We start from the raw sequence: 57,279 nt of genomic DNA on the forward strand, positions 1-57,279 counted from the left end.
CGACCGCTTCGACCTGCTCGTCGGTGACCGTGCGCGGAGCACCGGGCCGCGGCTCGTCGGACAGGCCGTCCAGGCGCGCCTCCACGAAGCGGCGCCGCCACTTGCCCACCGTCTGCGGCCACACCCCGAGATCGGCGGCCACGTCCTGATTGGACCCACCGTCCGCGCAGGCCAACACGATGCGCGATCGCAGCGCCAGCGCCTGCGACGACTTCGCCCGCCGCGACCAGCGCACCAGAGTCGCCCGTTCGTCGTCGGTCAAGGTCACCGCGGCCACCGGCCGTCCCGTGCGTGCCACGACGCCCATACTAGACATCATCAACGAATTTCAGGCGCAAGACACTAGGGGTCCCGGAGTCCCGAACCCGGGGGAATTCCGGATGACACCCGCGCCTTGTAGCAGACAAGGTGGTTCCGGGCCGGGCTCGGAACGCCGACCCAGATCGTGGCCCGTCCGCCGATCCCGGGGAGATCGAAGTGATCGTGATCGCGCTGGCCCTGGCGTCGGCGGCGCTGGCCGCACTCAGCGCCGCCGGTGAGCAGCGCGCCGCGTCGCGGCTGGCCGGCGAGGTGCGGCGGCGCGTGCCACGTCCGGCACCGGGTGCCGCGGAGGACCCGCGTCAGCGCTCGGTGCGACGCCGGGTGCGCTACGCCACCGGCTTCGCGTTCGCCCTGCTCACCACCCCGCTGTGGCTGGGCAGCTGGATCGTCGACGGCGGCAGCTTCTTTCTGCAGGCGGCAGCGCTGCACCTGGGGTCGCTCTCGGTGGTGCAGCCGCTGATGGTGACGACGCTGCTGTTCAGCATTCCGCTGGCCGCCCTGGGTACCGGCCGACGGCCGAGCCTGCGGGACTGGACGGGTGCTGTCGGGGTGTGCGCCGGGCTGGTCCTGGTGCTGTCCACCCGCGGCTCGTCGACCACCGATACCGCGAACTACCCGACGCTGATCCCGGCGATGGCGGCCGTGCTCCTGCTCGCGGTGATGCTGGTGGTTCTGGCTCGGGGCCGCTCGGCACCGGTCCGCGCGGCGATGCTCTCGGTCGGCGCCGGCGTCCTGTTCAGCGTGGGCGCCGCCATGACCAAGCTCACCGCGGGGACCGCAGTCACCGACGGCCTGGTCGGGCTGCTGACCAGCTGGCCCGGTTACACGCTGGCCGCCGTCTCGCTGGCCTCGTTCAGCCTGCAGCAGGCCGCATACGCCAGCGGTCCCCTGGCCCCGGCAATGACCGCGGTCGTCATCGCCGATCCGCTGGCCAGCTACCTGCTCGGCGTCGTCGGCTTCGGTGAGCCGCTGCCGGAGCTGGGTGCTCCGCTGGTCCTGGCGGCGCTGGGGATGGGGATCCTCATCGCCGGGGTCGCGATGCTGGCCCAGTCCCCGCTGCTGCACCCGCCCCGGGTCTCCGGCCAGGTCCCGGCGTCCGCGCCGGCGGACACGGCGACCGTCGACCCCCCGGAGTCCGACCGGGTCGTTCTCCCGGCCGCCGTCGCGGGACGGCCCTGCGCCGCCACGGGATGCACCAAGGGAACCTGAGCCACCCTCACGCGCTCGTGCGCGGCTCGTGCTCCGGACAGTCCACCCGCAGGTCGGCCGGAGCCAGCGCCGTCTCCAGCAGGGCACACCAGGCCTCGGGGTCGGCGCGGAAGAAGCGGCAGGTCAGACACGTCCGTGCGGTGCTGATGTGCCCGCCGACGTTGAGCTCGGCGATCGTGTGCAGCAGCGTTTCCAGCGCCGTGGCCTTCGCCGCGTCCGGCTGCCCGCCCAGCGCGGCGCGCAGCGGATCCTGCCAACGACGCAGCCGCCGCGCCACGGCCCGTCCGATGGCGGTCGCGGTCCAGGCCCGACCGGACCGCAACCCGCGCTCAACCATCCCCTTGCGGACAAGGGTCTGGATCGCGTCGCTGACCGTCGGCGCCGAGACCTCCAGCCAGCCCGCCAGGGAACCGGTTCCCTGCGGCGGGGCGGTGTCGGCGGTGATCCGCAGCAGCAGCTGGGCCTGGGTCAACGACAGTCCCTCGGCGAGGGCGCTGCGGCGCAGCATGGCACGTGCCGCGGCGCCCAGCCGTTCGACGGCGTCCATCAACCGCTGGTCGAGGTCCGCCGGCTCATGGGCCATGTGACCTCCCTGTCTGTTATCGGTCCGGGGCCAGCCTACGGCCACGGCGGCGCATCCCCGCGGCGGTTCGGCCGGAAGAGGTTCCCACGCGCGGCAACCTGAACGGGTCATCTGCCCGACACGCCGCCGACCTCACCCGATTCCGGAACCCGCCCCCCTAGCGTCGGGCGGAGTTGACGTTGCCTGCGTCGAGGGGGACTCCGGTCATACAGGGACGAGAACGAGCTTTCCGGCCGGGCCTCCCGCTCGTCGTCGCCGTGCTGCTCGCGCTGGCGATGCTCATCGGGCAGTGGTGGCCGAGCGAGCCCGACGCCGGGCCGGACGCCCGCCCGCCCGAGCGCGTCGAGACACCAGCGGAGCCCGCGCAGGACCGCGTCGCGAACTGGATGCGGCCGCTGGCCCCCGGGGAGCGTCCACCGCAGTTCGTGCTGTTCTCCTTCGACGGCGTCGGTTCGCACCAGCACTGGCAGCAGGTTCTCGATGTGGCCGCCCGGTCTGGCGCCCATATCACCGGCTTCCTGTCCGGCACCTACCTGCTCGAGAACGACCAGCGCAACCGGTACCGCGGCCCGGGCCACGCGGCGGGGAAATCGTCGATCGGGTTCGGCGGATCGGCGGCCGAAGTGGCCACGCTGATCGACGACGTGAACACCGCGCTCGCCCGCGGCCACGAGATCGGCACCCACTACAACGGCCACTTCTGCCGCGGAGCCGAACCGAGCGCCGACCGGTGGTCGACCGCGATGTGGAACGACGAGCTGGACCAGTTCTTCGAGTTCATCGACTCCGCCCGGAACCAGGGCCTCACGCTCGATCCGGCGACCGTGCGAGGCGGGCGGACACCGTGCCTGGAGGGGAACTGGGACGAGGCGTTCCCGGCGATGACCGCGCACGGGCTCACCTACGACTCCAGCCGGACGTCGAACGGCATCGCATGGCCGACCGACCATGGCGGGATCCGGGAGTTCTGGATGCCGCTCGTCCGGGTTCCCGCGCTGGGCAAGAAAGTGATCCTGATGGACTACAACCTGTGGTTCGCCCTCAACGGGGCCCGCAACGAGCCGACGCGGGCCGCCGAGTTCACCGCGGCGGTGCTCGATGCCTACCGGGCGGCCCATGCCGCCGCGTACAACCAGAACCGGGCCCCGCTGGTAATCGGCAACCATTTCAACGACTGGTCGGGCGGGGCGTTCACCCCCGCGGTCATGCAGTTCATGGGTGAGGTCTGCACGCGGCCCGAGACCGTTTGCGCCACCTACTCGGAGGTGAGCGCGTGGATGGACCTGCAGGACCCGGCCGTGCTCGCCGAGCTGCGCAGGCGACCGAACGCGCAGGTCGGCGCCGACGCGTGAGCCGCGCGGTGCTCGACGAGGTCGTGGCCGCCGCCGCGGTGAGCGGTTCCGCCGCCGTCGGCCAGCGGGGTGAACCGGCGCCGGTAGAGTGCATCTGCGATGACCGACAGTGATGATGATCAAGTGGGTTGTCTACCGCTCACGGGCGAACGAACGGTTCCCGGTATCGCGCAGGAGAATTACTGGTACCGCCGCCACGAAGCCGTCTACTGCGCGCTGGCGGCCCGGTGCGCCGGGGCGGTGGTGCTGGAGGCGGGCTGCGGTGAGGGCTACGGCGCCGACCTGCTGGCCGCCGGTGCGCGCCGGGTCCTCGCGCTCGACTGCGACCCGCTGGTCACGGCGCACGTGGCCCGCCGCTACCCGCGGGTGGCGGTGGCGCGGGCCAACCTGGTCGCGCTGCCCGCCGCCACCGGCGCCGTCGACGTCGTGGTGTCACTGCAGGTCATCGAGCATCTCTGGGAACAGAAGCGATTCCTGGCCGAATGCGCGCGGGTGCTGCGGCCCGGTGGCGCGCTGCTGCTGTCCACCCCCAACCGGATCACCTTCTCCCCCGGCCGCGACACCCCGCTCAACCCGTTCCACGTCCGCGAGCTCGACCCCAGGGAGCTCGCCGCGCTCGTCGCCGCGGCCGGGTTCCTCGACGTCGAGCTGCGCGGGCTGCATCATGGGTCGCGGCTGCGCGAGCTCGACGCCCGCCACGGCGGGTGCCTCGTCGATGCCCAGGTGGCGGTCGCCGTCAGCGGGCGGGAGTGGCCCACGGCGCTGCGCGACGACGTCGCGGCGGTGCGCGTCGAGGACTTCGAGCTGCGCCCCGACCGGTTGGAAGCCAGCCTGGACCTCGTGGCCACCGCGGTTCGCCGATGATCGGGACATTCTGCCTGGTGCTGCACAGTCACCTGCCCTGGCTGGCCCATCACGGACGGTGGCCGGTCGGCGAGGAATGGCTCTACCAGTCCTGGGCGCACTCCTACCTCCCGGTGATCGACGTGGTGCGCAGGCTCGCCGACGAGGGCCGGCGTGATCTGCTGACCCTGGGCGTCACCCCGGTGCTGGCCGCCCAGCTCGACGACCCGTACTGCCTGCGCGGGATGCACGACTGGCTCGGCGGCTGGCTGCTGCGCGCCCACGGTGCCGCGCCGCGACTGCCCGAGCTCGCGGCGCGCGAGCACGGGTTGGCGAGCGCGGCGCTCGGGCAGTTCGAGACACGCTGGAGGCACGGCGCCTCGCCGATCTTCCGCGAGCTGGCCGATGCCGGCGCCTGCGAGCTGCTCGGCGGCCCGGCCACGCATCCGTTCCTCCCGCTGCTCGACCCGCGGGTGCGCACGTTCGCGCTGGAGACCGGGCTGACCGACGCGGGCCGGCGGATCGGCGGCCGGCCCGCCGGGATCTGGGCCCCGGAATGCGGCTACGCCCCGGGAATGGAATACGGCTATGCCGACGCGGGGGTGCGCCGGTTCCTCGTCGACGGCCCCGCGCTGCGCGGCGACACCGCGCTGGGGCGCACCGTCGGCGACTCCGACGTCGTGTGCTTCGGCCGCGACCTCGACGTCACCTATCGGGTGTGGTCACCGCGCAAGGGCTATCCCGGCGGGCGGGACTACCGCGACTTCCACACCTTCGACCACCCGTCGGGTCTCAAACCGGCCAGGGTCACCGGCCACACGGTGCCGCCCGAGCACAAGGGCCCCTACGACCCCGAGCGGGCCGCCGTCGCGGTGGCGCGCGACGCCGCGGACTTCGTGCGGGTGGTGCGCGAGCGGCTGGCGGCGATCCGCGAGCAACTGGGGCAGCCGGGGCTGACCGTGGCCGCGTTCGACACCGAGCTGTTCGGGCATTGGTGGCACGAGGGCCCGGCCTGGCTGGAGGCGGTGCTGCGGGCGCTGCCGGACGCCGGGGTGCGGGTCTCCACGTTGCGCGGCGCGGTCGACGCGGGCCTGGTCGGCGAACCGGTGCGGCTTCCGGCGGCGTCGTGGGGGTCGGGCAAGGACTGGCGGGTGTGGGCGGGCGAGCAGGTCGCCGACCTGGCGGCGCAGGGGGCCGGCGTACAGCGCGATCTGCTCGCCGTCGTCGATTCCCCCGGTTGCCGGTCGCTGCCCCGCGACCCGCTGCGTGATGCCCTGGCCGGGCAGGCGATGTTGGCCCTGTCCAGCGACTGGGCGTTCATGGTCAGCAAGGACTCCGCCGCCGGCTACGCCCGCTCCCGGGCGGAGCTGCACGCGGCGCGGGTCAGCGAGCTGTCCCGGCTGCTGCTCGACGGCGGGCGGGCGGCCGCAGCCCGGCTCGTCGCCGGCTGGGGCGAGGACATCGTGTTCGGCCACCTCGATGCCCGCGGGCTGCGCACCGACGCCTTCCACCCATGAGTAACCGATCGGGCGAGTTTGCCAGGATGCACCGGATGCGGGTACTGATGCTGTCCTGGGAGTACCCCCCGGTCCTCGTCGGGGGTCTCGGCAGGCACGTGCACGCGCTGGCCGGCGAGCTCGCCGCCGCCGGACACGAGGTCGTCGTGCTCTCCCGGCAGGCCACCGGAACCGATGCGAATACCCACCCGACCTGCGACGAACGCGATCCCGACGCCCCCGGGGTCCGGGTACTGCGGGCGGCCGAGGATCCGCTCCATCTCGAGTTCGAGTGCGACCTGATCGCCTGGACGCTCGCGATGGGCCACGGCATGCTCCGCGCCGCGCTGCTCCACCTCGGGGGCTGGCGTCCCGACGTGATCCACGCCCACGACTGGCTCGTCGCCCATCCCGCGATCACCCTCGCCGACATGCTGGACGTCCCGTTGGTCGCGACCCTGCACGCCACCGAGGCCGGGCGGCATGCGGGCTGGTTGTCCGCGCCCCTCAACCGGCAGGTGCATTCCGTGGAGTGGTGGCTCGCCCAGCGGGCCGATTCGGTGATCACCTGCTCGCGCTCGATGCGCGACGAGGTGGCCTGCCTGTTCGAGCTCGACGCAGACTCGGTCGCCGTGGTGCACAACGGAATCACCGCCCGCGGCTGGCGGGTCCGCAGGGCCGGGGTGACCGCTGCGCGCGACCGCTACGCCCCCGGAGGCGCCCCGCTGCTGCTCTATGCCGGACGCCTGGAGTACGAGAAGGGCATCCAGGATCTGCTGGCGGCCCTGCCCCGGATCCGCCGCCGCCATCCCGGCACCCGGCTCGTCGTCGCCGGTCAGGGCACGCAACGGGAGTTCCTCCTCGACGAGGCACGCCGGCACCGCGTGCGCCGCGCCGCGACGTTCGCGGGGCACCTTCCCGATGCCGAGCTGGCCGCATTGCTCGCCGCAACCGACGCGGTCGTCCTGCCCAGCCGCTACGAGCCGTTCGGGATCGTCGCGCTCGAGGCGGCGGCAGCAGGGGCACCGCTGATCGCATCGACCGCGGGCGGCCTGGGCGAGGTGGTGCTCGACGGGATCACCGGGGTGTCGTTCACCCCGGGGGATGTAGCCGGGCTGGCCGCCGCGGTCGGGACCGTCCTCGACGACCCGGCCGCCGCGGCGCGGCGCGCCCGTGCGGCGCGCGTCCGGCTCGGTTCGGAGTTCGATTGGGCCGCTGTGGCGGCCCGCACGGCCGCGATCTATGCCCGCGCTCCGGCGGGCGGCCCCGTCGAGCTCGGCCGACCCAAGATCCCCACTGGCAAAACCCTGTGAGTGCGCAACAGTATTAGAACACTGTTTCACACTCACAGGCGGGCTTGACCTGCGGAACACCGTCAGTCCCGGCTGAGCCGCTCCCGCACCGCGACCTCGGCCTTGCGCGCGATATCGGCCAGCGCCGCCCGCCGCTCGGCCCCGGCCTCGTAGTCGGCGAGCCGGTCGCGCACCACCCGGGCCGGGGCGCCGACCGCGATCGAGTACTCCGGGATGTCTCCGCGGGCGACCGCATGCGCGCCCAGCACACTCCCCCGTCCGATCCGGGTGCCACGCAGCACCGACGCCTTGACGCCGAGCCAGCAGCCCGGCCCGATCCGCACCGGCATCTTCACGATTCCCTGGTCCTTGATCGGCAGCTGTACGTCGGCGGTGACATGGTCGAAGTCGGTGACATACACCCAGTCCGCGACGATCGTCGCGGCCCCGATCTCGACGTCGAGATAGCAGTTGACCGTGTTGCTGCGGCCGAAGACGGCCTTGTCACCGATCCGCAGCGAGCCCTCGTGACAGCGAATCGAGGTCCCGTCGCCGATATGGACCCACCGGCCGATCTCCAGTCGTCCGTAACCGGGCCTCGCGTACAGCTCCACGTTCTTGCCCAGAAAGACCAGGCCCCGCAGGATCACGTGCGGATTGGCCAGCCGGAACCGCAACAGCCGCAGGTAGCGGACGAGGTACCAGGGCGTGATCGCGCGGTGGCGGATCGCCCAGCGCAGCGACGCGAGGGTGAGGAAACACGCCTGCTGCGGATCGCGACGGATGCGCCGCGTCCGGCGACGCACGGCCCGAGGCCTCGGCATGCCGGTCACACGGAAGACCCTATGCCGCGTACCCGGTGGAGGAGTCGTCGTCCACGGCTGTGTCACGCTGGAGGCGTGCCGATCCCGCTGATCATCGACACCGACCCCGGCGTGGACGACGCCGTCGCGCTGCTGCTCGCGCTGGCCAGCCCGGAGGTCGAGGTGCGTGCGGTCACCACCGTCTTCGGCAACGTCCCGTTGCCCATGACGACCGCGAACGCGGCGCGGGTCCTCGCGCTGGCCGGCCGCGGCGACGTCCCGCTGGCCGCAGGGGCCGACCGGCCGCTGGTGCACCCCCAACCCGAACGTGCCGAGGGCTGGCACGGTGCCGACGGCCTTGGCGGGCTAGCGGCCGGCCTGCCCGAGCCCACCGCGGACCCCGACCCGCGGGGCGCCGTCGGGCTGATGGCCGACGTGCTGAGGGCCGCGCCGGAGCCCGTGACCATCGTCCCGATCGGTCCGCTGACCAATATCGCCCTGCTGCTGGCCCTGCACCCCGGGCTGACCGGCCGGATAGACCGCATCGTGGCGATGGGCGGTTCGCTGGGCGCGGGCAATACGACCGGCGCCGCGGAGTTCAACGTGTTCTCCGATCCCGAGGCGGCGCACCGGGTGTTCACCCAGGCCGAGGTCCCGGTGACGCTGGTGCCGCTCGACCTCACGATGCGCTGTCTCACCGACAGCCGCTGGCTCGCCGAACTGGCCGCGGGCGGCCCGCGCTGCGCACAGCTCGCCGCGGTGATCGGCCACTACCACAACGCGTTCCGGACCCGGTACGGCCTCGACGCGGTGGCGCTGCACGACGCGCTGGCGGTGCTGGAGGCGGTCGTGCCCGGCACCCTGCGCACCACGGGGTTTCCGCTCCGCGTGGCCTGTGATCTCGGCCCGGCGCGCGGGGTCACCGTCGCCGACCGGCGCCGGGCGGCCCCGGGCCCACAGGTGAACGTCGCGCTGGATGCCGATATCCCGGCCGTGCTCGGCGAGGTGCTGAAACGCCTGGTCACACCCCCCTGTGAGTGCGTAACAGTGTTCTAACACTGTTACGCACTCACAGGGGGATCAGGCGAGGCCGTTCTCGATCGCGTACCGCACGAGTGCGGCGCGTCCGGAAAGCCCGAGCTTCCGCAGCATGCGCTGGACGTGGTTCTCGACCGTGCGCGGCGACAGGACCAGCCGGCCCGCGATCTGCCGCGCCGTGAGTCCCTCGACGACCAGGCGCAGCACCTGCGACTCCCGCTCGGTCAGCCGCGGCGCCCCGGCCTGCACGCCGCCGCTGTAGGCCTCGAGCACCCCCGCGGCCAGCCCCGGACTGAACACCGTCTCCCCCGCCGCGACGCGCCGCACGGCATCGGGGACTGCGATCCAATCGGCGGTGCGCACGACGAACCCGGCCGCGCCCGCGCGGACCGCGTCGAGCACCAGATCGTGGTCCGTCTTCGCCGCGACGGCGAGCACCGGCACCGCGGGCAGCGCCACCACCAGCGACGCGACGTGGTCGACGCCCCCGCCGACATCGACGACGACGACCGTGCCGGGCCCGGTCAGCGGCGGGACCGCCGCCGCGGCGGCAACAGCGCCCGACACCGCGAGCCCGGCCGCACGCAGGTCGGCGGCCAGCCCGTCCGCCGCCGCCCCCTCCGCCAGCACGACCACATCGGGCGACGCAGCGCCCATCCACTCGCGGCGTCCGGTCGGGGCCTTCGGCGAGCACCGGATCGAGGACTCGCTCGCAACCTCGCTCATCGCGCACCTCCGCACCGGATGCTGCCATCGCCGGCGGTGCGGTCCGTCCCGCATCGAACGGTGCCACCCGGACGATCGAGGATGATCACTCATGGCGCGCCGGCTGCCGTGACGCAGCGTCAGCCCACGCCGGCAGCGCTACGCCGTCCCGGTGATCAGCGCGTTGTAGAACCACCCGCGCGGCACCACGCGGGACAGCACATGTCGATCCAACCAGGACAGTCGCTGCCAGCCGTGGTAGGCGAACATCGCCCAGCGCGCGCCGAGCCGTCCCGTCGGCACCGCGGCCTCGAACGTGCGGACCGGCCAGCCGAGCATCGCGGCGGTGAACTCCTCGGTCGCCACCCGCACGTCGGCCGCCCCCGCGCGACGGGCGATGGCCGCCAGGTCGTCGGGATCGAACACATGCTGGTCGACGACGGCCTCCAGCGCGGCCGCCCGCGACGACTCGTCGAGCTCGACCTGCGGGCGCCGCCAGCTCCGCAATCCCGGCAGCCGGGTGACGGTCGTGACGGCCTTCCAGGTCAGCGACCCGAGCCTGCGGGCATAGCGGTCGCCGATCCGGGTCGGCTCACCGGCGAAGACGAACCGGCCGCCGGGACGCAGCACGCGCAGCACCTCGCGCAACGCCGCCTCCACGTCGGGGATGTGGTGCAGGACCGCATGCCCGACGACGACGTCGAACGAGTCGTCGTCGTACGGGATCCGCTCGGCGTCGGCGACCCGGCCGTCGACCCTGCCGTCGCCGAGGTCGAGGCGCTCGGCGTTGCGCAGCGCGGCCTGCACCATTCCGGGCGAGAGATCGGTCACCGAGCCCCACGCCGCAAGACCGGCCTGCATGAGGTTGAGCAGGAAGAACCCGGTGCCACAGCCCAGCTCCAGCGCCCGGCCGTAGGGCCAGTCGGCGTCCCCGGCGATGGCGCGGAACCGGTCGGCGGCGTAGGTGATACAGCGCTCGTCGTAGGAGATCGACCACTTGTCGTCGTACGAGCCGGCCTCCCAGTCGTGGTACAGCACGTTGGCCAGCTTCGGATCGTGCCGCGCCGCCGCCACCTGCTCGGCGGTCGCGTGCGGGTTCGGCACCGGCACCGGGGTCCGCCCCTCGGAGATCGTCGGATGTGGGACACCGGCGTCACCGGTGACGCCGCCGACCCACATCCGACGATCATGCACGGTCACGGCCTTCGGGAAAGGGTTCGGAACGAGCCCGGGTGTCACTCATCGGTCACCAGCGTAGCCAGGGATCGGCAGCCGACCGGGGCTCAGCGTCCGGTGAAGCTCGCCTTCCCCGGACCGTTCTCGATGAACGACTGCATACCGATGGTCCGGTCCTCGGTGGCGAACAACCCGGCGAACACGTCGGACTCGATGTCCAGGCCGGTGCGCAGGTCGGTGTCGAGGCCCCCGTCGATCGCCTTCTTCGCCGCGGCGTAGGCCAGCGCCGGACCGTTGGCGAACTGCCCGGCGTACTCGAGCGCGCGGCTGTAGACCTGATCGGCCGGCACGACCTCGTCGACCAGCCCGATGGCCAGCGCCTCCTGCGCGTCCACGAACCGCCCGGTGTAGACCATGTCCTTCGCCCGCGCCGGACCGATCAGCCGGGCGAGCCGCTGGGTGCCGCCGCCGCCGGGGATGATGCCGAGCAGGATCTCCGGGACGCCGAACTTGGCGTTGTCGCCCACGATCCGCCGATCGGTACTCAGCGCGACCTCGAGACCGCCGCCCAGTGCGTAACCGGTGACCGCGGCGATCGTCGGCTTCGGAATCGTCGAGATCGCACCGAGCCCGGCGGACAGCCGCCGCGCGACCGGGGCCATGTCCACATAGGACATGGTGGACATCTCCTTGACGTCCGCGCCGGCCGCGAAGACCTTCTCCCCGCCGTAGACGACGACCGCGCGGATGTCGTCGCGCCGCGTCGCCTCGGCGGCGAGCTCGAGCAACTCCTCCTGCATCTGGCGGTTCAGCGCGTTCATCGGCGGCCGGTCGAGACGGATGGTGCCCACGCCGTTGTCGACCTCGAGGCTCACGAACTCAGTCACGCCGCGCACCCTAACCCGCCCCGACCGGCCGGCCGAGCACAGGACGTGAATCTCACCTCAGCGCAGCCACGCCGAATACCGGCCGCGGCGACGCTGCACCGCCAGTGGCAGGTCGAACGTCACCGACAGGTTCTCGTCGGTGAGCACGTCGTCGAGCAGCCCGGCGGCCACGACCCGGCCCGCGCGCACCAGCAGGCCGTGGGTGTAGCCGGGCGGGATCTCCTCGACGTGGTGGGTGACCAGCACCGACGCCGGCGCGTCCGGATCGGCGGCCAGCGCCGCGAGCCGGCCGACCAGATCCTCGCGCCCGCCGAGGTCGAGACCGGCCGCGGGCTCGTCGAGCAGCAGCAGCTCGGGATCGGTCATCAGGGCGCGGGCGATCAGCGTCCGCTTGCGTTCGCCCTCCGACAACGTTCCGAACGCCCGGCCGGCCAGCCGCTCGACCCCCAACGCGGCCAGCAGGTGCCGGGCCCGGTCGGTGTCGGTCGAGTCGTAACGCTCCCGCCAGCGGCCGAGCACGCCGTACCCGGCACTCACCACGACGTCGCTGACGATCTCGTCGCCGGGGACCCGCGACCCGAGGTTCGCGGTGGCGAACCCGATGCGCGGGCGCAGCTCGAACACGTTCACCCGGCCCAGCCGCTCGCCGAGCACATGCACCGTGCCCACCGTCGGATGCAGCTCCGCGGCGGCCAGCCGCAGCAGCGTCGTCTTGCCCGCACCGTTGGGACCGAGCACGACCCAACGCTCGTCGAGCTCGACCGACCAGGCGACGCCGGCGATCAACGTCGTGACGCCGCGGCGCACGTCCACCCCGTCCATATGGATGACGAGATCGGCGAGATCGCGGTCGGTGACGATCGGCTCAGGCAGGGATCCGGGCGAGGCCACGCGCTCTATCCTCGCCGATCGTGCCGGTCTTCCCACTGGGTGCCCATGTCGACGACGGCGGGGCGCGCTTTGCGGTCGCCTCGACCAGCGCGGACGCCGTCGAGGTATGCCTTGTGGACGACGTGGACGAAGGCCCGAACGGCCCGCTGACCGAGCGACGCATCGAGCTCACCGAACAGACCTTCGGGGTCTGGCACGGGCATGTCCCCGGTGTGCGCCCCGGGCAGCGCTACGGCTACCGGGTACACGGTCCCTATCACCCGTGGGACGGCGTGCGCGCCAACCCCGCCAAGATCCTCGTCGACCCCTACGCGAAGCAGATCACCGGTCGCGTCACCGATCTCGGCGCCGCCCGCGGCTGGTGCGACGACCCGATGACCGGCCCGCCGAGCCCGGTCGACTCGCTCGGGCACGTCCCGCTCTCGGTGGTGACCGCGCCGCGCACCGGGCCGCCGGGGCCGCGTCCGGGTGTCCCGTGGTCGGAGACCGTCATCGCCGAGGTGCACGTTCGCGGCTACACGATGCGCCACCCCGACGTCCCGCCCCAGCAGCGGGGCAGCTACCTCGGCCTCGCGCACCCCGCCGTGATCGCGCACCTGCAACGGATCGGCGTCACGTCGGTCGAACTGCTGCCGGTCGCCGCGATCGTCGACGAACCGCCGCTGCTCGACCGCGGCGCACCGAACTACTGGGGCTATTCGACACTGGGCTTCATGGCCCCGCACGCCGGGTACGCGAGCGTTCCCGGCGCCGAGCTCACCGAGTTCGCGGCGATGGTCGAAGCGCTGCACGCGGCCGGGATCGAGGTCATCCTCGACATGGTCCCCAACCACACGTGCGAGGGTGGCGTGGCGGGAACGACGCTGTGCTACCGCGGGCTCGACGCGCGGGCGTACTACTCACTGACCCCGGACGGTCACGACGCCGACATCACCGGCTGCGGCAACACCCTGGACTCCGGCTCGCCCACGGTGATCCGCCTGGTCTGCGACGCGCTGCGGTACTGGGTGACGGCGTTCGGCGTCGACGGCTTCCGCATCGACCTCGCGAGCGTGCTCGGCCGCCCCCGCTCCGGCCCGTTCGACCCGCACGCCCCGTTGCTCACCGCGATCACCGTCGACCCGGTCCTCTCGACGACGAAGCTGATCGCCGAGCCCTGGGACGCCACCGCGGAGGGCTACCGGGTCGGAGGCTTCGGCGTCGCCTGGTCGGAGTGGAACGGGCGCTACCGCGACGCCGTGCGCGACTTCTGGCGCGGACACGGCCGGATCGGCGAGCTGGCCTCGCGGATCACCGGCAGCTCGGACATCTACGCGCTGTCCCGGCGGCGGCCCTGGGCGTCGATCAACTTCGTCACCGCGCACGACGGCTTCACGCTGCGCGACCTCGTTTCCTACGAGCGCAAGCACAACGAGGCCAACGGCGAGGAGAGCCGGGACGGCTCCGAGGACAACCGCTCGCAGAACTTCGGCGTCGAGGGCGAGAGCGCCTCGCCGGTGATCCGGGCGCGGCGGCTGGCCACCGCGCGGGCGATGCTCGCGACGCTGCTGCTGTCCACCGGCACCCCGATGCTGCTGGGGGGCGACGAGCGCTGGCGCACCCAGGGCGGCAACAACAACGCCTACTGCCTCGACGACGAGACGACGTGGATCGACTGGTCGGCCTGTGCGGGAACGCCCGAGCAGCTGACGGATTTCATCGCGCGCGTCGCCGCGCTGCGCCGCTCGCATCCGGGCCTGCGCCGCGACCGCTTCTTCACCGACACCGATGCGACGTGGTGGCATCCGTCGGGACGGCGGATGACCGACCAGGACTGGCACGAACCCCATGCGCACACCGTCGGGCTGCTCACCCGTGACCGGCTCCTGCTGATGCACGGCGCCGCCGCGGCGGTGGCCTGCACGCTGCCGACGGAGGGCGCGTTCCGTCCGGTGCTGGACACCAGCACGGATGATGGCCGACCGGTCTCGACCCGGCCGTTTCCCGGCGGCGCGACGATCACGCTGCCCCCGCACTCCCTGGTGCTCCTCCGCCGTCCGGTGAGTGCGTAACAGTGTTGGAACACTGTTACGCACTCACCGGACGGTTAGGCCAAGGCGACCTTGCCCAGCTCCGCCGGTGCGGCCAGTAGCGGATGCGCGGGCAGCACCCGGACCGTGTAGCCGGTGAGCCCGGCGTGCGGCAGCGGAACCACGGCCTCGAACCGCGCCATCCCGTCGGTCCGGCCGATGTGCTTCATCGCCACGCTCACCGGGGCGTCGAGCTCGTCGGACTCGTCAACCCGCCCGACGACGGCCTCCACCGACACGTCGGCCGGGTCCAGCCCGGCCAGATCGACCGCGGCCCGCACGGTCATCGGAGCCCCGACGACCGGTGTGTCCGGCAGCCCGGACGCGTCGACCCCGGCCACCGACACCCGCGACCACGCCGCGTTCAGCCGGGCCCGGTAGGCGGCCAGCTCCCTGGCCCCGGCGTAGTCGTCGGCGGCGATCGCCGCGGCCGCGCGCGCGGCGGGTGCGTACCAGCCCTGGACGTACTCGCGCACCATCCGGGTCGCCTGTACCTGCGGGCGCAGCGTGGCGAGCGTGTGCCGGACCAGCTCCACCCAGCGGCTCGGCACCCCGTCGGTCCGCTCGTAGAACGCGGGCGCCACCTGGGTGGCCAGCAGCTCGTAGAGCGCGTTGGCCTCCAGGTCGTCGCGCCGGACGGGATCGGCGATCCCGTCGGCGGTCGGGATCGCCCAGCCGTTGGCGCCGTCGTAGAGCTCGTCCCACCACCCGTCGCGGATCGACAGGTTCAGCCCGCCGTTGAGGGCGGACTTCATCCCGGACGTCCCGCATGCCTCCAGCGGGCGCAGCGGGTTGTTCAGCCAGACGTCGCAGCCCCAGTACAGGACCCGGGCCATCGACATGTCGTAGTCGGGCAGGAAGACGATGCGGTGCCGGACGGCCGAGTCGTCGGCGAACCGGACGATCTGCTGAATCAGTGCCTTGCCGCCGTCATCGGCCGGATGGGACTTGCCGGCGACGATCAGCTGGACCGGCCGGTGCGGGTCGAGCAGCAGGTCGCGCAGCCGGTCGGGGTTGCGCAGCATCAGAGTGAGCCGCTTGTAGGTGGGCACCCGGCGGGCGAACCCGACGGTGAGCACGTCGGGGTCGAAGACGTGGTCGGTCCAGCCCAGCTCGGGGGCCGAGGCCCCGCGCTCCAGCCACGCGGCCCGCACCCGGCGGCGCACCTCGTCCACCAGCCGCGACCGCAGCGTCGCGCGCAGCGCCCACAGCGTCGCATCGGAGACGACGTCCTCCGCGAGGGCCGCCGCGCCGCCGTCGCCGAGCAGCTCGGTGATCTCGCGGGCCTCCCAGGTCGGCCCATGCACCCCGTTGGTGACCGAGCCGATCGGCACCTCGTCGGTATCGAAGCCCTCCCACAGCCCGCCGAACATCTCCCGGGAGACACAGCCGTGCAGCTTGGACACCCCGTTGGCGCGCTGGGCGAGGCGAAGCCCCATATGCGCCATGTTGAACATGCTCGGGTTCTCCTCGGCGCCCAGCGCGATGACCCGGTCCGTGGGCACCCCGGGCAGCAGCCGGGAGCCGGTCTGCGCGCCGTCGTCCGGACTCGCGAAGTAGTGCTGGACGAGTTCGACGGGGAACCGGTCGATCCCGGCCGGAACGGGGGTGTGGGTGGTGAACACCGTCCCGGCCCGGACGGCGGAGACGGCCTCGTCGAAGCTCAGCGCTCCACCCGCGGAGCCCGCCGAGCGGTCCTGCAGCTCCCGGACCCGTTCGAGGCCGAGATGACCCGCATGACCCTCGTTGGTGTGGAAGACATCGGGTTCGGGATGTCCGGTGGCCGCGCAGAATGCGCGGACCGCGCGCACCCCGCCGATCCCGATGAGCAGTTCCTGCTTGATCCGGTGGTCCTGGTCGCCGCCGTAGAGCCGGTCGGTGACCCCGCGCAGGTCGGGGTCGTTGTCCTCGATGTCGGTGTCGAGCAGCAGCAGCGGGACGCGCCCGACCGCGGCCTGCCAGATCCGGGCCTTGAGCGAGCGGCCCGCGGGCATGCTCACCTCGACGAGCACCGGCGCGCCCGACCGGTCGGCCAGCAGCTGCAGCGGCAGCCCCTGCGGATCGAGAACCGGGTAGTGCTCGAGCTGCCAGCCGTCCAGCGACAGCGACTGCCGGAAGTACCCCGACCGGTAGAGCAGCCCGACGCCGATCACCGGGACACCGAGGTCGGACGCCGCCTTGAGATGGTCACCGGCGAGCACCCCCAGCCCACCCGAATAGTTGGGCAGCACCTCGCTGACGCCGAACTCCATGGAGAAGTAGCCGATCGCCGCGGGCAGCGAGGGGTCGTCCTCGCGCTCGTTCTGGTACCAGCGCGGGTCGCGGAGATAGGCCTCGAGGTCGTCGGCGAGCTCACGGACCGTGACGACGGTCTCGGCGTCCGCGGCCAGCTCGGCCAGCCGCGCGCTGCGGATCTCCCCGAGCAGCCGGACCGGATCGTGCCCCACCCGCTCCCATGCCTCCGGGTCGAGCTGCGCGAACAGGTCCTGCGTCGGCGGGTGCCAGCTCCACCGGAGGTTGGTGGCCAATGTCTGCAGCGACGCGAGCTGCCGGGGTAGCTGGGCACGGACGGTGAAGCGACGCAAGGCTCTCACGCGGAACCAGCGTACGGGCCCCGCGCCGCGGCGCCGCACGCCACCGGGGCCCGGTGAACCGTCGGTGACATCCTCGGGTCCGCTCGCCACCCGTTACCGGCCGACCGGGCGGGGTAGGTAGCGTTTGTCGTGGACACGACGGGTAGGGAGCGTGGCAGAGCGAGGGCCCGATCTGGGGGTGGCGCCGATGACCGGTCGGCTCGGGATCGATGACGTGACTCCTGCTGTCGGCGCTGCGGACGGCGGACGCCGGCCGAGCAAGGCCGTCGTCGGCGAGGTGCTGCCCGTGCGCGCCACCGTATGGCGCGAGGGTCACGACGCGGTCGGGGCGAACGTGGTGTGGAAGCGGCTGGACGGCACGGCGGCCGCGCAGCATGTCCGGATGGTGCCCGAGGGCGTCGGCACCGACCGGTTCGTCGCCACCGTCGTCCCCGACGAACCGGGCCTGTGGACCTTCCGGGTCGACGCCTGGTCCGATCCCTGGGCCACCTGGCGGCACACGGTGGAGGCCAAGCTCGCGGCGAACCAGACCGCCGAGGAGCTCGCCAACGACCTGGAGACGGGTGCCCGGCTGCTGCAGCGGGTCGGCCGCCGCCCGGCCGAGCGCGGACACCGCGATCTGCTCTTCGGCGCCGCCAACGCGCTGCGCGATCCCGCCATGCCCCTGCACGCCCGGGTCGCTCCGGCTCTGTTCCCCGCCGTCGACGCGATCATGGCCGAGCGACCGGTCCGTGAGCTGATCACCCGTGGCCGCGCCCACCAGGTCCATGTCGACCGCCGGCGCGCCCTCTACGGCTCGTGGTACGAGATCTTCCCGCGCTCCACCGGCGGGCGCGACGAGACCGGCCGCGCGGTGCACGGGTCGTTCGTGACCGCCGCCAAGGAGCTCGACCGGATCGCCGCGATGGGCTTCGATGTCGTCTACCTGCCGCCGATCCACCCCATTGGCACCGTTCACCGCAAGGGCCGCAACAACTCGGTACATGCCGAGCCGGGCGACGTCGGATCGCCGTGGGCGATCGGCTCGGCCGAGGGCGGGCACGATGCGGTCGACCCGGAGCTGGGCACGATCGAGGACTTCGACGCATTCGTCGCGCGCGCCCAGGACCTGGGCATGGAGGTCGCGCTCGACTTCGCCCTGCAGTGCGCGCCGGATCACCCGTGGGTCTCCGAGCACCCGGAGTGGTTCACCCGGCGACCGGACGGGACGATCGCCTACGCGGAGAACCCCCCGAAGCGTTATCAGGACATCTACCCGCTCAACTTCGACAACGACCCGGACGGCATCTACGCCGAGTGCCTGCGGATCGTGTTGCACTGGGTGCAGCACGGGGTCCGGATCTTCCGGGTGGACAACCCGCACACCAAGCCGCCGAACTTCTGGCACTGGCTGATCTGGCAGGTCAAGGCCCGCCATCCCGATGTGCTGTTCCTGTCCGAGGCGTTCACCCGCCCGGCGCGGTTGTTCGGGCTCGCCCGGCTGGGTTTCACCCAGTCCTATACGTATTTCACCTGGCGGACGAGCAAGGCGGAGCTCACCGAGTTCGCGCTCATGCACGCCGCGGCCGCCGACGAATGCCGGCCGAACCTCTTCGTCAACACCCCGGACATCCTGCACGAGTCGCTGCAGACCGGCGGGCCCGCGATGTTCGCGATCCGCGCGGCGCTCGCGGCCACGATGTCGCCGAGCTGGGGGGTCTATTCCGGTTTCGAGCTGTTCGAATCCGTGCCGGTCCGCCCCGGCAGCGAGGAATACCGGGACTCCGAGAAATACGAGCTGCGCCCGCGCGACTTCCACGCCGCCGCGGCCCGGGGCGACTCGCTGGAGCCCTGGATCACCCGGCTCAACGAGATCCGCAGGGCGCATCCGGCGTTGCAGCAGCTGCGCGAGATCCACTTCCACCACGTGGACCACGACGAGCTGATGGCCTACTCGCGCACCGATCCGGCCACCGGCGACACGGTGCTGGTGGTGATCACGCTCAACTCCCACGCCGCGCGGGAGGGCACCGTCCATCTGGACATGCCGGCGCTCGGCCTCGGCTGGGGTGACCGGATGGCCGTGTACGACGAGGTCAGCGGTGCGACGTTCCACTGGGGCGAGCGCAACTACGTCCGTCTTGAGCCGTGGAGCGCGGTCGCCCACATCCTGCGCGTGGAACGCCCCGCGGTCGCGGCGCGCGGCTGAACCCGGGTTCGGCCGCGCCGGCGTCGGGGTTACCCTGGGGACCGCCGCAGCGCACCACATCGTGCATCCCCGCCACCAAACCGGTATGACTGATCCGGTGGCTTCCGCATGCCCATCCTCTTTCGCCAGGAACGCGATCGCCTCATGCCGACCAGTACCAAGACCACGCACAGCGCCGACGCCCAGCTGGCCGTTCACACCGCCGACGAGTACGCGCACGCTCGAACGCTGAAGGTCGACCATGAGTGGTTCAAACGGGCGGTCTTCTACGAGGTGCTGGTCCGGGCGTTCGCCGACTCCGACCGCGACGGCACGGGTGATCTGCGAGGGCTCACCGAGAAGCTCGACTACATCAAGTGGCTCGGCGTGGACTGCATCTGGCTGCCGCCGTTCTACGACTCCCCGCTGCGCGACGGCGGCTATGACATCCGCGACTTCCGGGCGGTGCTCCCCGAGTTCGGCACGGTCGAGGACTTCGTCGTGCTGCTCGACGAGGCGCACAAGCGCGGTATCCGCATCATCACCGACCTGGTGATGAACCACACCTCCGACACCCACCCGTGGTTCGAGGAGTCGCGGCGCAACCCGGACGGCTTCTATGGCGACTTCTACGTCTGGGCCGACGACGACTCGGGCTACCCGGACGCACGGATCATCTTCGTCGACACCGAGACCTCGAACTGGACCTACGATCCGGTGCGCGGGCAGTTCTACTGGCACCGGTTCTTCTCCCACCAGCCCGATCTCAACTACGACAATCCGGCGGTGCAGGAGGCGATGCTCGATGTCCTGCGCTTCTGGCTCGATCTGGGAATCGACGGTTTCCGGCTCGATGCCGTGCCCTACCTCTACGAGCGCGAGGGCACGAACTGCGAGAACCTGGCCGAGTCGCACGCGTTCCTGAAACGCTGCCGCAAGGTGATGGACGACGAGTATCCGGGGCGGGTCATGCTCGCCGAGGCCAACCAGTGGCCGTCCGACGTCGTCGAGTACTTCGGCGACCCGGAGACCGGTGGCGACGAATGCCAGATGGCGTTCCATTTCCCGCTGATGCCGCGGATCTTCATGGCCGTGCGCCGGGAGAACCGCTTCCCGATCTCGGAGATTCTGGCCCAGACCCCGGCGATCCCGTCCGGCTGCCAGTGGGGCATCTTCCTGCGCAACCACGACGAGCTCACGCTCGAGATGGTCACCGACGAAGAGCGCGACTACATGTATGCGGAGTACGCCAAGGACCCGCGGATGAAAGCCAATATCGGCATCCGCCGGCGGCTGGCCCCGCTGCTGGAGAACGACCGCAACCAGCTGGAGCTGTTCACCGCGCTGTTGCTCTCGCTGCCCGGCTCGCCGGTCCTCTACTACGGCGACGAGATCGGCATGGGCGACAACATCTGGCAGGGCGACCGCGACGCGGTGCGCAGCCCGATGCAGTGGACCCCGGACCGCAACGCCGGGTTCTCCACCTGCGATCCCAACCGGCTCTACCAGCCGTTGATCATGGATCCGCTGTACGGCTACCAGGCCGTCAACGTCGAGGCGCAGGTGAACTCCACGACCTCGCTGCTGCACTGGAACCGGCACATGATCGAGGTCCGCAAGCGGCACCCCTCCTTCGGCCTCGGCACCTACCACGAGCTGGGCGGGTCGAACCCGTCGGTGCTGGCCTATGTGCGGTCCGCGGGCGACGACACGGTGCTGTGCGTGAACAACATGTCGCGGTTCCCGCAGCCGGTCGAGCTCGACCTCTCGGCCTGGGAGGGCTGTATCCCGCACGAGCTGACCGGTGGAGTTCCGTTCCCGCGAGTCGGCCAGCTGCCCTACCTGCTGACGCTGCCCGGCCACGGCTTCTACTGGTTCTCGATCACCCCCGGGGAGGACGACGCGTGACGCCGGTCGAGGGGCTCACGTCCCGCCTTGCGGACTGGCTGCCGCGCCAACGGTGGTTCGGCGCGAAGGGCCGCACCGTCCGCAGGGTCACGATCGCGGCCAGCACGCCGCTGATGACCGCCGGCGAACCGCTCGTCGATCACACCCTGCTGGCCGTCGAGTTCGACGAGGGCGGGCCGGCCCAGCACTACCAGCTGCTCATCGGCTGGCGCCGGGATCTTCCCGAGACGCTCGGACACGTGGCGATCGGCGAGTTCGGCGGCCGGATCGCCTACGACGGGCTGTGGGACCACGATGTCACCGCCTGGCTGCTCGAGGCGCTGCGCGCGGGCCGCCGGATCGGCGATATCCGCTTCGTCCCGGAGCCCGACGGTCAGCTCGCCGATCCGATGCCCGGCCGGGTGTTGGGCATCGAGCAGTCGAACACGTCGGTCGCCTACGGGGAGCAGTCGATCCTCAAGCTGTTCCGCCACATCCTGCCCGGCGTCAACCCGGATCTGGAGCTGCACCGGGCGCTGCGCTCGGTGAGCAGTCGCGAGGTCGCCAGACTGCAGGGCGCCGTGGAGGGGGTCCTCGACGACACCCCGACCACGCTGGCGATGATGCAGGACTTCGCCGCCAACTCGGCGGAGGGCTGGGCGATGGCGCTGGCCAGCGTCCGTGACCTGTTCGCCGAGGGTGATCTGCGCGCCGACGAGGTGGGCGGCGATTTCGCCGCCGAGGCCCACCGGCTCGGCGGCACCGTCGCCGCCGTCCACGCCGAGCTGGTCGAGGCGCTGGGCGAGTCCGAACGCGACCCCGCCGAGCTGGCGTCGGCGATGACCGCCCGGCTGACCGCGACGGCGGCTGAGGTCGGCGAGCTCGGGCCGCACGCCGATGCGGTTCGCGCCGTGTTCGACGAGCTCGCGGCGCTGGGGACGCCGCTGCCGGTGCAGCGGGTGCACGGCGACCTGCATCTGGGTCAGACCCTGCGCACGCCCCACGGCTGGCTGCTCATCGATTTCGAGGGCGAGCCCGCCACGCCGCTTCGGGATCGGGTTCGCCCCGACTCCGCGCTGCGCGACGTGGCCGGAATGCTGCGGTCGTTCGACTACGCGGCCTACCGCCAACTGCTGCACGCCGACGGCGAGGCCGACCAGCAGCTGCTGTGGCGCGCCAACGAGTGGGCGACCCGCAACCGCGGCGCGTTCTGCGACGGCTACGCCGAGGCCGCCGGTGCCGACCCGCGCACCCAGTCGGTCGCGCTGCGAGCCTTCGAGCTGGACAAGGCGGTCTACGAGGCGCGCTACGAGACGCACAACCGTCCGGCCTGGGCGCCGATCCCGCTGGCGTCGATCACGCGGATCACGACCCAGGCCGGGTCGGACGCCGGCGTATAGCAGTACCGGCACGTTCCCGAGACGGAAGGCGGTCCCGCGTACGCTTCGCGCCGTTGATCATCAGCGCCATCGTGCGCGGATCGAACGCGCGGAAGCGCGTAGCCCTCGCAGGCGATCAGCTCGGGGTGCATTCCACGATCTGCCGTCGCCGCGCCGCCTCGACGAACGTGCGGGGGCGCGGCTTCTCGGTCGGCACCCCGACAGTTTCACACGTCGCGCCGATCGGTCAGGGGTCAGTCATTCCCGGCCGATCGGCGCTCCGCGGGAGGCGCTACCGAACGGGGCGCAATAGGGTTTCAGGGGTGGCGCTCGAAAACACCCGCACGATCGACCCCTGCCCACCGGACCCGGAGACCGTCGACCGGCTGCTCGGTGGCGCCCACCACAACCCGCACGGGGTGCTCGGTGCCCATCCGCACCCCAACGGATCGGTGGTCCGGGCGCTGCGTCCGCATGCCGACGAGGTCTGCGTGCTGCTCGGCGGCGACCCCGAACAGCGCTATCCGCTGACCGCGGTACACGCGGCCGGGCTGTTCTCCGGCGTCGTCCCCGGCCCACCCGGCGACTACCGGCTGCAGGTGCGCTACGGCGAGGACGCCCACATCACCGACGACCCGTACCGCTGGCTGCCCACCGTCGGCGAGGTCGACCTGCACCTGATCGGGGAGGGCCGGCACGAGCGGCTGTGGGGGGCGCTCGGCGCGCACCCGCGCCGCTACGACACCTCGTCCGGGGCGGTCACCGGCACCAGCTTCGCGGTCTGGGCGCCCACCGCGCAGGGGGTGCGGGTCACCGGCGACTTCGACGGCTGGGCCGGGTGGACCCATCCGATGCGCTCGCTCGGCGCCTCCGGCGTCTGGGAGATCTTCGTTCCCGAGGTGGCGCCGGGCACCCGCTACAAGTTCCGCGTCCTCGGCAAGGACGGGGTCTGGCGCGACAAGGCCGACCCGCTGGCGTTCGCCGCCGAGACGCCGCCGTCCACCGCCTCCGTCGTGTACACCCCGCGGCACGAGTGGGGCGATCAGGAGTGGATGACGGCGCGCGCCGGTCGCCGGCCGCACGCCGAGCCGATGAGCGTCTACGAGATCCACCTCGGATCATGGCGACACGGGCTGGGCTATCGCGAGTTGGCCCACGAGCTCGTCGCCTACCTGGGGGAGACCGGCTTCACCCACGTCGAGCTGCTGCCCGTCGCGGAGCATCCGTTCGGCGGGTCCTGGGGGTACCAGGTCACGTCCTACTATGCCCCGACCGCGCGGTTCGGCACCCCCGACGACTTCCGCTACTTCGTCGACACGCTGCATCAGGCCGGCTACGGCGTCATCGTCGACTGGGTGCCGGCGCATTTCCCGCGCGACGAGTGGGCGCTGGCCCGCTTCGACGGCACCCCGCTCTACGAGCACGCGGATCCCCGCCGCGGCGAACAGCCCGACTGGGGCACACTGGTGTTCGATTTCGGTCGCCACGAGGTGCGCAACTTCCTCGTCGCCAACGCGCTGTTCTGGCTCGAGGAGTTCCACATCGACGGGCTGCGGGTCGACGCGGTGGCCTCGATGCTCTACCTCGACTACTCCCGCCCCGAGGGCCAGTGGGTGCCCAACGTCCACGGCGGCCGGGAGAACCTGGACGCCATCGCGTTCCTGCAGGAGATGAACGCCACCGTCTACCGCAACCACCCGGGTGTCGTCACGATCGCCGAGGAGTCCACCGCGTGGCCGGGGGTGACCCGCCCGACCCATCTCGGCGGCCTCGGGTTCGGGTTCAAGTGGAACATGGGCTGGATGCACGACACGCTCGGCTATCTCGGGCGCGATCCGATCCACCGCAGCTACCACCACAACCAGATGACCTTCTCGCTGATGTACGCCTTCAGCGAGAACTACGTGCTGCCGCTCAGCCACGACGAGGTCGTGCACGGCAAGGGCTCGCTGTGGACCCGGATGCCGGGCGACGACTGGCGCAAGGCGGCGGGCATCCGCGCGCTGCTGGCGTTCATGTGGGCTCATCCCGGCAAGCAGCTGCTGTTCATGGGCGGGGAGTTCGGGCAGGTCAGGGAGTGGTCCGAGCAGCGCTCGCTGGACTGGGAGCTGCTCACCGAGCCGCTGCACGGCGGGCTGCGACGGCTGGTCGGCGATCTGAACCGGACCTACCGCGGCAGCCCGGCGCTGTGGACCCGCGACAGCACTCCCGCGGGGTTCTCCTGGATCGACGCCAACGACGCCTCGGGCAACGTGCTCAGCTTCCTGCGCCACGGCGATACCGACGACGCCGTCACCAGCACCGGAGGCGGGCCGACCGTGCTCGCCTGCCTCGCGAACTTCTCCGCGATCCCGAACGAGGACTACCGGGTCGGGCTGCCGTTCGCGGGACGCTGGCGCGAGGTGCTCAACACCGACGCCGAGAGCTACGGCGGATCGGGCGTGGGCAACCTCGGGGCGGTCGAGGCCGACCAGAAGGCGTGGCACGGCCGTCCGGCGTCGGCCGTGCTACGGCTGCCGCCGCTGGGGGTGCTGTGGCTGGTGCCGGACGACACCGGTGGTCCGGTGCGCCCCAAGGCCTCGGTCAGGACCGGGCGCCGGGGCTCGGCTGTCTGAGCGTCGGCTCCGGCGCCGCGCGCAGCAGCACCGCCCAGTAGCCGAGCAGGATCGCGCAGTACAGCGACCGCCCGATCGGCGACCAGGGATGCTCAGGGGGCCACAGCGTCCCCCACGACACCGGGATCAGCGGCACCGCGAGCAGCACCGCGGCCACCGGGCGCCACCGGACGCCGTGCGCGATCAGCACCAGCACCCCGGGCAGGAGCAGCAGCAGGTAGTTGTGCCAGGCGATCGGCGCGGTGAGCAGGCCCGCCGCGACGACCGCCCACGGCGCGGTACCCGCCGGATCGACCCCCGCCCCGCGCCGGGTGCGCACGCCCAGCCAGGCCAGCGTGCCCGCCAGAAGCAGGACACCCGCCGCCGAGCCGACGACCGACGGCAGCCCGAGCCGGACCGCCAACCCGGGCAGCGCCGCGTTGTCGACTGTGTCGGGCACGGGTTCGGTCACCGCGATCCGCAGCCACTCCAGCCCGCTCGACGGGCCCGCGACGAGTACGCCCAGCAGCGTCGCGGTCGCTGCCGCGGCGACCGCCGCCCGCAGCGCGGCCCAGCGCCGCTGCACCAGTGGGAGCAGCAGCAGCGGCGCGAGCGAGGGTTTGAGCGCGACCGCGAGCCCGTAGAGCACGGCCGCGAGCACCGGCCGTCCGCGCCGCTCGGCGATCCAGCCCGCGGACAGCGCCACGAGCAGCAGCCCGTAGATCTGGCCGAGGACCAGCGTTCCGTGCAGTGGTGACGAGGCCACCAGCACGACCAGCGCGACCGCCGTCCACCCCTTCGGCAGGCGCAGTTCGCGGGCCACCGCCAGCACCGCGGCCACCACCATCAGCACCGTGAGCAGCGCGAACAGTCGAAACGCCGGTAGCGGACCGAGGAGGGCGAACGGTGTCAGCAGTGCCGTGAGCAGCGGCGGGTTGAGGTTCGTCAGCTTCGCCGGGGTGTGGTAGATGTCCGCGCCCTGGGTGAGCGCGACCGCGGAGTGCCAGAACGTATCGAAGTCGACGTGCAGCTCCCGCATGTCGGTCGAGGGCAGCAGCGTGACCAGCGCGTCGGGGTGCGTCCAGTGCAGCGCAACCGTCGTCACGACGGCGGCGAGCACCAGCACGGTGGCGATCAGCCGGGACGGTGACGTCCGGCGCGCCGCGGCCCGCGGGCCCGCCGATTCGGGCACGACGAGGTTGGGCGCCGTGCTGCTGGGCGACGGGTCCGACACGATTCCCGACGGTAGCCCGCGGCGGACGCCGGTCGTGCAGCGCTCCCCCACGGCGCGATCACCAACCACGTGAGCGGCGCAGCCGTCACTCAAGCAGCGCATGAACCGCTCGAGTGCCGTCCGTCCTCGGCGGGCCGGGTCAGAAGAGCACGCGCGCGAGCGCCCGGCGCGCCGAGGTGACCCGCGGGTCATCGGCCGGGAACAGTTCGAAAAGGCCGACCAGATGCTCACGCACCCGGTCGCGGTCCTCGCCGAACGTGCGGCCGGCGGCGGCGACCAGCCTGGCGAACGCCGCCTCGACCAGATCGGCCGCCAGTTCGGCGTCGGCCGCGGCCACCTGGGCGGCCACATCCTCGGGCGCGGCGTCGGCCCGGGCGATCGCGGACGGGTCGGCGGCCTCGGCGCGGGCGAGGAAACGCACCTGCGCAAGCGCCGCCGCGGCCTGCTCATTGGCCGGCTCGGCGTTGAGGATCTCCTGGTAGGTGGCCTCGGCGGCGGCATAGTCGCCGCGCTCCAGCGCGTCCTCGGCCGCGGTGAAGCGAGGGTCGTCCGGCTCCTCGGCCTGCGCTTCGTCCTCCGTGCCCGCGCGCGCCTCGGCCTCGCGGATGGCCGGCATGCGGTCGCGCAGCGCGTCGAGCAGCGAGCCGATCCACTGCCGGACCTGCGGCTCGGGCTGAGCGCCGCTGAAGGCGTCGACCGGCTGACCCCCGACGACCGCGACGACCATCGGGATCGACTGCACGCCGAAGGCCTGGGCGATGCGGGGGTTGGCGTCGATATCCACCTTGGCCAGGATCCACGCGCCCTTACCCGCGGCCGCCAGCCGCTCGAGGACCGGGGAGAGCTTCTTGCACGGTTCGCACCAGGAGGCCCAGAGATCGACGACCACGGGGATCTGGAGCGAGCGCTCCAAGACCTCGGCCTGGAAGGACTGCTCGGTGACGTCGATGACCCACTCGCCACCGTGACCGCCTGCCGGGGTGCCGCCGGAGGACTGCGAGCGGGCGGCCGCTTCCGACCGCGCCTTGAGCGCGGAGAGGTCGACGGCCCTGGCCATCGCGGAGGACAATGCGGCCGTCTGAGCTGCCTGTCGGGGATCGGGACGAGACACGCTGTTCATCCTGGCACGCTCGCCATCCCGATGGTGGACTCCCCCTGGCTGCATCGACGTTCCGTACCGGCGGCGGGTCTCGTCCGGGCCGGGGATCCGGCACTCGCGGCAGCTCCACCCGCCCGGTCGAGCCGCCGGTATGTCGATCACCGGACTGGCGGAGCACCAGACGGCGTACCCACTCGTTGAACAGGTGTGAGCGGCGACGCCCCCGAAGCGTCGTCACTCTGAGTAGCTATTTGTCGCGCCGCATCCCGCGGCTGCCCCAACCGGAGGATCCTGCATGAGCACGGAGAACACCGTCGCCGATCGACTGCTCACCGACGCCCGCAAGAAGACCGCGCGCCAGGAGAGCCCCGGCATCGGCAAAGCCGCCCTCATCGTGGGCGCCGTCGGGCTGATCGTCAGCCCGATCTCGATCCTGGGCTGGATCGTCGGCCTGGTCACGCTGGGCCTCGGTGCGGCGGGTGTCAGCCGTCCGGCTGCGGCCAAGCAGGCGAAGATCGCGCTGATCCTCGGCGGGGCCGCACTGGTCGTGGCGACCTTCTTCTACACCCTGAACATCTCGCTGCGCTGATCTCACGAGCTATAGCGTCGGCGCCGGCCGCCGCGGTCCGGACACATCCGGACCCCCCCCGCCGTTGTCGTTGCGAGGTGCGGTCGACCCGGTCAGCTCGCGGCCGGGGAGCCGGCCCGGATGAGCGCCTCCGCCAGTTCCGCGGGCCGGGTGAGCATGGGGAAATGCCCGCCCGGAAGGTCGATCACCTCGGCGCCGACCTCCCGCGCCGTCCGGCGCGACCAGGCCGGATCGACGACCCGGTCCTGCGCGCAGATCACCGAGACGGTCCGGACCGCGGGCCAGGCCGTCAACGGGGTGGGCTCACGTCCGACGGTCCAGCCCTGCCGCCGCATTCCCGACACCGCACGCTCGACCTGCGCCGCAGGCACCTCGTCCGTGACGCCCCGGTAGAGCCCGGACAGCGCGGCCGGCCGCGGCCAGTACGTCGTGCCGTCGTCGTGCCGCTGCTGCCCGGCACCGAACCCGGGTGCCATCATCGACGGCTCGGCGCGCAGCTGATCGGTATAGGACAGGCCGGGCCGCGGGACCAGCGCCCCCACCAGCACCAGGGCCCGGACCCGCTCGGGCCCCAATCGCTGCGCCACCACCGGCACGGTCAGCCCGCCGAGGGAATGCCCGACCAGGACGGGCGGGCCGGCCACCTCGGACCCCAGCGCGGCGACAACCGCATCGGCGTAGTCCGCGGCGCCCAGCCCCGGGTCCTCCGCCGGGAGGTCCACGGCGAGGGACCGCTGCCCTCGCGTGGCGAGTTCCGACTCCACTGCCGCCCAGCACGACGCGTCGTGCCAGGCCCCGTGCACCAAGACGATCACACGGCCATCCTCGCTCATCGGCCGGTTCTCCAGCAGCCGAACCATCGCATGTCACGCCGGGTACCTGGCGAAGCCGGTCAGCGCTCCTCGAGGGCGCGCTCGACACGATCGACCTTGGCCGTGAGCTGCCCCGTGCGCCCGGGACGGATATCGGCCTTGAGCACCAGGCTGACCCGCGGCGACCGGGCCTGCACGGCTTCCACCGCGCGCTTCACCACGTCCATCGCCTCGTCCCAGGTCTCGGCCTCGATCGTGGTGAACATCGACGTCGTCTCGTTGGGCAGCCCCGATTCGCGCACCACGCGAACCGCGTCCGCCACCACGTCGCCGACGCTGTCCGACCCGCCCCCGGAGGGCGCCACACTGAATGCCACCAGCATGGCGGCCAGCCTGCCGCACCCGGCCGGACCCGGGCGACCCCCCGGCGGGAGATCGGCGGGGGCCAATGGGACGGGCGGGCTCGGCGTGACTGCTGGGGGGCGCGACGCCGCAGCTCACGGGGGCGCCGACCGCCGCACTGCTAGCGTCCCATGGCATGGCACCCCGCGCCCCTCTCCCGTTCGACCCGATCAACAGGGCCGCGGAGCTATGGGCCGAGCGGATCGGACCGTCCGGCACGATGGCCGCGGTCACGAGCGTGATGCGGGTACAGCAGATCCTGCTCTCCGCCGTGGACGGCGCGCTGCGCCCGCATGGGCTCACCTTCGCCCGGTACGAGGCCCTGGTGCTGCTCAGCTTCTCGCGCCGCGGCTATCTGCCGATGCGCGTCATGGGCGAGCGGCTGCAACTGCATCCCACCAGCGTCACCAACATCGTCGACCGGCTGCAGGCCGACGGGTTGGTCCGGCGCACGCCGCACCCCACCGACCGGCGGGCCACTCTCGTGGAGATCACCGAGGCGGGCACGAGCCTGGTGGAGGTCGCCACCAAGTCGGTGACGGACATCGACTTCGGGCTCCGCGGCCTCACGTCCGCGCAGGCGGCCCAGCTCACCGATCTACTCGGTCGCGTCCGCCGCGCCGCGGGTGACTTCCACTGATCTCACCGGCGACGCCGGGCGGGCGGCCCGGCCGCCGAGGGTTCCGCGATCATCGCCCACTCCGCCGCGACCTGCGCGCACGCGGCGGGCCGTTGCTGCCGTCCGGGTTGGCACCGAGCCTCCGGCGATGCCCCGGACCGGCATCGGGCGGCCAGGCCCGCATCGTCTGCCCCCGCCGGGTCGACCGCCGACGGCGTCTGGCCCTGCCCCGTCCGACGTAGTAGCCCGCAACCCCGGCGCCTGCCGAACCCGCCACGACGCAGACCGAGCACGTCACCAGATCCACCGAACACCTCCACGAGACCGTCCGGGGCCAGGCCGCCCCAGGCTGTTGACGCTTCATTGCGTCAATGCCGTTGACAGTACGAGGCGGCACCGACAACATGGATGTATGGGAACCGAGATGCTCGGCAGCGCCTTGCGGGCGGCACGCCGGGAACGGGGCTGGTCACAGTCCGGCGCGGCGCGCGAGCTGGCGGCCCTGGGCCGGGCCCGGGGAGCGCCCACCGCCTCGCTCGCCAGCCTGAAGACACAGCTCTCGCGGTGGGAGAACGGTCACGCCACGCCGGAACCGCTCTACCGGGAACTGCTCGCGGAGCTGTACGGGAACGCCGCGCTGGCCGTGGCCCCCGTTCCCGAGCCGCCGGCGGACGCCGCGGAGCGGCTGCGCGGGCTGCTCGCCGAGGCCGACGCCGTCGGCGAGGACGCACTGGCGCTGCTGCGCGCGCAGCTCGAGGCCAGTCGCAGGCTCGATGATCGACTCGGTGCGGCGGGGGCGGGGGCGGCGGTGCGCGCCCAGGTCGAGCAGCTCGCCCGGCTCCTCACGCATACACCGGCGCCGGCTCGTCGGCGCGCGGTTGCCGCTGTACTGGCCGAGGCCGCGCTGCTCGCCGGCTGGCAGGCGCTCGACCAGGGTCTTCTCGACGAGTCGTACGCACGCCACGAGCAGGCCCGCAACGCTGCTCATGAGGCGCCGGCGCCCGCCCTGCTGGGTCAGGCGCTGGCCGGCCAGTCGGCGGTGCTGAGCGAGCTCGGCTTTCCCGGCCCGGCGCTGGCGGTGCTGGAGGCGGCACCGGCGGATGGTCCCGGGGCGGCATGGGCGGCGACGGCCCGCGGCGCCGCGCGAGCGGCAGCCGGGGACGCGGCCGAGTCCCAGGACGCGTTCGCCGCCGCTGAGCGGGCGATCCGGGCGGCCCCGAGCGTTCCGGATCTCGTGCAGCGCGGCTGGGCCCTCGACTACGACGGCCTGCACCGGCGGCGCAGTGCCGCACTGGCCCCGCACGGCGACGCCGACGCATTGGCCGGCCTTCAGGCGGTGGCCACCACCGACCGGGTGCCGGTTCGGGAGCGGGCCGCGCTACGCGCCGACCTCGCGCTCGCGCTGGCCCATCGCGGCGCGGTCGAGGACGCCGCCGCACACGCGCGGCAGGCCCGGAACCTGGCGGCGCGGATCGGGTCGGACCGGGTGCGCCGTCGTCTCGACCGGCTGCCGATCACCCGGGCCGAAGGATGAACGGGGGCGGCCGGCCGGATCAGCCTTCGGCGATCCTGTCCAGCAGCTCGTCGGAGGCGCGGTACGGGTCGAGCTCGCCCGCCGCCACCCGCTTGGCGAGCTCGGGCAGTGCGGTGGCGTCCCCGACCTCGCCGAGCCGTGCACGAACCTGCTCGAGGGCGATCGCCTGGATCTCGGACTCGGCGCGCTGCAGGCGGCGACGGTCCCGCTCGCCGCTGCGGTCGAGCCATTCCCGGTGCGCGTCGACGGCCGCGACCACGTCGTCGACACCCTCACCGCGGGACGCGACAGTCCGCACGATCGGCGGCTTCCAGAGATCGCCGTCGCCGTTCGGGCGATCGCCCAGGGAAATCATGTGTCTGAGCTCGCGAGCAGTCTGGGCGGCGCCGTCCCGGTCGGCCTTGTTGACCACGAAGACGTCCGCGATCTCGAGAATCCCGGCCTTCGCGGCCTGCACTTCGTCACCCATCCCGGGTGCGAGCAGCACGATCGTCGTGTCGGCGAGCGAGACCACGTCGACCTCGGACTGGCCGACGCCGACCGTCTCGACGAGCACCACATCGCAGCCTGCGGCGTCGAGCACCCGCAACGCCTGCGGCGTCGACCAGGCGAGGCCGCCGAGATGGCCGCGGGTCGCCATGGATCGGATGAACACGCCGTCATCGGTGGCGTGCTCACTCATCCGGACCCGGTCCCCGAGCAGCGCCCCGCCGGAGAACGGCGAGGAGGGGTCGACGGCCAGCACCCCGACCCGGTTTCCCCGCCTGCGCAGCGCGGCGACCAAGGCGGACGTCGAGGTCGACTTGCCGACGCCCGGCGCCCCGGTCAGACCCACCACCTGCGCACGGCCGGTGTATGGCGCAAGCGCCGCCGCGATCTCGCGCAGGTACGGACTGGCGTTCTCCACCAGCGAGATCAGCCGAGCGACCGCGCGAGCCTCACCGCGCCGGGCCCGGACAACGAGATCGACCGCATCGAGCCGCGGTGCCATCTGGAGCCGTCCGGTCAGCGGATCAGTCGCTCGCGGGGCACCCGGACGATCAGAGCGTCGCCCTGACCGCCGCCGCCGCACAGTGCGGCAGCGCCGATCCCGCCACCTCGACGCTGCAACTCGAGCGCGAGGTGCAGGACGATGCGGGCGCCCGACATCCCGAGCGGATGGCCCAGCGCGATGGCGCCGCCGTTGACATTGACCTTGTCCTCGCTGAGGCCGAGCTTGCGGGAGGACACGAGCGAGACCGCGGCGAACGCCTCGTTGATCTCGGCCAGGTCGAGGTCGCCAGACGAGATGCCCTCCTTCGCGCACGCCTTTGCGATCGCGTTCGCCGGCTGCTCGTGCAGACTGGCGTCCGGGCCGGCGACCACGCCGTGCGCGCCGATCTCGGCGAGCCAGGTCAGTCCCAGCTCCTCGGCCTTGGCCTTGCTCATCACGACGACGGCGGCGGCACCGTCGGAGATCTGCGACGACGAGCCCGCGGTGATGGTGCCGTCGGACGCGAACGCCGGACGGAGCTTGCTGAGGCCCTCGGCGGTCGTCTCACCGCGAATACCCTCGTCGGTGCCGATGACCACCGGCTCACTCCTGCGCTGGGGGATCTCGACCGGAACGATCTCCTCGGCGAAGATCCCGTTCTCGGTGGCCGCCGCTGCCCGCTGGTGCGAACGAGCCGCGAACCCGTCCTGATCGGCCCGGGTGATCTCGTAGCGACTGTTGTGCTTCTCGGTGGAGGCGCCCATCGCAACCTGGTCGAACGCGCAGAACAGCCCGTCGAAGGACATATGGTCCTGCAGGTTCACATCGCCGAACTTGACGCCCTCGCGCGACTTGGTGAGCAGATGAGGCGCCTGTGTCATCGACTCCTGGCCACCGGCAACGACGATCTCGAACTCACCGGCGCGAATGAGCTGGTCGGCGAGGGCGATGGCGTCGATACCCGACAGGCATACCTTGTTGATCGTCAATGCGGGGACGTCCATCGGGATGCCGGCCGCCGCGGCTGCCTGGCGGGCCGGGATCTGTCCGGCGCCTGCGGTGAGGACCTGTCCCATGATCACGTACTCGACCTGCTCAGGCGCAACATCCGCCCGCTCGAGCGCCGCCTTGATGGCGACCCCGCCGAGCTGTACCCCGGAGAAGTTCTTGAGCGAGCCGAGCAGCCGCCCCATGGGGGTTCGGGCACCGGCCACGATTACGGATCCGGACACTACGGGCCTCCAGCAATATGCGACGGTGGTCGACGGATTGACGATACCTGCGGGCTCCCCACGTCGACCCCCAGAAGAGGGGAGGTGGAGTGAGAGTCCGGACACGATCCGCCGCCATTACATTTCTCGTTCATGACAGCTGATCCGAACGCGCTGGACGCACTCATCACCTCAGTGGACCATGTCGGCATCGCGGTCGCCGACCTCGACCAGGCCATCGCCTGGTACGCCGAGACCCTCGGGTTGGTGGCCACCCACACGGAGACGAACGAGGAACAGGGTGTGCGCGAGGCCATGCTCTCCGCCCCGGGCGACTCCGGGGCCCAAATCCAACTGCTGGCCCCGCTGCGGCCCGATTCGGCGATCGGGAAGTTCCTCGACCGCAACGGTCCTGGGATCCAGCAGTTGGCCTACCGGGTCACCGACATCGACGCGGCGAGCGCGGCGCTGCGGAACAAGGGGTTGCGGCTGCTGTACGACGAGCCACGCCGCGGCACGGCAGGTTCACGGATCAACTTCGTGCATCCCAAGGATGCCGGGGGTGTCCTGGTCGAATTGGTCGAACCCGCGGCCGACCAGGCGCACTAGCGCACCCCGACGGACGGTCGCATGGCGCGACGTGGCGTCCATCACCATGCTGGGCGATGACCCTGCAGGGGAGCGAGCAGCGGTTACTATACTGATCGGTAACTTCTAGTATCCCAAGCAGGCGGGACACGACTCAGCCATCGGAGGCAGGCCGTGCAGGAGATCCTCGACGCGATTCTCACCGAACAGTACGACGCAGTTGGCGCGCTGCCCGTCCCGGAGCACTACCGAGGCGTCACCGTCCATGCCGAGGACGCGCGCATGTTCGAGGGGATCCCGTCGCGGGACAAAGATCCGCGCAAGAGTCTCCACCTGGATCAGGTGGCGACGCCCGCACTCGGTCCCGGTGAAGCGCTCATCGCCGTGATGGCCAGCGCCATCAACTACAACACCGTGTGGACCTCGATCTTCGAGCCGCTGCCGACGTTCGGCTTCCTCAAGCGCTACGGCCGCATCTCGCCACTCACAGCACGCCACGACCTGCCGTACCACGTCGTGGGCTCCGACCTGGCAGGTGTGGTCGTGCGCACCGGACCCGGCGTCAACGCCTGGAAGCCCGGCGACCGGGTCGTCGCGCACTGTCTCTCGGTCGAGCTGGAAAGCCCCGACGGGCACTCCGACACGATGATGGATCCGGAGCAGCGCATCTGGGGCTTCGAGACCAACTTCGGCGGGCTGGCCGAACTGGCGCTGGTGAAGTCCAACCAGCTCATGCCCATGCCCGAGCATCTGGCCTGGGAGGAGGCCGCCAGCCCCGGCCTGGTGAACTCCACCGCCTATCGGCAGCTCGTGTCCCGCAACGGCGCGAACATGAAGCAGGGTGACACCGTCCTCATCTGGGGCGCCTCGGGTGGCCTCGGCTCGTATGCCACGCAGTTCGCGCTCAACGGCGGCGCCACCCCGGTCTGCGTGGTCTCCTCACCGGAGAAGGCGGAGATCTGCCACAAGATGGGTGCTGAGCTCGTCATCGACCGCAACGCCGAGGGCTACAAGTTCTGGAAGGACGAGCAGACCCAGGATCCCTCGGAGTGGAAACGGTTCGGCTCGAAGATCCGCGAACTGACCGGTGGCGACGATCCCGACATCGTCTTCGAACACCCGGGCCGGGAGACCTTCGGCGCCAGCGTCTACGTCGCCCGCCGGGGCGGAACGATCGTCACCTGTGCCTCGACCTCCGGTTACGAACATCAGTACGACAACCGCTACCTGTGGATGAACCTCAAGCGCATCGTCGGCTCGCATTTCGCGAACTACCGCGAGGCGTGGGAGGCCAATCGGCTCGTCAGCAAGGGCCTCATCCATCCGACGTTGTCCCGGGTCTACCCGCTGACCGAGACCGGCCAGGCGGCGCACGACGTGCACCACAACGCCCACCAGGGGAAGGTCGGCGTCCTCTGCCTCGCGCCGCGGGAAGGACTGGGCGTCGTGGACACCGAGAAGCGCGCGCGGCACCTCGAGGCCATCAAGCGGTTCCGCGGCATCTGATCGCCGGACCGGGCGGACCGAACAGGGAGGTGAGAGTCGCCACCAGCGACGCTCGCCTCGCGACGGCCCGCGGACCAGCAGGTACGGTGAGGTTCATGGCCGGGAATCTGGACACGTTCGCGTCCGACGCCGGTTTCGCCATCGCGCGGCGGGGCTACGACCAGGCCCACGTCGACGCTCACCTGCGCCGGCTCGACACCGAGATCCGTCTGCTGGCGGCCGATCGCGATGCGGCGGTCGACCAGGCCACCCAGCTCGGCCGGGAGCTCGACGAGGAGCGTGGCCGCGCGGAGGCCCTCCGCCTGCAGATCCGCAGGCTGTCCTCGCCGCCGCAGAGCGTCCAGGGCATGAGTGAGCGGCTGCGGTCCATGCTCCGGCTGGCCGAGGACGAGGTCGCGGAGATGCGCAGCCAGGCCGACAGCGAGGTGTCCGCGCGGCTGCGTGAGGCCGAGCAGCGGGCCAACGCGATCATCGCGGATGCCGAGGCGACGGCGAAGGAAATCGACGCGCGGACCCGTTCCCAGAGCGCCGAGCTGGAGATCCGGCGCAAGGCCGCCGAGCAGGCGATCAACCGCCGCCGGACCGAGGTCGAGAACGAGCTGGCCCGCGCCACCGCCGAGGCGGAGGCCGAACGATCTCGGCTGTGGGAGGAGTCCGCGAACGAGCGGGCGACGATCGAGGAGGACTTCGCCATCGCGATGGACGCCCGGCGCGCCGAGGCTCTCGCCGAGATCGAGGCCGGGCGGGCCGAGGCCCGTGGCGAGGTGGCTCGGATCGAGCGGGAGGCCGACGCCCAGGCCCGGCGCCGGATCGCCGACGCCCAGGCCGAGGCGGACCGCATCGTGACCGAGGCGCAGCGCCGCGTGACCGAGCTGACGGCGTTGCGCCGGCGGATCGTCGAGCAGCTGGGCACCGCCCGCGCGGTGATCGATCGCAGCATCGGGCACGAGCTCGCCGAGCTATCCGAGGAAAACCCCACCGTGAGTGCGTAACAGTGTTCTAACACTGTTACGCACTCACAGGCCACGCCTATCAGCGGCGACGGCCACCCGGCCGGCGCCGCTCCCGCGCATCCCAGCACGGCATATGCCAATGCCTGCGGTCCTCGACGGAGCCGTACTCCCCCGCGGGCCAGGTCACGAGATGCCCCGTTCCGGCCCGGATGAGCTGGTCGCAGCCCGGGCACCGGTAGTCCTTGGCCGACGACGAGCCCGGCACACTCCGCACCACCCACTCCCCGTCCGGCCCGCTCTCGGCGCGGGTGAACGCCGCCGATCGCAGCGGTACGTGGACGGGGCGCTCCGCCCGGTTGCGTCGCGGCACGGCGTCAGCGGCCGTTGTAGTCCCGGAAACCGTGGCCGACCTTGCGGCCGAGACGGCCCGCCGTGACCAGGTGCTCGAGCAGCGGAGCGGGTGCGAACCCGGACTGGCGGAACTCCTGGTACAGCGACCGCTCGATGGCCAGCGAGACGTCGAGGCCGACGACGTCGAGCAGTTCGAACGGCCCCATCGGCAGCGCACACCCCGTCTTCATCGCGGCGTCGATGTCATCGGCGGTCGCATAGTGCGCCTCGAGCATCTTCACCGCGTCGTTGAGGTACGGGAACAGCAGGGCGTTGACGATGAACCCGGCGCGGTCGCGGCAGGACACCGGCACCTTCCCCAACCGCTCGCACAGCGCGAGGGCGGTGGCGGCGACATCGGGCGCGGTCGTGATCGTCGAGACGATCTCGACCAGCTTCATCACCGGCGCCGGGTTGAAGAAGTGCAGGCCGATGACGTCGGACGGGCGGGAGGTCGCCGCAGCGCACTCCACCACGGGCAGCGAGGACGTGGTCGTCGCCAGGATCGCGCCCGGCTTGCAGATCTCGTCGAGCGCGGCGAACACCGCGCGCTTGACGTCGAGCTCCTCGGCGACCGCCTCGATGACCAGGTCGACGTCGGCGAAGTCCTCCAGCCGCGTCGTGCCGGTGATCCGGCCGAGCGCGGCGTCCCGGTCCTCCTCGGAGATCCGCCCGCGCACGACGGCCTTGTCCAGCGACTTGCGGATTCCGGCGATCGAGGCCTCGACCTTGGAGCCGCTGCGCCCACGCACGATCACGTCGAGCCCGGCCTTGGCCAGAACCTCGACGATCCCGCTGGCCATCGTCCCGGTGCCGACGACGCCGACCCGCGCGACCTCGCGCACCGCCACGTTCTCGGGCACGGTGCCCGTGGGGGTCTCGGCGTCCGGCACGATCTTCGAGGAATGCGGACTCTCGTAGGTGTAGAAGCCGCGCCCGCTCTTGCGGCCCAGCAACCCGGCGGTGATCATCTGCTTGAGCATCGGGGTGGGCGCGTGCATCTGGTTGCGCGACTGGCGGTACATCGTGTCGAGGATCTCGTAGGCGGTATCGAGCCCGATCAGGTCGAGCAGCGCCAGCGGCCCCATCGGGTAGCCGCAGCCGTAGCGCATCGCGGCGTCGAGGTCCTCCCGGCTGGCGTACCGCGACTCGTACATCCGGGCGGCGTGGTTGAGATAGCCGAACAGCAACGCGTTGGCGATGAACCCGGCCCGGTCGCCGATCACGACCGGCACCTTGCCCACGCTCTCGGCGAACCGGTGAAGGTCGTCGACGACGTCCGGCTCGGTGACGACGGTGCGGACCACCTCGACGAGCTTCAGCACCGGAGCCGGGTTGAAGAAGTGCATCCCGATGACCTTGCCGGGCCGCCCGGTGCGCACCGACAGTTCGGTGACCGACAACGACGAGGTGTTCGACGCGAGGATCACGTCGGGTCGCACGACCTTGTCGAGTTCGGCGAAGACCGACGCCTTGAGCTCCAGGTTCTCCGGCACCGCCTCGACGACGAGGTCGACATCGGTGAAGTCCGCCAGGGAGGTCGTCGTGGTGATCCGGTCGAACAGCTCGGCGGCGGCCTCGTCCGTCAGCTTGCCGCGCTCGATGGCACGCCTGGTGGAGGTCTCCACGTGCGCCCGCCCGCGTGCGATCGCGTCCTCATCCACCTCGGCCACGATGACGCGCAGGCCGTTGCGCGCGAACACCTCGGCGATCCCGGCACCCATCGTGCCCATACCGACGACGCCGACCGTCCGGAATTCCCGTGTCACGCTCATGACCTCCCGCTGCCCGTCGACACGTACTGGCCGCGATCCTCCCATCCAAAGCGCTCGGTATACCACGCATGTCACCTGGAACACCCCTTGAGTGCGTAACAGTGTTAGAACACTGTTACGCACTCACCGGGATGTCAGAACAGCCGGAGATCGTCGGACTCCGCTCCGCGCAACTCGTCGTAGTCGAGAACGACGCAGCGGATCCCCCGGTCCTCGGCCAGGGTCCGCGCCTGCGGCTTGATCTGCTGTGCGGCGAACACCCCGGCGACCGGGGACAGCAGCGGGTCGCGGTTCATCAGCTCGAGGTATCGGGTGAGCTGCTCGACACCGTCGATCTCACCGCGCCGCTTGACCTCGACGGCGACGCTGCGGCCGTCCCCGTCCCGGCACAACAGGTCGACCGGACCGATGGCGGTCATGTACTCGCGGCGGACGAGCGTATAGCCCTCGCCGAGGGCACCCGGATGCGCCGCCAGCAGCTCCTGCAGACGCGCCTCGACGCCGTCCTTCACCAGGCCCGGGTCCACACCGAGGGTGTGGCTCGAGTCGTGCAGCACCTCGTCGATCGTGATGATCAGCGACTCGTCGGCCTTGTTTCGCACCGTCCAGACCCCGGGCCGTTCCTCCAGCCAGCACGGCGGGCTCATCCAGTTGAGCGGCTTGTAGGCCCGGTCGTCGGCGTGCACGGAGACCGAGCCGTCGGCCTTCACCAGCAGCAGCCGGGGCGCCATCGGCAGGTGGGCGGTGAGGCGTCCCACGTAGTCGACCTGGCAGCGAGCGATGACGAGGCGCACCGCACGGAGCCTACTTGGGCTCTCCGAACCACCCGGCCGCCGTCGCGTCGCGGGCGCCGCCGGACCGCCCCGCGACACCGCGAGGCCGGCGGGCAGGGCACGGTAGGCGCGTGCAGACGATCCGCAGCCGCACGGTCTACGCGAACCCATGGATGACCGTCCGCGAGGACGGGATCCGCAGGCCCGACGGTACTGAGGGGATCTTCGGCGTGATCGACAAACCGACCGCGGCGATCATCATTCCGCGCCGGGACGACCAGCTGCTCCTCGTCGAGCAGCTCCGGTATCCGGTCGGGGCGCGACGCTGGGAGTTCCCGATGGGCACCGCACCGGACCGCGCCGAGGTCGACCCGGCTGTTCTCGCGGCCAGGGAGCTGCGCGAGGAGACCGGTCTGTCGGCCGGGCGTATCGAGCTGCTCGGGGACCTCGACGTCGCGCCGGGCATGTCGAGTCAGCGCGAGCACGTCTTCCTGGCCACCGAGCTGACGCAGGGGTGGCCGGTGCGCGAGCACACCGAGCAGGACATGCAGACCCGCTGGTTCTCCATCGCCGAGTTCGAGGCGATGGTGCGGCGGTCGGAGATCGTCGATGCGCAGAGCCTCGCGGCGTATCTGCTGCTTCTGCTCCACGACCGGCGGCCCTGACCGATATCACCAGGTCCCGCCTCCCTGTGAGTGCGTAACAGTGTTAGAACACTGTTACGCACTCACAGGGAGAGGTCGCGGGAGCGGGCTGGAGGCGGCCCGGGGCAAGGTCGTACCGTGAGCGGTATGGGCGACTACGAGTACCTTCTGGTCAAGCACGACGCCGACACCGTGCGGATCACCATGAATCGGCCCGAGCGGCGTAACGCGCTGTCCGGGGCGCATCTGCTCGAGTTGCTCGACGCGTTCGAGAAGGCGGGCCGCGGCGACGCGACCGGGATCGTGCTCGCCGCCGAGGGCAAGGCGTTCTCCTCGGGGCACGACTTCGCCGACGTCGCCGCCCGCGACCTCGCCGGCGTGCGCGACCTGCTCACCCTGTGCACCAAGGTGATGCGCACGATCGAGTCGGTGCCCCAGGTCGTCATCGCCCGGGTGCACGCGCTGGCCACCGCCGCGGGGTGCCAGCTCGTCGCCAGCTGCGACCTGGCCGTCGCGGCGGAGTCGGCCGCGTTCGCGCTTCCGGGCGGAAAGGGCGGCTGGTTCTGCCACACCCCCGCGGTCCCGGTGGCGCGCAACATCGGGCGCAAGCGGCTGATGGAGCTCGCGATGACCGGCGACCCCATCGATGCGCGCACCGCGGCCGAGTGGGGGTTGATCAACTACGCGGTCCCGGACGCGGAGCTCGACGCGCGCGTCGACGAGCTGCTCGCCAGGGCCACCCGGGGCAGCAGGTTCAGCAAGGGCGTGGGCAAGCAGACCCTCTACGCGCAGCTCGACCGGCCCGAGGCCGACGCCTACGACATCGCCGTGGAGGTCATGGCCTCGATGTCGCAGGCGGCGGGGGCCAAGGAGGGCATGGCGGCGTTCCTGGAGAAGCGCCGCGCCGTGTGGCCCGACTAGATCTCGACGAGGCCGGCTCCCGTCAGTGCCGCTCCAGCACCGCCCGCAGGAAGTCACGGGTGCGCTGCTGCCTCGGCTCGGTGAACAGCTCCTCGGGAGCCGCGTCCTCGATCACCCGGCCGCCGTCGAACATCATCACCCGGTGCGAGAAGTCCCGGGCGAACCCCATCTCGTGGGTCACGCACAGGATGGTGATGTCGGTGGTCTCCCCGATGTCGTGCAGCAGCTTGAGCACGCCGGCGACGAGCTCGGGGTCCAGCGCCGAGGTCACCTCGTCGAGCAGCAGCACGTCGGGCCGCATGGCCAGGGCGCGGGCGATCGCCACCCGCTGCTGCTGACCGCCGGACAGCTGGGTCGGGTGCGCGTCGATCTTCTCGCCGAGCCCGACCATCTCCAGCAGCTCCTCGGCGCGGGCGTTGGCCTCGGCCTTGCTCAGCCCGAGCACCCGGGTGGGGGCCTCGATGAGGTTGCCCCGCACCGTCATGTTCGGGAACAGGTTGAACTGCTGGAACACCATCCCGATCTTCTTGCGCACCCGGCGGCAGTGCTTCTCGTCGGCCGGCACGAGCTGGTCGTTCCTACGCACGTGCGAAAGGCACTCGCCGCCCACATGGATCGTCCCGGCGTTCACCTTCTCCAGCGTCATGAGCAGCCGCAGGATCGTGGTCTTGCCCGAACCCGAGGGCCCGATCAGCGTCACGTGCTCGCCGGGCCGGACGGCGAAGTCCAGCTCGGAGAGCACGACGTGGTCGCCGAAGCGCTTCTCCACGCCCTCAAAGACGATCATCCAGTCGCGTGTCGCCTCCCCGGTGGGCTGCGACAGTTCAGAGGACACCGACACGACGCTCCAATCGTCGAAGCAGCAGTGCGGAGGGGTAACTGAGCAGCAGGAAGAACAGCCCGGCCAGGGTATAGGCCTCGACGTAGCGGAACTCGATTCCACCGACCTCCCGGGCCTGACCGACCAGGTCAAACACCCCGATGCCGATCAGCAGCGGGGTCTCCTTGAACATCGAGATCACGTAGTTGCCGAGTGCGGGCAGCACCCGGGGGACGGCCTGCGGCAGCACCACCCCGGTCCACACCCGGTACCGGGGCAGGCTGAGCGCGGTGGCGGCCTCCCACTGCCCGCGGGGGACGGCGTCGATGCCGGCCCGATACACCTCGGCCGTGTAGGTCGCATAGTGCAGCCCCAGCCCGAGGACACCGACCGTGATCGCGTTGAGCACCACCCCGTAGTCGGGAAGCACATAGAACAGGAAGAAGATCTGCACCAGCAGCGGGGTACTGCGAACGAATTCGACGAACCCGCGCACCAGCACCCGCACCGGGCCCAACGGCGCCCGCAGCAGGAGCGCGAACACCAGCCCGAGGGTGAACGCCAGCAGCGAGCCGAGCACCGTGGCCAGCAGCGTGATGAGCAGGCCGTCGAGCAGAGCCGGCAGGATACTCAGCGCGAAGTCCCAGTTCCAGACGTCCATCACACCGCACCCGTCACGCGTTTCCGGCGGGCCTGCTCCGACGGCCGCCGACCCAGCCGGGTCGAGGCCATCCGTTCGAGCAGGCGCATCACGGCGGTGATGATCAGCGCCAGAACGAGATAGATCAGGAGGACCAGCAGCAGGATCGTGAACGACTGCGCGGTGAACAGCGGCACCAGTACGGCCTGGCCCTGGCGCGTGACCTCGTTGACGAACACGAACGACAGCAGCGAGCTGCTCTTGAGCAGCTGGATGAACAGGTTGTTGAACGGCGGGATCATCTCGACGATGGCCTGGGGCAGGATCACCCGTCGCATCCGTGCCGCCGGTGACAGGCTCAGCGCGATCGCACCCTCGTACTGCGCCCGCGGCACCGACTGCACGGACCCGCGCACGATCTCCGCGCCGTATGCCCCGTGGTTGAGCCCGAGCACAATGATCCCGCCCCACAGCGGGACGATCTGGAAGCCGACCAGGATCGGCAACGCGAAGAACAGCCAGAACAGCTGCACCACTTCGGAGGTCCCGCGCAGGCCCTCGACGTAGATCCGGCTGATGACGCGCACTGTCCGGGACGGCGAGAGCAGCGCGAGGCCCGCGACGAAGGACGCCACGATGGTCAGCGCGATCCCGCCGACGGTCGCGATGACGGTTTCGGGCACCCCTTCCCAGAGCACCGACAGGAAGGTCCCGAGGTTGTCCGGCAGCATCGGACTACCGATTCAGGCGGCGCAGAGCTGCTCGGTGGTGAGCTCCGCCGCGGGCAGGTTCTGTTCCGAGAAGCCGAACGGCGAGGCGATCCGCACCCACTCCCCGTTGGTGTGCAGTGTGCGCAGAGCGCCGTTGAACGCCTCGCGCAGCTGGTTGTCGGCCTGCCGGAACACGAATCCGCCCGCGGACACGACCTCCTTGCCGTCGATCACCGGCGCGAAGCCGTCGGTCACCTCGACCGGCGCGTTCGGGTTCTGCTTGACCAGCCACTTGAGCGAGATGTCGGTCAGCGCCGCCGCGTAGACCCGGTTGTCCGTGACCGCCTGCAGCAGCGCGTTCTGGTCCGGGAACACCTGGATGCTCCCGGACGGGACACCGCTCTTCTCGGCGTAGCCCTGCTCGACCGCCGCACCGAGCACGGCGAGCTGGAGATTCTTCGCCGCGATGTCCTCGAACGTCTTGACGCCCTGCGGGTTGCCGGTGGGGACCAGGAACGCGGTGAGCGCGGAGTAGTCCGGTATCGAGAAGGCCGCCTGCTGGCACCGGGCCGGGGTGATGTTCATGCCCGCGCAGACCATGTCGTAGCGGTTGGCGTTGAGTGCCGGGATGAGCGAGCCGAACTCGACCTGCTCGGCGCCGACCTCGCCGATGCCGATCTGCTGCAGTGCCGCGCGGGCGACCTCCGGCGCCTCACCGGTGACCCTGCCGCTGGCGTCGGTGAACCCGTAGGGCGCCTCTCCGGCGATCCCGATCTTGATCGTCCCGGCGTTCCTCGCGTTCTCCAGCGCATTACCGCCGCCGCCCGTGCTGGTGCAGGCGGAGAGCAGCACCGGCCCGCCGAGAGCGACCGCCCCCGCCACAGCCGTGCGTCGGAAGAACTCCCGTCTGCTCCACATCCGTTCGGTCATGATCGTCCCCCAGACGTCGTGACTGTCCGCATCGCTGGCCGCCGGCGCGGCGACGTGGAGGCCACACCGACCGCCGGCGCCGTTGACCGAACGTATGTGATCAGCCCATCCCGGAGCCTGTCAGATCCGGGTCGTTATCAGAACGCAACAGCCGCACCCACCTCGTTCGATAGAGGCCGCCCGATCGGAGGTACGGAAGGGGTGGTCCGCACATTCCATCGGTCAGTGGCTCAGAGGAGGCCGTGGGCCACTCGCACCAGCGTGACGATCCGGTCCATCATCTCGGTGAGCTGGTAGTCCTTCGGCGTGAACACCGCGGCGACACCCCTGGTACCCAACGCCGCCGCGTCCTCCTGCGGGATGATCCCGCCGACGATCACCGGGACGTCGTCGGCGCCCGCGGCGCGCAGGCCCTCGACCACCGCGGGGACCACCTCGAGATGCGAACCCGAGAGCACCGACAACCCGACGACGTGCACGCCCTCCTGCACCGCGGCCGCCACGATCTGGGCGGGGGTCAACCGGATGCCCTGGTAGATGACCTCGAAGCCGACGTCGCGGGCGCGCACGGCGACCTGTTCGGCGCCGTTGGAATGCCCGTCGAGCCCGGGCTTGCCCACCAGCATCCGCAGCCGGGCGCCGATGTCGTCTCCGGTGGCGCGGACCCGCTCCCGCACGACGGCGATCTCGGTGGCGGCCTCGCCGGACGCGACGGCGGCCGAGACCCCCGTCGGCGCCCGGAACTCCCCGAACACCTCACGCATCGCCCCGGCCCACTCCCCCGTCGTCACGCCGGCCTTCGCGCACGCGATCGAGGCCGCCATGAGGTTCGCGTCGGTCTTGGCCGCGTTGCGCAGCTCGGCCAGCGTCGCCTCGACCGCGGCGTTGTCCCGCTCCGCCCGCCACCGCCGGACCGCCTCGATCGCGGCGGCCTCCACCGCCGCGTCGACGGTCTCGATCGCCTGCGTGCCCTCGGCCTGCAGCGGGCTGGTCTCGGTGGTCTCGAACCTGTTGACCCCGACGACGACGTCCTCGCCGGACTCGATCCGTCGCCGCCGCTCGGCCAGCGACGACACCAGCTCGCCCTTCATGTAGCCCGACTCGACGGCCCTGACCGCGCCGCCCATCTCCTGGACCCTGTCGATCTCGGCGCGGGCGGCGTCGACGAGCTCCGCCACCTTCGCCTCGACGATGCGGGAGCCCTCGAAGAGGTCCTCGTACTCGAGCAGGTCGGTCTCGTAGGCCAGCACCTGTTGCATCCGCAGCGCCCACTGCTGGTCCCATGGCCGCGGCAGGCCCAGCGCCTCGTTCCAGGCCGGCAGCTGGATGGCGCGGGCGCGGGCGTCGCGGGACAGCGTCACCGCCAGCATCTCCAGCACGATCCGCTGGACGTTGTTCTCCGGCTGGGCCTCGGTGAGCCCCAGCGAATTGACCTGCACGCCGTAGCGCAGCCTGCGCTGCTTGGGGTCGGTCACGCCGTAGCGCTCCGCGGTGATCTCGTCCCAGAGCCTGCCGAGGGCGCGCATCTTGCACATCTCCTCGACGAAGCGCAGCCCGGCGTTGACGAAGAAGGAGATCCGGCCGACGACGTCGCCGAACTTCTCCGCCGGGACCTGCCCCGAGTCGCGGACGGAGTCGAGCACCGCGATCGCGGTGGCCAGCGAGTAGGCCAGCTCCTGCGCGGGCGTGGCGCCGGCCTCCTGCAGGTGGTAGCTGCAGATGTTGATCGGGTTCCAGCGGGGCATGTTCGTCACCGACCACGCGATCATGTCGGTGATCAGCCGCATGCTCGGCGCGGGCGGGAAGACGTAGGTCCCGCGGGACAGGTACTCCTTGACGATGTCGTTCTGTGTGGTGCCGGCCAGCTTGGCGCGGTCGGCGCCGTGCTCGTCGGCGACGGCCACGTAGAGCGCGAGCAGCCACATCGCCGGCGCGTTGATCGTCATCGAGGTGTTCGCGTCGGCCATCGGGATGCCGTCGAACAGCGTGCGCATGTCGCCGAGATGCGAGACGGGGACGCCGACCTTGCCGACCTCGCCCTTCGCGAGCTCGTCGTCGGGGTCGTAGCCGGTCTGGGTGGGCAGGTCGAACGCAACCGACAGCCCGGTCTGGCCCTTGGCGAGGTTCCTGCGGTAGAGCGCGTTCGACCGCTCCGCCGAGGAGTGCCCGGCATAGGTCCGGATCACCCAGGGTCGGTCACGTTCACGGTCGGTCGGGTACGGCACCGGACACCTCCGCCATCAGGAAATCAACCGATCGTACTGGCTGGTAGCCGGGGCTGCCGGGACGATCGAGCCCGTCGCACCCCTCTGGGTGAGAAAGTACGCACGCCACTCGGGAAACTATGCGACGGACCGATCCAGAAGGAAGGCCATGTTCGCACCGACTGGCTCACAGTTGCCCCTACCATCGGGTCGGGCGGCCCCGCAGGGACTTCCGAACCGCTTGGGGTTCAAGGGGTCGACGCCACGGTCGCGCTCGGCCGCGGCGCGCGGGAGTAGCCGGCGCCGAACATCGGGGACGCACCTGGGACAGCCCCCGGGCAATCCCCTACCGGTCCGGGTCGGCGCTCGCCCGTTCGATACCGGCGCCCAGGCCGCGCAGGTTCTCCACGAACCGCGGGTAGCCGCGGTCGATGTGCTCGATGTCCCAGATCTCGGTCTCGCCGTCCGCGCAGAGCCCGGCGAGGACCAGCCCGGCCCCGGCCCGGATATCGCTCGCCCATACCGGGGCGCTGGAGAGCCGCTCGACGCCGCGGACGACCGCGTGGTGCCCGTCGGTCCGGGCGTCCGCGCCGAGCCGCACCATCTCGTCGACGAACCGGAAGCGCGCCTCGAACACGTTCTCGGTGATCATCGACGTGCCGTCGGCGACCGCCGAGAGCGCGATCGCCATCGGCTGCAGGTCGGTGGCGAATCCGGGATAGGGCAGGGTGACGAAGTCGACGGCCCGCGGCCTGCCGTCCATCGCCACGGTGAACCCGTCGGGCCGGATCTCGGTGTGCGCGCCGGCGCTGCGCAGCTTGTCCAGGACCAGGTCGAGGTGGTGCGGGTCGACACCGCGAACATCGACCTCGCCGCGGGTCATGGCCGCAGCGAACGCCCAGGTGGCACCCACGATGCGGTCGCCGATGACACGATGCTCGGTCGGCTGCAACCCCGAGACGCCGTACACGGTCAGCGTCGAGGAACCCGAGCCCTCGATCTTCGCGCCCATCCGCTGCAGCATCGTGCAGAGATCGACGATCTCGGGCTCCCGCGCCGCGTTGTCGATGACGGTCATGCCATCGGCGAGAACCGCGGCCATCAGGATGTTCTCGGTCGCCCCGACGCTGGGGAAGTCGAGCCAGATCTGCGCCCCGCGCAGGTGGTTGGCCTGCGCGACCACGCGGCCGTGCTCGATCTCGGTGGTCGCGCCGAGCTTGCGCAGCCCCGAGGCGTGCATATCCAGCGGGCGCGAGCCGATGGCGTCCCCGCCGGGGAGCGGCACCACCGCCCGCCGGCAGCGGGCCACGAGCGGGCCGAGTACGCAGACCGAGGCCCGCAGCTTGGACACCGGGCGGTAGTCCGCCTGCGCGCTGAGCGTGGCAGGCACATCGATGGTGACGGTGCCGCCCTCGACGCTGACGCTGCAGCCGAGACTGCGCAACACGTCCGCCATCAGCGGAACGTCGAGAATCTCCGGGCAGTTGGTGATCGTCGTCGTGCCCTCGGCGAGCAGCGCGGCCGCCATCAGCTTCAGCACGCTGTTCTTCGCCCCGACGACGTCAACCGAACCCACCAGCCGTGCGCCACCGCGAACCGCGAAATGCTCCACCACGGAAGCCGACGGTATCCGGTCCCACCCGCCGCTACGTGGGCGGCCGAACGAGCCGGTCCCATCCGGCCATCACGCAGTCAACCACCGTGAACAGCTCCTCGCGGGTGGCCCCATCCCTGGCCTGCACGGACACGCCGTACCGCACCGAGCTGAGGTATGCGCTCAGCGTGTCGATATCGGCGCAGAGCGGCACATCACCCTCGGCGTGTCCGCGCGGGCCGACGCGCCGGGAGCCCAGGCCCAGCGCGTCCGCGCGGCACTCGGCCGGTCCCAGACCGCCGAGGACGTCGCCGCCACCGTCGCGCACCTGGCGGGCGACGGCGGGCGCGCCATCACCGGCACGGCGCTGCTGGTCGACGCCGGGCGAACGCGTGACCGCGACCCTGCGCACGCTCACGATCGGGACGGCGTGCGCCGTGGGGTGGGCCGCCCGTCGTGGAGAGCCTGATCGATGCGCATACGCTGGGCCCATGGCCGTGCACCTGACCAGGATCTACACCAAGACCGGCGACGACGGGACGACCGCGCTCGGCGACTTCAGCCGGGTGCGCAAGACCGACCCCCGGCTCGCCGCATATGCCGATACCGATGAGGCCAACGCCGCGGTCGGCGTCGCGGTCACGGTGGGGCAGCTGTCCGAGGCCGTCCTCGTGCCGCTGCGGCAGGTCCAGAACGATCTCTTCGACGTGGGTGCCGACCTGTGCGCGCCGATCGTCGAGAACCCGCAGTACCCACCGCTGCGCGTCACCGAGGAGTATGTGACGCGCCTGGAGGCCTGGTGCGACGAGTTCAACGCCGACCTGCCGAAGCTGTCGTCGTTCATCCTGCCCGGCGGGACGCCGGGCGCGGCCTATCTGCACGTCGCGCGCACGGTCACCCGCCGGGCGGAGCGGTCGGTATGGGCGCTGCTCGACGCCGACCCGGAGCGCACCAACCCGCTGACCGCGAAGTACCTCAACCGGCTCTCGGACCTGCTGTTCATCCTCGGCCGGTTCGCCAACCCCGACGGCGACGTCCTGTGGCAGCCGGGCGGCACCACGTGACGAGGCGGTCTGCCCGCGCGGACACCCCGACCCGCACGCAGAAATATCGCGACTCGCGGGGATGGGGTCAGGAGGCTTGGCGGTAGCCGGTGGTGCGGCCCGGGGGGCTGGCCTCCAGCCAGGAGAGGAACCCGGTCAGCACCCCGGGCGTCATCGCGAGCTCCAGGTCCTCGTTCTCGGCGCGGCAGTGCAGCACCGTCGACGGCTGGGGGATCGCGTAGTTCTCCTCGCTCGTCGGGGCCCGACGGTCGACGATCTCCAGCCCGGTGCGGTCGATCCGCACCGTCGGGCCGAACCGGAAGCTGGTGAGGCGATACCAGGCGAACTCGTCGCCGCGGTAGCGGCCCACCCCGAAATGCCAGCCCGCGACGCTGTCGCGGGCAACAGCAGAACGGCGGCGCAGACACACGTCCACGCCGCCGCCCCGCATGAGCCGGACTCGCCGGATGGCCAGCCAACAGAGCAGCAGACAGGCGAGCAGCAGCAGGATCTCGACGATGACCGCCACGGATCCCACTGCACGCGCTCCGCTAGGCCGACGCCGCTTCGGCGGCCCTCAGCCGCACCTCGGCCCGGGCCCGGGCCGCCGTACCCTCGCCCTCGGACGCGCCGGCCTTGTCCAGGGCCGCCCGCGCCCGCGCCACGTCGATCTCGTGGGCGAACTCGGCGTACTCGGCCAGGATCGTCACCCGGTCAGGGGTGATCGAGACGAATCCGCCGTGTACGGCCACGGTGACCGATGTTCCGTCGATCGAGTCGATGCGCACCACACCGGCCTGTTCGAGCTGCGCGAGCAGCGGTTCGTGGCCGGGCAGCACACCCACCTCGCCCTCGGTGGTGCGGGCGAAGACGAAGTTCGCCTCGCCCGACCAGAGCCGTCGCTCGACCGCGACCAGCTCGACCGTCATCTCCGCCATGATGCCCAGAATCCCGTCAACTCAGCCCAGCAGCTTCTTGCGGTTCTTCTCGAGGTCATCGAGGCCACCGCAGAGGAAGAACGCCTGCTCGGGAACGTCGTCGAACTCGCCCTTGGCGATCTTGTCGAAGGCCTCGAGGGTCTCCTTGAGCGGAACCGTCGAACCGGGCTGGCCGGTGAACTGCTCGGCGACCAGCAGGTTCTGCGACAGGAACCGCTCGATGCGCCGGGCGCGGCCCACGAGCTGCTTGTCCTCCTCGGACAGCTCGTCGATACCGAGGATCGCGATGATGTCCTGCAGGTCGGCGTAGCGCTGCAGGATCCGCTTGACCTCGTTCGCGACCCGGAAGTGCTCGTCGCCGATGTACTGCGGGTCGAGGATGCGCGAGGTCGAGCTCAGCGGGTCCACGGCCGGGTAGATCCCCTTCTGGGAGATCGGCCGGGAGAGCTCGGTGGTCGCGTCCAGGTGCGCGAACGTGGTGGCCGGCGCCGGGTCGGTGTAGTCGTCCGCGGGCACGTAGATCGCCTGCATCGAGGTGATCGACCGGCCCCGGGTCGAGGTGATCCGCTCCTGCAGCTCGCCCATCTCATCGGCCAGCGTCGGCTGGTAACCCACCGCCGAGGGCATCCGGCCCAGCAGCGTGGAGACCTCGGAGCCGGCCTGGGTGAACCGGAAGATGTTGTCGATGAACAGCAGCACGTCCTGGTTCTGCTCGTCCCGGAAGTACTCCGCCATCGTCAGCGCCGACAGGCCGACCCGCATACGGGTGCCCGGCGGCTCGTCCATCTGACCGAACACCAAGGCCGTGTCGTTGATGACGCCGGACTCGGTCATCTCGGTGATGAGGTCGTTGCCCTCACGGGTGCGCTCACCGACCCCGGCGAACACCGACGTGCCACCGAAGTTCTTGGCGACACGGGTGATCATCTCCTGGATGAGCACCGTCTTGCCGACGCCCGCGCCACCGAACAGGCCGATCTTGCCACCCTGCACGTACGGGGTGAGCAGGTCGATGACCTTGATGCCGGTCTCCAGCATCTCGGTCTTGCCCTCGAGCTGATCGAAGCTCGGCGCCTTGCGGTGGATGCCCCAGAGCTCGCCGGTGAACTTCAGGTCGGGCTGGTCGAGGCAGTCGCCGAGCGCGTTGAACACGTGCCCCTTGACCTGGTCACCGACCGGCACCGAGATCGGACGGCCGAGGTCGGTGACCGGCTGGCCACGGACCAGGCCGTCGGTGGGCTGCATCGAGATCGCCCGCACCAGGTTGTCCCCGAGGTGCAGGGCGACCTCCAGGGTCAGCGTCCTGGCCAGATCCGCGAACGTCACGTCGACCGTGAGCGCGTTGTACAGCTCCGGGACCTGGTCGCGCGGAAACTCGACGTCGACGACCGGGCCCGTGACCCGAACGACCCGGCCGGTCCCCGTCTGGGTATCGGTGTTGTCTACGGCGGCGGCCATCTAGTTCTCACTTCCTGCGCTCACGAGAGCGTCGGCGCCACCGACGATCTCACTGATCTCCTGGGTGATCTGGGCCTGGCGAGCCTGGTTGGCTTCGAGAGTCAGGGTACGGATCAGCTCGTTCGCATTATCCGTCGCGGCCTTCATGGCCCGCTGCCGGTTCGCCGACTCCGACGCCGCCGACTCGAGCAGTGCCGCGAACAGCCGCGCTCCGATGTACTTGGGCAGCAGCGCGTCGAACAACACGTCGGCGCTGGGCTCGAAATCGTACAGCGGCCGCGGTCCGATCTGCCCGGCCTGCTGCGCGGCGTCGGTGACCCCGGACGCGCCGCCGGTGGCGGTCTCGGAGGCGATCCCACCCTCCTCGGTCTCGGTGTACTCGACCTCCATGGGCGCCATCCGCCGCGCCTGCGGCGTCTGCGTGACCATGTTCTTGAACTGCGTGTACACCAGGTGCAGCTCGTCGACGCCCTCGATGCCGTCGGGGCCTGCCGAGCCGTTCTCGTCGTCCTGCCCCGCCATGAACGCCGCGACGAGCGTGCGCGCGGCCTCCGCGGCGTCGGCGTAGGTGGGCTGCTCGGAGAACCCGGTCCAGGACGCCGCCACCGGGCGCCGCCGGAACCGGTAGTAACCGACGCCCTTGCGCCCGATCACGTAGAGCACCGGCTGTTTGCCCTGCTCACGCAGCAGCTGCTGGAGCTGCTCAGCCTCCTTGAGCACGTTGGCGTTGTAGCCGCCGCACTGACCGCGGTCGCTGGTGACGACCAGCACCGCGGCCCGCTTGGGGCTCTCCCGCTCGACCAGCAGCGGGTGGTCGAGCGCGGCATGCGTCGCCAACTCCGTGAGGACGCGGGTCATCTCCTCGGAGTACGGCTTGGCCTCCTGTACCCGCGCCCGCGCCTTCGCGATCCGCGAGGTGGCGATGAGCTCCATCGCCCTCGTGATCTTCTTGATGGACTGCGTCGACCGGATCCGCCGCCGCAGCACCCGGATCTGTGCCGCCATCGGTGTCTATCCGTTCAGCTCGCGGTCGGGGCAGGCTTGTGGACCTTGACGGTCTCCTGCTCGACCTCGTCGGTGTCCAGCGCCTCGGCCTGGGCCTCCTTCGGCACCACGGAGGAGCCGTCGGACGCCGTGAACTGACGCTGGAAGTCGCGTACCACGCTCTTCAGCCGCTCGACGAGCTCGTCGGAGAGCTTCCCGGTGTCCCGGATCTCGCCGAGGATGCCGTCGTGGTTGCGGCGCACGTGGTCGAGGAACTCCTGCTCGAACCGGCGGATGTCGGCCACCGGCACCGAGTCGAGCTGGCCGGAGGTGCCCAGCCAGATCGACACGACCTGCTCGTCGACCGGCACCGGCGAGTACTGCGGCTGCTTGAGCAGCTCGACCAGCCGCTCACCGCGGGACAGCGCGGCGGCCGACGCGGCGTCGAGGTCGGAACCGAACGCGGCGAACGCCTCCAGCTCGCGGTACTGCGACAGGTCCAGCCGCAGCGAGCCGGAGACCGTCCGCATCGCCCTGACCTGCGCGGAGCCACCGACTCGGGAGACCGAGATACCCACGTTGATCGCCGGCCGGACGCCCTGGTTGAACAGGTCGGACTCGAGGAAGACCTGGCCGTCGGTGATCGAGATGACGTTGGTCGGGATGTAGGCCGACACGTCGTTGGCCTTGGTCTCGATGATCGGCAGGCCGGTCATCGAGCCCGCGCCCAGCTCGTCGGACAGCTTGGCGCAGCGCTCCAGCAGCCGGGAGTGCAGGTAGAAGACGTCACCGGGGTAGGCCTCGCGGCCCGGCGGGCGGCGCAGCAGCAGCGAGATCGCGCGGTAGGCCTCGGCCTGCTTGGACAGGTCGTCGAAGACGATCAGGACGTGGTTGCCCTGGTACATCCAGTGCTGGCCGATGGCCGAGCCGGTGTAGGGGGCGAGCCACTTGAAGCCGGCCGGGTCGGAGGCCGGCGCGGCGACGATGGTGGTGTACTCCAGCGCGCCCGCGTCCTCCAGCGACTGCCGGACACCGGCGATCGTGGAGCCCTTCTGGCCGATCGCGACGTAGATGCAGCGGACCTGCTGCTTCGGGTCGCCGGTCGCCCAGTTCTGCTTCTGGTTGATGATCGTGTCGACGCAGACCGCGGTCTTACCGGTCTTGCGGTCGCCGATGATCAGCTGGCGCTGGCCGCGACCGATCGGCGTCATCGCGTCGATGGCCTTGATACCGGTCTGCAGCGGCTCCTTCACGCTCTGGCGCTGCATGACCGACGCGGCCTGCAGCTCCAGCACGCGCCGGGTCTCGGCCTTGATCTCCCCGAGGCCGTCGATCGGGGCACCCAGCGGGTCGATGACCCGGCCGAGGAAGGCGTCCCCGACGGGCACCGAGAGGATCTCGCCGGTCCGGCGGACCTGCTGGCCCTCCTCGATGCCGCTGTACGGGCCGAGGATGACCGCGCCGATCTCGCGCTGGTCCAGGTTCAGCGCGACGCCCTGGATGCCGCCCTCGAACTCCAGCAGCTCGTTGGTCATCGTCGAGGGCAGGCCCTCGACGTGGGCGATGCCGTCACCGGTGTCGGAGACGGCGCCCACCTCCTCGCGGGAGGTCTCGGTCTCCAGCGACGAGACGTAGCTGGAGATCGCGCTCCGGATCTCCTCCGGGGAGATCGTCAGCTCTGTCATGGCGATCGTCGTTCCTTTTCTCGATCAGTCAGTTACGTCTCGTCGCGGCGCCGGGTCAGCTCGGCAGCGTACGGCGGGCGGCGGCCACCCGCCCGGCCACGCTCCCGTCGATGACCTCGCCGCCCACGGTGACCACAAGGCCGCCGAGCAGGCTCTCGTCGAGCTCGATCTGCAGCGAGATCGGCCGCCCGTAGAGCCGGGTGAGCGAGTCGGCCAGGCGCTGTTCCTGGTCCGGCGTCAGCCGGGCCGCCGAACGCACCCGCGCGACCGAGCGTTCCCGGCGGGCCGCCGCGAGCTCGGCGAGCTCCTCGGCCGCCAGGTCGAGGTGCCTGCCGCGCGGGGCCAGCACCGTCTGACGCAGCAGGGTTGCGGTGACCGGGGAGGTCTTCCCGCGGAGCAGGCGGTCGAGCAGCGCCGCCCGGCCCTCGGCGGGGGACGACTCGTCGGCCAGTAGGGCCGTCAGTTCCGGCTCCCGGTTGAGGATGCGCCCGAACCGGAACAGCTCGTCCTCGACGTCGTCGAGGCCGCCGGTCTTCTCGGCCACCGCGAGGACGGCCTGCCGAGCCTGCAGCTCGAGCGCCTCCACCAGGTCGATCGACCGGGACCAGCGGGCCGCGGCGGCGGCCGAGACCAGCTCGAGCGCCTGCGCGGAGATCCGCTCGCCCAGCAGGCCGCGCACCAGGCCCGTGCGGGCCTGCTCCGGCGCCCCGGGGTCGGCGAGGCTGCGACGCAGCGGCCGCTGGGCGACGATCAACCGGGTCACGGCGAACAGGTCCTCGCCGAGGCGGTCGAGGTCCGCCGCGCCCGCCCCGTCGGCGTAGGCGTCCAGCCGGGCGCGAAGACCGGCGAGCGACTCCCGGCTGGTCGCCTGGAGCACGACAGCCATCAGCTCGCCCCGCCCGCGGCCGGGGCGGTCTCCCGGCGCTCGGCGAGCTCATCGAGCTCGGCGAGGAAGGCGTCGATCGTCTCGGTGCGGCGGGTTTCCGCGGACAACTCGCGACCGACGAGGCGCTCGGCGAGCTGGACGGAGATGCCGCCGATCTCGGCACGGAGCTGGCGGGCGACCTGCTCGCGGGCGGCGGCGATCTGCTCGTGGCCGCGCTGCCGGATGCGCTCGGCCTCCTCCTCGGCCTGGGCCCGCAGCTCGGCCTTGATCTGCTGGCCCTCGGCGCGGGCGTCGTCGCGGATCCGGGCCGCCTCGGCCCGCAGGCCGGCCAGCTGGTCCTCGTACTGCTGACGCAGCACGTAGGCCTCTTCCTGCGCCTCCTCGGCCCGCTTGATGCCGCCCTCGATCTTGTCGACGCGCTCGGCGTAGACCTTCTCGAACTGCGGGAAGACCGTGCGCTTGAGCAACCAGAACAGCAGCAGGAACGCGATCAGCCCAACGATGATCTCGATGGGGTGCGGCGCGAGCGGGTTCAGTTCCTCCGCGGCCAGAAGTGTGGTCGTCATATGTCAGTGCTCCTCCGCCTCGGACCGGCGTCCGGCGTCATCACAGCGCGAACGCGAGCACCAGGCCCAGGATGGCCAGCGCCTCCGACAGCGCGAAGCCGATGAACGCGATGCCCTGGAGCTGGCCGCGGGCCTCCGGCTGGCGGGCCACCCCGTTGATGAAGGCGGCGAACACGATGCCCACACCGATACCGGGGCCGATGGCCGACAGGCCGTAGCCGATGACGTTGAGGTTGCCGCTGATGTTCACGGTGTTGCTTTTCCTTTCGATCCGGTCCGCGGCGCTCCCGCGGTTCCGAGAGGTCTGAGAGTGGTCGGGCTACTAATGGTGGTCAACGAGCGAGGTACCGATGTACGACGCCGTGAGCATGACGAAGATGTAGGCCTGCACCACCTGGACGAAGGCCTCGAAGAAGGTGAACACGATGCCCATCGCAAAGGCGAACGGGGCCATCACCTTCAGGGTGATCGAGTCGGCGGTGAACAGCATGTACTGGCCGCCGAGGATGAACAGCAGCAGCAGCAGGTGACCGGCGAACATATTGCCGAAGAGCCGCAGCGAAAGCGTCACCGGGCGCAGCAGGATGTTCGAGATGAACTCGATCGGCGTCAGGATGATCCGCACCCACCACGGAACGTCTGGCGGCCACGTCGAGATCCGCATGTATCCGGCGAACCCGTGACGTTTGATCCCGAGGTAGTTGTAGAGCAGCCACACCAGACCGGCGAGCGCGTAGGGGACGCCGGGGTGGGAGAACGTCGGGAACTGGATCAGCGGAATGATCCCGAACAGGTTGTTCACCAGGAGAAAGGCGAACAGCGCGGTCAGGAACGGGACGAACTTGAGGTACTCCGCACCGATCATGTCCCTGGCGATCGAGTTCCGGACGATTCCGTGGAAGGACTCGCCGAGGAACTGTGACTTGCTCGGCACCAGCGCCGGTTTGCGGACCGTGAACCGGAACGCCGCGAAGATGATGATCGCGGAGAACACAAGCAGCAGGACCGGCTTCGTGATCTCGCCGAAGACCGGCGGCAGGTTGAAGTCCGCGACACCCGGAGGTTCGAAGCCCGGGGCGGGGGCGGTGGCCATCGTGGTCACCTAGTGCTCCTTCCGGTTCCGCCGACCGGCGGAAACCGGACCGACAGAATCGCGATGATCAAGACTTAACGTACCTGAGGTAGATCAGGTACAGCGAGGCAACCCCTCCGGCCAGTAGTCCGACCACGGTGAAGACCCGCATGTCCAGCAGCTTGTCCAGCCCCCAGCCGATTCCCCCGAAAAGCAGGAACCCGGATAGGAGATGGGACAGAGCGGTCCAAGCCTCACTAGGCGGAGGTGGCGGTTGCCCCCCACCGCCACGCGGCTGGTCCGGCTCCATCAGGGGGGACGATAGCAGGCACGTTAATCGGCACTTACCTGGGAGGACCTCGTAAGACGGCCGTACGACGTGCTTCGGGGACCCGCTGGGGCCACCGGGGGCGTCGTCGTTGCTCTATCGCACGTAGAAG

54 protein-coding genes are annotated in these 57,279 nt (G+C 71.1%); 21 read left to right on the top strand and 33 right to left on the bottom strand.

All coding sequences use genetic code 11. The features are described from left to right. Positions 1-298 (bottom strand): helix-turn-helix domain-containing protein (locus tag G567_RS29460; protein WP_154667159.1); only part of this gene is annotated, 298 nt, incomplete at its 3' end. A 179-nt stretch (positions 299-477) separates the two neighbouring features. Here G567_RS29460 and G567_RS29465 point away from each other — a divergent pair. After that, positions 478-1,530: a DMT family transporter gene (locus G567_RS29465; RefSeq protein WP_051233210.1), complete on the top strand. Its 1,053-nt coding sequence runs from the start codon at positions 478-480 to the stop codon at positions 1,528-1,530. Between the two features lie 7 nt (positions 1,531-1,537). On the opposite strand, the gene G567_RS0116875 is transcribed toward G567_RS29465, so the two are convergent. Beyond that, positions 1,538-2,113: a MarR family winged helix-turn-helix transcriptional regulator gene (locus G567_RS0116875; RefSeq protein ID WP_028930903.1), complete on the bottom strand. Its 576-nt coding sequence runs from the start codon at positions 2,111-2,113 to the stop codon at positions 1,538-1,540. A gap of 257 nt (positions 2,114-2,370) precedes the next feature. Between G567_RS0116875 and G567_RS29470 the strand changes: the two genes are divergently transcribed. The 4 genes from G567_RS29470 (at position 2,371) to G567_RS0116900 (ending at position 7,117) form a co-directional block, all read left to right on the top strand. Continuing rightward, positions 2,371-3,465, top strand: coding sequence for a polysaccharide deacetylase family protein (locus G567_RS29470; RefSeq protein ID WP_245585677.1), 1,095 nt, complete (start codon positions 2,371-2,373; stop codon positions 3,463-3,465). A 99-nt stretch (positions 3,466-3,564) separates the two neighbouring features. Beyond that, positions 3,565-4,329 (top strand): class I SAM-dependent methyltransferase, encoded by a 765-nt coding sequence (locus G567_RS0116890; RefSeq protein WP_028930904.1) that lies wholly within the window; start codon positions 3,565-3,567, stop codon positions 4,327-4,329. Beyond that, the gene (locus G567_RS0116895) at positions 4,326-5,825 is read left to right on the top strand and encodes a 1,4-alpha-glucan branching protein domain-containing protein (RefSeq protein ID WP_028930905.1); all 1,500 of its coding nucleotides are present in this window, start codon (positions 4,326-4,328) and stop codon (positions 5,823-5,825) included. Before G567_RS0116890 ends, G567_RS0116895 begins: the two co-directional genes overlap by 4 nt. Before the next feature lie 35 nt (positions 5,826-5,860). Then, the gene (locus G567_RS0116900; protein ID WP_028930906.1) at positions 5,861-7,117 is read left to right on the top strand and encodes a glycosyltransferase family 4 protein; all 1,257 of its coding nucleotides are present in this window, start codon (positions 5,861-5,863) and stop codon (positions 7,115-7,117) included. A 62-nt stretch (positions 7,118-7,179) separates the two neighbouring features. Here the strand turns inward: G567_RS0116900 and G567_RS0116905 are convergent, their stop codons facing one another. Beyond that, the gene (locus tag G567_RS0116905; RefSeq protein ID WP_028930907.1) at positions 7,180-7,920 is read right to left on the bottom strand and encodes an acyltransferase; all 741 of its coding nucleotides are present in this window, start codon (positions 7,918-7,920) and stop codon (positions 7,180-7,182) included. Positions 7,921-7,995: 75 nt separating this feature from the next. On the opposite strand from G567_RS0116905, the gene G567_RS0116910 reads away from it, so the two are divergent. Further along, positions 7,996-8,955 carry a nucleoside hydrolase gene (locus G567_RS0116910; RefSeq protein ID WP_028930908.1) on the top strand — a complete coding sequence of 320 codons (960 nt, stop codon included), beginning with the start codon at positions 7,996-7,998 and terminating at the stop codon, positions 8,953-8,955. A gap of 24 nt (positions 8,956-8,979) precedes the next feature. Here G567_RS0116910 and G567_RS0116915 read toward each other — a convergent pair whose 3' ends face one another. The 4 genes from G567_RS0116915 to G567_RS0116930 form a co-directional block, all read right to left on the bottom strand. Then, positions 8,980-9,663 (bottom strand): response regulator transcription factor, encoded by a 684-nt coding sequence (locus tag G567_RS0116915; RefSeq protein ID WP_245585678.1) that lies wholly within the window; start codon positions 9,661-9,663, stop codon positions 8,980-8,982. Between the two features lie 138 nt (positions 9,664-9,801). Beyond that, positions 9,802-10,821, bottom strand: a complete 1,020-nt coding sequence (locus G567_RS0116920; RefSeq protein WP_084796202.1) for a class I SAM-dependent methyltransferase — start codon at positions 10,819-10,821, stop codon at positions 9,802-9,804. A gap of 104 nt (positions 10,822-10,925) precedes the next feature. Next, positions 10,926-11,705 carry an enoyl-CoA hydratase/isomerase family protein gene (locus G567_RS0116925; protein WP_028930911.1) on the bottom strand — a complete coding sequence of 260 codons (780 nt, stop codon included), beginning with the start codon at positions 11,703-11,705 and terminating at the stop codon, positions 10,926-10,928. Positions 11,706-11,762: 57 nt separating this feature from the next. After that, positions 11,763-12,527 (bottom strand): ABC transporter ATP-binding protein, encoded by a 765-nt coding sequence (locus G567_RS0116930; RefSeq protein ID WP_051233222.1) that lies wholly within the window; start codon positions 12,525-12,527, stop codon positions 11,763-11,765. A gap of 89 nt (positions 12,528-12,616) precedes the next feature. Here G567_RS0116930 and glgX point away from each other — a divergent pair, with 89 nt between their 5' ends. Next, positions 12,617-14,647 carry a glycogen debranching protein GlgX gene (glgX, locus tag G567_RS0116935; protein WP_084796203.1) on the top strand — a complete coding sequence of 677 codons (2,031 nt, stop codon included), beginning with the start codon at positions 12,617-12,619 and terminating at the stop codon, positions 14,645-14,647. Positions 14,648-14,682: 35 nt separating this feature from the next. On the opposite strand, the gene glgP is transcribed toward glgX, so the two are convergent. Continuing rightward, complete coding sequence (gene glgP / locus G567_RS0116940; protein ID WP_028930914.1) at positions 14,683-17,259, bottom strand: alpha-glucan family phosphorylase; 2,577 nt, start codon at positions 17,257-17,259, stop codon at positions 14,683-14,685. A gap of 187 nt (positions 17,260-17,446) precedes the next feature. Here glgP and G567_RS0116945 point away from each other — a divergent pair, with 187 nt between their 5' ends. The 4 genes from G567_RS0116945 to glgB all read left to right on the top strand — a co-directional run bounded on the left by G567_RS0116945 (position 17,447) and on the right by glgB (position 25,307). Further along, on the top strand, positions 17,447-19,447 hold the full coding sequence (locus G567_RS0116945; protein WP_028930915.1) for an alpha-1,4-glucan--maltose-1-phosphate maltosyltransferase: 2,001 nt from the start codon (positions 17,447-17,449) through the stop codon (positions 19,445-19,447). A 144-nt stretch (positions 19,448-19,591) separates the two neighbouring features. Further along, positions 19,592-21,334, top strand: a complete 1,743-nt coding sequence (treS, locus tag G567_RS0116950) for a maltose alpha-D-glucosyltransferase (RefSeq protein WP_037057536.1) — start codon at positions 19,592-19,594, stop codon at positions 21,332-21,334. Further along, entirely contained in the window at positions 21,331-22,713 is a 1,383-nt protein-coding gene (locus G567_RS0116955) for a maltokinase N-terminal cap-like domain-containing protein (protein WP_028930917.1), read from the top strand. The genes treS and G567_RS0116955 overlap by 4 nt, the downstream gene beginning before the upstream one ends. A 302-nt stretch (positions 22,714-23,015) precedes the next feature. Further along, positions 23,016-25,307 (top strand): 1,4-alpha-glucan branching protein GlgB, encoded by a 2,292-nt coding sequence (gene glgB, locus G567_RS29475; RefSeq protein WP_245585679.1) that lies wholly within the window; start codon positions 23,016-23,018, stop codon positions 25,305-25,307. Here glgB and G567_RS0116970 read toward each other — a convergent pair. Continuing rightward, positions 25,276-26,520 (bottom strand): glycosyltransferase family 87 protein, encoded by a 1,245-nt coding sequence (locus G567_RS0116970; protein WP_161631716.1) that lies wholly within the window; start codon positions 26,518-26,520, stop codon positions 25,276-25,278. The genes glgB and G567_RS0116970 overlap by 32 nt on opposite strands. Before the next feature lie 139 nt (positions 26,521-26,659). Continuing rightward, complete coding sequence (locus G567_RS0116975) at positions 26,660-27,577, bottom strand: tetratricopeptide repeat protein (protein WP_028930919.1); 918 nt, start codon at positions 27,575-27,577, stop codon at positions 26,660-26,662. A gap of 337 nt (positions 27,578-27,914) precedes the next feature. On the opposite strand from G567_RS0116975, the gene G567_RS0116980 reads away from it, so the two are divergent. Next, on the top strand, positions 27,915-28,208 hold the full coding sequence (locus G567_RS0116980) for a hypothetical protein (protein WP_028930920.1): 294 nt from the start codon (positions 27,915-27,917) through the stop codon (positions 28,206-28,208). 92 nt (positions 28,209-28,300) lie between these two features. Here G567_RS0116980 and G567_RS0116985 read toward each other — a convergent pair whose 3' ends face one another. Both G567_RS0116985 and G567_RS0116990 read right to left on the bottom strand, forming a co-directional pair. Beyond that, a complete protein-coding gene (locus G567_RS0116985) occupies positions 28,301-29,023 on the bottom strand; it encodes an alpha/beta fold hydrolase (protein ID WP_161631717.1) in 723 nt (240 codons plus the stop codon). A 77-nt stretch (positions 29,024-29,100) separates the two neighbouring features. After that, on the bottom strand, positions 29,101-29,403 hold the full coding sequence (locus tag G567_RS0116990; protein ID WP_028930922.1) for an MTH1187 family thiamine-binding protein: 303 nt from the start codon (positions 29,401-29,403) through the stop codon (positions 29,101-29,103). 155 nt (positions 29,404-29,558) lie between these two features. Between G567_RS0116990 and G567_RS0116995 the strand changes: the two genes are divergently transcribed. Both G567_RS0116995 and G567_RS0117000 read left to right on the top strand, forming a co-directional pair. Next, the gene (locus G567_RS0116995; RefSeq protein WP_028930923.1) at positions 29,559-30,062 is read left to right on the top strand and encodes a MarR family winged helix-turn-helix transcriptional regulator; all 504 of its coding nucleotides are present in this window, start codon (positions 29,559-29,561) and stop codon (positions 30,060-30,062) included. Between the two features lie 391 nt (positions 30,063-30,453). Further along, the gene (locus G567_RS0117000) at positions 30,454-31,575 is read left to right on the top strand and encodes a helix-turn-helix domain-containing protein (protein ID WP_028930924.1); all 1,122 of its coding nucleotides are present in this window, start codon (positions 30,454-30,456) and stop codon (positions 31,573-31,575) included. A gap of 19 nt (positions 31,576-31,594) precedes the next feature. Here G567_RS0117000 and meaB read toward each other — a convergent pair whose 3' ends face one another. Both meaB and G567_RS0117010 read right to left on the bottom strand, forming a co-directional pair. Then, the gene (meaB, locus tag G567_RS0117005; protein ID WP_028930925.1) at positions 31,595-32,566 is read right to left on the bottom strand and encodes a methylmalonyl Co-A mutase-associated GTPase MeaB; all 972 of its coding nucleotides are present in this window, start codon (positions 32,564-32,566) and stop codon (positions 31,595-31,597) included. Positions 32,567-32,580: 14 nt separating this feature from the next. After that, positions 32,581-33,780, bottom strand: a complete 1,200-nt coding sequence (locus G567_RS0117010) for an acetyl-CoA C-acetyltransferase (RefSeq protein ID WP_028930926.1) — start codon at positions 33,778-33,780, stop codon at positions 32,581-32,583. Positions 33,781-33,912: 132 nt separating this feature from the next. Here G567_RS0117010 and mce point away from each other — a divergent pair, with 132 nt between their 5' ends. The 3 genes from mce to G567_RS29480 all read left to right on the top strand — a co-directional run bounded on the left by mce (position 33,913) and on the right by G567_RS29480 (position 36,845). Then, positions 33,913-34,368 carry a methylmalonyl-CoA epimerase gene (mce, locus tag G567_RS0117015; RefSeq protein ID WP_028930927.1) on the top strand — a complete coding sequence of 152 codons (456 nt, stop codon included), beginning with the start codon at positions 33,913-33,915 and terminating at the stop codon, positions 34,366-34,368. A gap of 153 nt (positions 34,369-34,521) precedes the next feature. Then, positions 34,522-35,853, top strand: a complete 1,332-nt coding sequence (gene ccrA / locus G567_RS0117020; protein WP_028930928.1) for a crotonyl-CoA carboxylase/reductase — start codon at positions 34,522-34,524, stop codon at positions 35,851-35,853. Positions 35,854-35,948: 95 nt separating this feature from the next. Further along, entirely contained in the window at positions 35,949-36,845 is an 897-nt protein-coding gene (locus tag G567_RS29480) for a coiled-coil domain-containing protein (protein WP_051233213.1), read from the top strand. Positions 36,846-36,885: 40 nt separating this feature from the next. On the opposite strand, the gene G567_RS0117030 is transcribed toward G567_RS29480, so the two are convergent. The 3 genes from G567_RS0117030 to nucS form a co-directional block, all read right to left on the bottom strand. Further along, complete coding sequence (locus G567_RS0117030; RefSeq protein ID WP_028930929.1) at positions 36,886-37,176, bottom strand: hypothetical protein; 291 nt, start codon at positions 37,174-37,176, stop codon at positions 36,886-36,888. Between the two features lie 4 nt (positions 37,177-37,180). Further along, complete coding sequence (locus G567_RS0117035; protein WP_028930930.1) at positions 37,181-38,965, bottom strand: 3-hydroxyacyl-CoA dehydrogenase family protein; 1,785 nt, start codon at positions 38,963-38,965, stop codon at positions 37,181-37,183. 140 nt (positions 38,966-39,105) lie between these two features. Further along, on the bottom strand, positions 39,106-39,765 hold the full coding sequence (gene nucS, locus G567_RS0117040) for an endonuclease NucS (protein ID WP_028930931.1): 660 nt from the start codon (positions 39,763-39,765) through the stop codon (positions 39,106-39,108). A 110-nt stretch (positions 39,766-39,875) separates the two neighbouring features. Between nucS and G567_RS0117045 the strand changes: the two genes are divergently transcribed. After that, on the top strand, positions 39,876-40,409 hold the full coding sequence (locus G567_RS0117045) for an NUDIX domain-containing protein (RefSeq protein ID WP_028930932.1): 534 nt from the start codon (positions 39,876-39,878) through the stop codon (positions 40,407-40,409). Between the two features lie 126 nt (positions 40,410-40,535). Next, positions 40,536-41,309, top strand: a complete 774-nt coding sequence (locus G567_RS0117050; protein ID WP_028930933.1) for an enoyl-CoA hydratase-related protein — start codon at positions 40,536-40,538, stop codon at positions 41,307-41,309. Between the two features lie 22 nt (positions 41,310-41,331). Here G567_RS0117050 and ehuA read toward each other — a convergent pair whose 3' ends face one another. The 6 genes from ehuA to murA form a co-directional block, all read right to left on the bottom strand. Continuing rightward, positions 41,332-42,096 carry an ectoine/hydroxyectoine ABC transporter ATP-binding protein EhuA gene (ehuA, locus tag G567_RS0117055; protein WP_028930934.1) on the bottom strand — a complete coding sequence of 255 codons (765 nt, stop codon included), beginning with the start codon at positions 42,094-42,096 and terminating at the stop codon, positions 41,332-41,334. 37 nt (positions 42,097-42,133) lie between these two features. Then, the gene (ehuD, locus tag G567_RS0117060; RefSeq protein WP_028930935.1) at positions 42,134-42,790 is read right to left on the bottom strand and encodes an ectoine/hydroxyectoine ABC transporter permease subunit EhuD; all 657 of its coding nucleotides are present in this window, start codon (positions 42,788-42,790) and stop codon (positions 42,134-42,136) included. Beyond that, on the bottom strand, positions 42,790-43,497 hold the full coding sequence (locus G567_RS0117065) for an amino acid ABC transporter permease (RefSeq protein WP_028930936.1): 708 nt from the start codon (positions 43,495-43,497) through the stop codon (positions 42,790-42,792). Before G567_RS0117065 ends, ehuD begins: the two co-directional genes overlap by 1 nt. 15 nt (positions 43,498-43,512) lie before the next feature. After that, entirely contained in the window at positions 43,513-44,409 is an 897-nt protein-coding gene (gene ehuB, locus G567_RS0117070; protein ID WP_028930937.1) for an ectoine/hydroxyectoine ABC transporter substrate-binding protein EhuB, read from the bottom strand. A gap of 230 nt (positions 44,410-44,639) precedes the next feature. Further along, on the bottom strand, positions 44,640-46,634 hold the full coding sequence (locus tag G567_RS0117075; protein WP_028930938.1) for a protein meaA: 1,995 nt from the start codon (positions 46,632-46,634) through the stop codon (positions 44,640-44,642). 325 nt (positions 46,635-46,959) lie between these two features. Beyond that, positions 46,960-48,228 (bottom strand): UDP-N-acetylglucosamine 1-carboxyvinyltransferase, encoded by a 1,269-nt coding sequence (gene murA / locus G567_RS0117080; RefSeq protein WP_028930939.1) that lies wholly within the window; start codon positions 48,226-48,228, stop codon positions 46,960-46,962. Between the two features lie 205 nt (positions 48,229-48,433). On the opposite strand from murA, the gene G567_RS36275 reads away from it, so the two are divergent. Next, positions 48,434-48,676, top strand: a complete 243-nt coding sequence (locus tag G567_RS36275) for an SDR family oxidoreductase (protein ID WP_245585680.1) — start codon at positions 48,434-48,436, stop codon at positions 48,674-48,676. Between the two features lie 22 nt (positions 48,677-48,698). Next, positions 48,699-49,271, top strand: a complete 573-nt coding sequence (locus G567_RS0117090; protein WP_028930941.1) for a cob(I)yrinic acid a,c-diamide adenosyltransferase — start codon at positions 48,699-48,701, stop codon at positions 49,269-49,271. A 67-nt stretch (positions 49,272-49,338) separates the two neighbouring features. Here the strand turns inward: G567_RS0117090 and G567_RS0117095 are convergent, their stop codons facing one another. The 10 genes from G567_RS0117095 to G567_RS37240 form a co-directional block, all read right to left on the bottom strand. Next, positions 49,339-49,770: a DUF2550 domain-containing protein gene (locus G567_RS0117095; RefSeq protein WP_028930942.1), complete on the bottom strand. Its 432-nt coding sequence runs from the start codon at positions 49,768-49,770 to the stop codon at positions 49,339-49,341. A gap of 31 nt (positions 49,771-49,801) precedes the next feature. After that, positions 49,802-50,188, bottom strand: coding sequence for a F0F1 ATP synthase subunit epsilon (locus G567_RS0117100; RefSeq protein WP_028930943.1), 387 nt, complete (start codon positions 50,186-50,188; stop codon positions 49,802-49,804). Positions 50,189-50,209: 21 nt separating this feature from the next. Further along, positions 50,210-51,646 carry a F0F1 ATP synthase subunit beta gene (atpD, locus tag G567_RS0117105; RefSeq protein ID WP_028930944.1) on the bottom strand — a complete coding sequence of 479 codons (1,437 nt, stop codon included), beginning with the start codon at positions 51,644-51,646 and terminating at the stop codon, positions 50,210-50,212. Next, entirely contained in the window at positions 51,647-52,651 is a 1,005-nt protein-coding gene (locus G567_RS0117110; RefSeq protein ID WP_028930945.1) for a F0F1 ATP synthase subunit gamma, read from the bottom strand. It abuts the gene before it with no gap. A gap of 14 nt (positions 52,652-52,665) precedes the next feature. Continuing rightward, positions 52,666-54,315 carry a F0F1 ATP synthase subunit alpha gene (gene atpA / locus G567_RS0117115; protein ID WP_028930946.1) on the bottom strand — a complete coding sequence of 550 codons (1,650 nt, stop codon included), beginning with the start codon at positions 54,313-54,315 and terminating at the stop codon, positions 52,666-52,668. A gap of 55 nt (positions 54,316-54,370) precedes the next feature. After that, positions 54,371-55,201 carry a F0F1 ATP synthase subunit delta gene (locus tag G567_RS0117120; RefSeq protein ID WP_028930947.1) on the bottom strand — a complete coding sequence of 277 codons (831 nt, stop codon included), beginning with the start codon at positions 55,199-55,201 and terminating at the stop codon, positions 54,371-54,373. Beyond that, positions 55,201-55,767 carry a F0F1 ATP synthase subunit B gene (locus G567_RS0117125; protein ID WP_028930948.1) on the bottom strand — a complete coding sequence of 189 codons (567 nt, stop codon included), beginning with the start codon at positions 55,765-55,767 and terminating at the stop codon, positions 55,201-55,203. Before G567_RS0117125 ends, G567_RS0117120 begins: the two co-directional genes overlap by 1 nt. Positions 55,768-55,807: 40 nt before the next feature. Further along, positions 55,808-56,017, bottom strand: a complete 210-nt coding sequence (gene atpE / locus G567_RS0117130; RefSeq protein ID WP_245585681.1) for an ATP synthase F0 subunit C — start codon at positions 56,015-56,017, stop codon at positions 55,808-55,810. A gap of 72 nt (positions 56,018-56,089) precedes the next feature. Further along, entirely contained in the window at positions 56,090-56,860 is a 771-nt protein-coding gene (gene atpB / locus G567_RS0117135) for a F0F1 ATP synthase subunit A (RefSeq protein WP_028930950.1), read from the bottom strand. A gap of 67 nt (positions 56,861-56,927) precedes the next feature. Beyond that, the gene (locus G567_RS37240; protein ID WP_037057538.1) at positions 56,928-57,149 is read right to left on the bottom strand and encodes an AtpZ/AtpI family protein; all 222 of its coding nucleotides are present in this window, start codon (positions 57,147-57,149) and stop codon (positions 56,928-56,930) included. Positions 57,150-57,279 lie beyond the last annotated feature (130 nt).

The organism is Pseudonocardia asaccharolytica DSM 44247 = NBRC 16224, assembly GCF_000423625.1.
In the GTDB taxonomy this organism is placed as follows: Bacteria; Actinomycetota; Actinomycetes; order Mycobacteriales; family Pseudonocardiaceae; genus Pseudonocardia; species Pseudonocardia asaccharolytica.

Excerpts from the sequence above, each read along its gene's own strand:
- meaB (WP_028930925.1), bottom strand. The coding sequence starts at position 32,566 with ATGGCACCGCGGCTCGATGCGGTCGATCTCGTTGTCCGGGCCCGGCGC.
- atpD (WP_028930944.1), bottom strand. The coding sequence starts at position 51,646 with ATGGCCGCCGCCGTAGACAACACCGATACCCAGACGGGGACCGGCCGG.
- G567_RS0116920 (WP_084796202.1), bottom strand. The coding sequence starts at position 10,821 with ATGTGGGTCGGCGGCGTCACCGGTGACGCCGGTGTCCCACATCCGACG.
- treS (WP_037057536.1), top strand. The coding sequence starts at position 19,592 with ATGCCGACCAGTACCAAGACCACGCACAGCGCCGACGCCCAGCTGGCC.
- G567_RS29480 (WP_051233213.1), top strand. The coding sequence starts at position 35,949 with ATGGCCGGGAATCTGGACACGTTCGCGTCCGACGCCGGTTTCGCCATC.
- G567_RS0117110 (WP_028930945.1), bottom strand. The coding sequence starts at position 52,651 with ATGGCGGCACAGATCCGGGTGCTGCGGCGGCGGATCCGGTCGACGCAG.
- G567_RS0116975 (WP_028930919.1), bottom strand. The coding sequence starts at position 27,577 with ATGGCCAGGGCCGTCGACCTCTCCGCGCTCAAGGCGCGGTCGGAAGCG.
- G567_RS0116900 (WP_028930906.1), top strand. The coding sequence starts at position 5,861 with ATGCGGGTACTGATGCTGTCCTGGGAGTACCCCCCGGTCCTCGTCGGG.
- G567_RS0116875 (WP_028930903.1), bottom strand. The coding sequence starts at position 2,113 with ATGGCCCATGAGCCGGCGGACCTCGACCAGCGGTTGATGGACGCCGTC.
- G567_RS0116980 (WP_028930920.1), top strand. The coding sequence starts at position 27,915 with ATGAGCACGGAGAACACCGTCGCCGATCGACTGCTCACCGACGCCCGC.
- G567_RS0117090 (WP_028930941.1), top strand. The coding sequence starts at position 48,699 with ATGGCCGTGCACCTGACCAGGATCTACACCAAGACCGGCGACGACGGG.
- G567_RS0116930 (WP_051233222.1), bottom strand. The coding sequence starts at position 12,527 with ATGGACGGGGTGGACGTGCGCCGCGGCGTCACGACGTTGATCGCCGGC.
- G567_RS37240 (WP_037057538.1), bottom strand. The coding sequence starts at position 57,149 with ATGGAGCCGGACCAGCCGCGTGGCGGTGGGGGGCAACCGCCACCTCCG.
- G567_RS0117125 (WP_028930948.1), bottom strand. The coding sequence starts at position 55,767 with ATGACGACCACACTTCTGGCCGCGGAGGAACTGAACCCGCTCGCGCCG.
- atpA (WP_028930946.1), bottom strand. The coding sequence starts at position 54,315 with ATGACAGAGCTGACGATCTCCCCGGAGGAGATCCGGAGCGCGATCTCC.
- G567_RS0117000 (WP_028930924.1), top strand. The coding sequence starts at position 30,454 with ATGGGAACCGAGATGCTCGGCAGCGCCTTGCGGGCGGCACGCCGGGAA.
- ehuB (WP_028930937.1), bottom strand. The coding sequence starts at position 44,409 with ATGACCGAACGGATGTGGAGCAGACGGGAGTTCTTCCGACGCACGGCT.
- G567_RS0116890 (WP_028930904.1), top strand. The coding sequence starts at position 3,565 with ATGACCGACAGTGATGATGATCAAGTGGGTTGTCTACCGCTCACGGGC.
- G567_RS0117050 (WP_028930933.1), top strand. The coding sequence starts at position 40,536 with ATGGGCGACTACGAGTACCTTCTGGTCAAGCACGACGCCGACACCGTG.
- G567_RS0116915 (WP_245585678.1), bottom strand. The coding sequence starts at position 9,663 with ATGAGCGAGGTTGCGAGCGAGTCCTCGATCCGGTGCTCGCCGAAGGCC.
- G567_RS0116895 (WP_028930905.1), top strand. The coding sequence starts at position 4,326 with ATGATCGGGACATTCTGCCTGGTGCTGCACAGTCACCTGCCCTGGCTG.
- G567_RS0116905 (WP_028930907.1), bottom strand. The coding sequence starts at position 7,920 with ATGCCGAGGCCTCGGGCCGTGCGTCGCCGGACGCGGCGCATCCGTCGC.
- mce (WP_028930927.1), top strand. The coding sequence starts at position 33,913 with ATGACAGCTGATCCGAACGCGCTGGACGCACTCATCACCTCAGTGGAC.
- G567_RS0116990 (WP_028930922.1), bottom strand. The coding sequence starts at position 29,403 with ATGCTGGTGGCATTCAGTGTGGCGCCCTCCGGGGGCGGGTCGGACAGC.
- G567_RS0116995 (WP_028930923.1), top strand. The coding sequence starts at position 29,559 with ATGGCACCCCGCGCCCCTCTCCCGTTCGACCCGATCAACAGGGCCGCG.
- G567_RS0116945 (WP_028930915.1), top strand. The coding sequence starts at position 17,447 with ATGACCGGTCGGCTCGGGATCGATGACGTGACTCCTGCTGTCGGCGCT.
- G567_RS0117100 (WP_028930943.1), bottom strand. The coding sequence starts at position 50,188 with ATGGCGGAGATGACGGTCGAGCTGGTCGCGGTCGAGCGACGGCTCTGG.
- G567_RS0117120 (WP_028930947.1), bottom strand. The coding sequence starts at position 55,201 with ATGGCTGTCGTGCTCCAGGCGACCAGCCGGGAGTCGCTCGCCGGTCTT.
- atpB (WP_028930950.1), bottom strand. The coding sequence starts at position 56,860 with ATGGCCACCGCCCCCGCCCCGGGCTTCGAACCTCCGGGTGTCGCGGAC.
- ehuA (WP_028930934.1), bottom strand. The coding sequence starts at position 42,096 with ATGATCGTCTTTGAGGGCGTGGAGAAGCGCTTCGGCGACCACGTCGTG.
- ehuD (WP_028930935.1), bottom strand. The coding sequence starts at position 42,790 with ATGGACGTCTGGAACTGGGACTTCGCGCTGAGTATCCTGCCGGCTCTG.